The 57,671-nt window shown below is 30.6% G+C and carries 52 protein-coding genes (2 of these 52 cut by a window edge); 38 read left to right on the top strand and 14 right to left on the bottom strand.

The features are described 5' to 3' along the window. The 5 genes from AC2GW8_RS12310 to AC2GW8_RS12290 all read left to right on the top strand — a co-directional run. A protein-coding gene (locus tag AC2GW8_RS12310; protein ID WP_440880170.1) for a GEVED domain-containing protein crosses the window boundary here: on the top strand, positions 1-1,597 show its 3' portion. It extends 1,118 nt beyond the left edge of the window; only the last 1,597 of its 2,715 coding nucleotides appear in the window; the start codon falls outside the window, past its left edge; its stop codon occupies positions 1,595-1,597. 367 nt (positions 1,598-1,964) lie between these two features. Next, on the top strand, positions 1,965-2,789 hold the full coding sequence (locus AC2GW8_RS12305) for a prephenate dehydratase (protein ID WP_440880169.1): 825 nt from the start codon (positions 1,965-1,967) through the stop codon (positions 2,787-2,789). After that, on the top strand, positions 2,786-3,928 hold the full coding sequence (locus AC2GW8_RS12300) for a pyridoxal phosphate-dependent aminotransferase (RefSeq protein ID WP_440880168.1): 1,143 nt from the start codon (positions 2,786-2,788) through the stop codon (positions 3,926-3,928). Before AC2GW8_RS12305 ends, AC2GW8_RS12300 begins: the two co-directional genes overlap by 4 nt. Continuing rightward, on the top strand, positions 3,929-4,786 hold the full coding sequence (locus tag AC2GW8_RS12295) for a prephenate dehydrogenase (RefSeq protein WP_440880167.1): 858 nt from the start codon (positions 3,929-3,931) through the stop codon (positions 4,784-4,786). Between the two features lie 11 nt (positions 4,787-4,797). Then, positions 4,798-5,898, top strand: a complete 1,101-nt coding sequence (locus AC2GW8_RS12290; protein WP_440880166.1) for a chorismate mutase — start codon at positions 4,798-4,800, stop codon at positions 5,896-5,898. A gap of 78 nt (positions 5,899-5,976) precedes the next feature. Here the strand turns inward: AC2GW8_RS12290 and AC2GW8_RS12285 are convergent, their stop codons facing one another. Next, on the bottom strand, positions 5,977-6,429 hold the full coding sequence (locus AC2GW8_RS12285; protein WP_440880165.1) for a hypothetical protein: 453 nt from the start codon (positions 6,427-6,429) through the stop codon (positions 5,977-5,979). A gap of 219 nt (positions 6,430-6,648) precedes the next feature. Here AC2GW8_RS12285 and rsgA point away from each other — a divergent pair, with 219 nt between their 5' ends. From rsgA to AC2GW8_RS12260, 5 genes are all read left to right on the top strand, one after another. After that, a complete protein-coding gene (rsgA, locus tag AC2GW8_RS12280; protein ID WP_440880164.1) occupies positions 6,649-7,590 on the top strand; it encodes a ribosome small subunit-dependent GTPase A in 942 nt (313 codons plus the stop codon). Between the two features lie 30 nt (positions 7,591-7,620). After that, a complete protein-coding gene (gene dtd / locus AC2GW8_RS12275) occupies positions 7,621-8,073 on the top strand; it encodes a D-aminoacyl-tRNA deacylase (RefSeq protein WP_440880163.1) in 453 nt (150 codons plus the stop codon). A 1-nt stretch (position 8,074) separates the two neighbouring features. Beyond that, the gene (locus AC2GW8_RS12270) at positions 8,075-8,719 is read left to right on the top strand and encodes a TatD family hydrolase (RefSeq protein WP_440880162.1); all 645 of its coding nucleotides are present in this window, start codon (positions 8,075-8,077) and stop codon (positions 8,717-8,719) included. Further along, positions 8,716-9,432, top strand: a complete 717-nt coding sequence (locus AC2GW8_RS12265) for a tRNA threonylcarbamoyladenosine dehydratase (protein ID WP_440880161.1) — start codon at positions 8,716-8,718, stop codon at positions 9,430-9,432. Before AC2GW8_RS12270 ends, AC2GW8_RS12265 begins: the two co-directional genes overlap by 4 nt. Positions 9,433-9,506: 74 nt before the next feature. Continuing rightward, complete coding sequence (locus AC2GW8_RS12260) at positions 9,507-10,151, top strand: YceI family protein (protein WP_440880160.1); 645 nt, start codon at positions 9,507-9,509, stop codon at positions 10,149-10,151. Between the two features lie 33 nt (positions 10,152-10,184). Here the strand turns inward: AC2GW8_RS12260 and lipB are convergent, their stop codons facing one another. Continuing rightward, entirely contained in the window at positions 10,185-10,901 is a 717-nt protein-coding gene (gene lipB / locus AC2GW8_RS12255) for a lipoyl(octanoyl) transferase LipB (RefSeq protein ID WP_440880159.1), read from the bottom strand. A gap of 64 nt (positions 10,902-10,965) precedes the next feature. Between lipB and AC2GW8_RS12250 the strand changes: the two genes are divergently transcribed. Next, on the top strand, positions 10,966-13,950 hold the full coding sequence (locus AC2GW8_RS12250) for a zinc-dependent metalloprotease (RefSeq protein WP_440880158.1): 2,985 nt from the start codon (positions 10,966-10,968) through the stop codon (positions 13,948-13,950). A gap of 50 nt (positions 13,951-14,000) precedes the next feature. On the opposite strand, the gene AC2GW8_RS12245 is transcribed toward AC2GW8_RS12250, so the two are convergent. From AC2GW8_RS12245 to AC2GW8_RS12230, 4 genes are all read right to left on the bottom strand, one after another. Next, positions 14,001-16,751, bottom strand: coding sequence for a carboxypeptidase regulatory-like domain-containing protein (locus AC2GW8_RS12245; RefSeq protein WP_440880157.1), 2,751 nt, complete (start codon positions 16,749-16,751; stop codon positions 14,001-14,003). A 41-nt stretch (positions 16,752-16,792) separates the two neighbouring features. Continuing rightward, positions 16,793-17,644: a GLPGLI family protein gene (locus AC2GW8_RS12240; protein ID WP_440880156.1), complete on the bottom strand. Its 852-nt coding sequence runs from the start codon at positions 17,642-17,644 to the stop codon at positions 16,793-16,795. A gap of 63 nt (positions 17,645-17,707) precedes the next feature. Then, positions 17,708-18,544 (bottom strand): GLPGLI family protein, encoded by an 837-nt coding sequence (locus tag AC2GW8_RS12235; protein ID WP_440880155.1) that lies wholly within the window; start codon positions 18,542-18,544, stop codon positions 17,708-17,710. A 5-nt stretch (positions 18,545-18,549) separates the two neighbouring features. Beyond that, a complete protein-coding gene (locus tag AC2GW8_RS12230) occupies positions 18,550-18,921 on the bottom strand; it encodes a hypothetical protein (protein ID WP_440880154.1) in 372 nt (123 codons plus the stop codon). A 122-nt stretch (positions 18,922-19,043) separates the two neighbouring features. On the opposite strand from AC2GW8_RS12230, the gene AC2GW8_RS12225 reads away from it, so the two are divergent. From AC2GW8_RS12225 to AC2GW8_RS12215, 3 genes are read left to right on the top strand one after another with little or no spacing between them, the layout of a single operon-like run. Continuing rightward, complete coding sequence (locus AC2GW8_RS12225; protein ID WP_440880153.1) at positions 19,044-20,660, top strand: sensor histidine kinase; 1,617 nt, start codon at positions 19,044-19,046, stop codon at positions 20,658-20,660. Next, positions 20,653-21,330, top strand: coding sequence for a response regulator transcription factor (locus AC2GW8_RS12220; RefSeq protein ID WP_440880152.1), 678 nt, complete (start codon positions 20,653-20,655; stop codon positions 21,328-21,330). Before AC2GW8_RS12225 ends, AC2GW8_RS12220 begins: the two co-directional genes overlap by 8 nt. A 54-nt stretch (positions 21,331-21,384) precedes the next feature. Further along, on the top strand, positions 21,385-21,999 hold the full coding sequence (locus tag AC2GW8_RS12215; protein WP_440880151.1) for a deoxynucleoside kinase: 615 nt from the start codon (positions 21,385-21,387) through the stop codon (positions 21,997-21,999). A 328-nt stretch (positions 22,000-22,327) separates the two neighbouring features. Here the strand turns inward: AC2GW8_RS12215 and AC2GW8_RS12210 are convergent, their stop codons facing one another. Next, complete coding sequence (locus AC2GW8_RS12210) at positions 22,328-23,056, bottom strand: TrmH family RNA methyltransferase (RefSeq protein ID WP_440880150.1); 729 nt, start codon at positions 23,054-23,056, stop codon at positions 22,328-22,330. 72 nt (positions 23,057-23,128) lie between these two features. On the opposite strand from AC2GW8_RS12210, the gene tamL reads away from it, so the two are divergent. The 6 genes from tamL (at position 23,129) to folK (ending at position 32,063) form a co-directional block, all read left to right on the top strand. Then, on the top strand, positions 23,129-25,612 hold the full coding sequence (gene tamL, locus AC2GW8_RS12205) for a translocation and assembly module lipoprotein TamL (protein ID WP_440880149.1): 2,484 nt from the start codon (positions 23,129-23,131) through the stop codon (positions 25,610-25,612). A 90-nt stretch (positions 25,613-25,702) separates the two neighbouring features. Further along, positions 25,703-26,764: a class II fructose-bisphosphate aldolase gene (fbaA, locus tag AC2GW8_RS12200; RefSeq protein ID WP_440880148.1), complete on the top strand. Its 1,062-nt coding sequence runs from the start codon at positions 25,703-25,705 to the stop codon at positions 26,762-26,764. 112 nt (positions 26,765-26,876) lie between these two features. Continuing rightward, entirely contained in the window at positions 26,877-27,734 is an 858-nt protein-coding gene (gene accD, locus AC2GW8_RS12195; protein ID WP_440880147.1) for an acetyl-CoA carboxylase, carboxyltransferase subunit beta, read from the top strand. A 326-nt stretch (positions 27,735-28,060) separates the two neighbouring features. Further along, positions 28,061-28,330 (top strand): 30S ribosomal protein S15, encoded by a 270-nt coding sequence (rpsO, locus tag AC2GW8_RS12190; RefSeq protein WP_440880146.1) that lies wholly within the window; start codon positions 28,061-28,063, stop codon positions 28,328-28,330. A 166-nt stretch (positions 28,331-28,496) separates the two neighbouring features. Next, positions 28,497-30,677: a polyribonucleotide nucleotidyltransferase gene (locus AC2GW8_RS12185; RefSeq protein ID WP_440880145.1), complete on the top strand. Its 2,181-nt coding sequence runs from the start codon at positions 28,497-28,499 to the stop codon at positions 30,675-30,677. A gap of 258 nt (positions 30,678-30,935) precedes the next feature. After that, positions 30,936-32,063, top strand: coding sequence for a 2-amino-4-hydroxy-6-hydroxymethyldihydropteridine diphosphokinase (folK, locus tag AC2GW8_RS12180; protein ID WP_440880144.1), 1,128 nt, complete (start codon positions 30,936-30,938; stop codon positions 32,061-32,063). A 22-nt stretch (positions 32,064-32,085) separates the two neighbouring features. Here the strand turns inward: folK and gldC are convergent, their stop codons facing one another. Next, entirely contained in the window at positions 32,086-32,427 is a 342-nt protein-coding gene (gene gldC, locus AC2GW8_RS12175) for a gliding motility protein GldC (RefSeq protein ID WP_440880143.1), read from the bottom strand. Continuing rightward, positions 32,427-33,380 (bottom strand): gliding motility lipoprotein GldB, encoded by a 954-nt coding sequence (gene gldB / locus AC2GW8_RS12170; RefSeq protein ID WP_440880142.1) that lies wholly within the window; start codon positions 33,378-33,380, stop codon positions 32,427-32,429. Before gldB ends, gldC begins: the two co-directional genes overlap by 1 nt. Positions 33,381-33,471: 91 nt before the next feature. Between gldB and nadE the strand changes: the two genes are divergently transcribed. Further along, the gene (nadE, locus tag AC2GW8_RS12165; RefSeq protein WP_440880141.1) at positions 33,472-34,260 is read left to right on the top strand and encodes an NAD(+) synthase; all 789 of its coding nucleotides are present in this window, start codon (positions 33,472-33,474) and stop codon (positions 34,258-34,260) included. 225 nt (positions 34,261-34,485) lie between these two features. On the opposite strand, the gene dnaG is transcribed toward nadE, so the two are convergent. Next, positions 34,486-36,501 carry a DNA primase gene (dnaG, locus tag AC2GW8_RS12160; RefSeq protein ID WP_440880140.1) on the bottom strand — a complete coding sequence of 672 codons (2,016 nt, stop codon included), beginning with the start codon at positions 36,499-36,501 and terminating at the stop codon, positions 34,486-34,488. A gap of 118 nt (positions 36,502-36,619) precedes the next feature. On the opposite strand from dnaG, the gene AC2GW8_RS12155 reads away from it, so the two are divergent. Further along, positions 36,620-37,969 carry a leucine-rich repeat domain-containing protein gene (locus AC2GW8_RS12155; RefSeq protein WP_440880139.1) on the top strand — a complete coding sequence of 450 codons (1,350 nt, stop codon included), beginning with the start codon at positions 36,620-36,622 and terminating at the stop codon, positions 37,967-37,969. A 48-nt stretch (positions 37,970-38,017) separates the two neighbouring features. Here AC2GW8_RS12155 and clpX read toward each other — a convergent pair whose 3' ends face one another. The 3 genes from clpX to tig form a co-directional block, all read right to left on the bottom strand. Then, the gene (gene clpX, locus AC2GW8_RS12150) at positions 38,018-39,256 is read right to left on the bottom strand and encodes an ATP-dependent Clp protease ATP-binding subunit ClpX (RefSeq protein ID WP_440880138.1); all 1,239 of its coding nucleotides are present in this window, start codon (positions 39,254-39,256) and stop codon (positions 38,018-38,020) included. 43 nt (positions 39,257-39,299) lie between these two features. After that, positions 39,300-39,959 (bottom strand): ATP-dependent Clp endopeptidase proteolytic subunit ClpP, encoded by a 660-nt coding sequence (gene clpP / locus AC2GW8_RS12145; RefSeq protein ID WP_440880137.1) that lies wholly within the window; start codon positions 39,957-39,959, stop codon positions 39,300-39,302. Positions 39,960-40,082: 123 nt separating this feature from the next. Further along, the gene (gene tig, locus AC2GW8_RS12140) at positions 40,083-41,417 is read right to left on the bottom strand and encodes a trigger factor (RefSeq protein ID WP_440880136.1); all 1,335 of its coding nucleotides are present in this window, start codon (positions 41,415-41,417) and stop codon (positions 40,083-40,085) included. Between the two features lie 603 nt (positions 41,418-42,020). Here tig and AC2GW8_RS12135 point away from each other — a divergent pair. From AC2GW8_RS12135 to AC2GW8_RS12060, 16 genes are all read left to right on the top strand, one after another. Continuing rightward, positions 42,021-42,872, top strand: a complete 852-nt coding sequence (locus AC2GW8_RS12135; RefSeq protein ID WP_440880135.1) for an endo alpha-1,4 polygalactosaminidase — start codon at positions 42,021-42,023, stop codon at positions 42,870-42,872. A gap of 74 nt (positions 42,873-42,946) precedes the next feature. Then, the gene (locus tag AC2GW8_RS12130) at positions 42,947-43,909 is read left to right on the top strand and encodes an endo alpha-1,4 polygalactosaminidase (RefSeq protein WP_440880134.1); all 963 of its coding nucleotides are present in this window, start codon (positions 42,947-42,949) and stop codon (positions 43,907-43,909) included. Between the two features lie 1,038 nt (positions 43,910-44,947). Next, positions 44,948-45,448 (top strand): helix-turn-helix domain-containing protein, encoded by a 501-nt coding sequence (locus tag AC2GW8_RS12125; protein ID WP_440880133.1) that lies wholly within the window; start codon positions 44,948-44,950, stop codon positions 45,446-45,448. 288 nt (positions 45,449-45,736) lie between these two features. Beyond that, complete coding sequence (locus tag AC2GW8_RS12120) at positions 45,737-46,396, top strand: methyltransferase domain-containing protein (protein ID WP_440880132.1); 660 nt, start codon at positions 45,737-45,739, stop codon at positions 46,394-46,396. 594 nt (positions 46,397-46,990) lie between these two features. Beyond that, on the top strand, positions 46,991-47,692 hold the full coding sequence (locus tag AC2GW8_RS12115) for a type 1 glutamine amidotransferase domain-containing protein (protein ID WP_440880131.1): 702 nt from the start codon (positions 46,991-46,993) through the stop codon (positions 47,690-47,692). A 162-nt stretch (positions 47,693-47,854) separates the two neighbouring features. Further along, entirely contained in the window at positions 47,855-48,049 is a 195-nt protein-coding gene (locus AC2GW8_RS12110) for a helix-turn-helix domain-containing protein (RefSeq protein WP_440880130.1), read from the top strand. A gap of 414 nt (positions 48,050-48,463) precedes the next feature. After that, positions 48,464-49,243: a type 1 glutamine amidotransferase domain-containing protein gene (locus tag AC2GW8_RS12105; protein ID WP_440880129.1), complete on the top strand. Its 780-nt coding sequence runs from the start codon at positions 48,464-48,466 to the stop codon at positions 49,241-49,243. Between the two features lie 13 nt (positions 49,244-49,256). Then, on the top strand, positions 49,257-49,796 hold the full coding sequence (locus AC2GW8_RS12100; RefSeq protein ID WP_440880128.1) for an OsmC family protein: 540 nt from the start codon (positions 49,257-49,259) through the stop codon (positions 49,794-49,796). A gap of 258 nt (positions 49,797-50,054) precedes the next feature. Beyond that, on the top strand, positions 50,055-50,834 hold the full coding sequence (locus AC2GW8_RS12095) for a type 1 glutamine amidotransferase domain-containing protein (RefSeq protein ID WP_440880127.1): 780 nt from the start codon (positions 50,055-50,057) through the stop codon (positions 50,832-50,834). Positions 50,835-51,167: 333 nt separating this feature from the next. Beyond that, a complete protein-coding gene (locus AC2GW8_RS12090; RefSeq protein ID WP_440880126.1) occupies positions 51,168-51,947 on the top strand; it encodes a type 1 glutamine amidotransferase domain-containing protein in 780 nt (259 codons plus the stop codon). Positions 51,948-52,032: 85 nt separating this feature from the next. After that, a complete protein-coding gene (locus AC2GW8_RS12085; protein WP_440880125.1) occupies positions 52,033-53,037 on the top strand; it encodes an MBL fold metallo-hydrolase in 1,005 nt (334 codons plus the stop codon). Positions 53,038-53,122: 85 nt separating this feature from the next. Beyond that, positions 53,123-54,088, top strand: coding sequence for an MBL fold metallo-hydrolase (locus AC2GW8_RS12080; protein ID WP_440880124.1), 966 nt, complete (start codon positions 53,123-53,125; stop codon positions 54,086-54,088). A 121-nt stretch (positions 54,089-54,209) separates the two neighbouring features. Further along, positions 54,210-55,010, top strand: coding sequence for an MBL fold metallo-hydrolase (locus tag AC2GW8_RS12075; RefSeq protein WP_440880123.1), 801 nt, complete (start codon positions 54,210-54,212; stop codon positions 55,008-55,010). A 22-nt stretch (positions 55,011-55,032) separates the two neighbouring features. Continuing rightward, the gene (locus tag AC2GW8_RS12070) at positions 55,033-56,106 is read left to right on the top strand and encodes a flavin monoamine oxidase family protein (protein WP_440880122.1); all 1,074 of its coding nucleotides are present in this window, start codon (positions 55,033-55,035) and stop codon (positions 56,104-56,106) included. Positions 56,107-56,109: 3 nt separating this feature from the next. Further along, positions 56,110-56,865: an SDR family NAD(P)-dependent oxidoreductase gene (locus AC2GW8_RS12065; RefSeq protein WP_440880121.1), complete on the top strand. Its 756-nt coding sequence runs from the start codon at positions 56,110-56,112 to the stop codon at positions 56,863-56,865. A 322-nt stretch (positions 56,866-57,187) separates the two neighbouring features. Further along, complete coding sequence (locus AC2GW8_RS12060) at positions 57,188-57,619, top strand: Lrp/AsnC family transcriptional regulator (protein ID WP_440880120.1); 432 nt, start codon at positions 57,188-57,190, stop codon at positions 57,617-57,619. A 2-nt stretch (positions 57,620-57,621) separates the two neighbouring features. Here AC2GW8_RS12060 and AC2GW8_RS12055 read toward each other — a convergent pair whose 3' ends face one another. Next, positions 57,622-57,671, bottom strand: partial view of a 2-hydroxyacid dehydrogenase gene (locus AC2GW8_RS12055; RefSeq protein WP_440880119.1) — the 3' portion only. 898 nt of this gene lie beyond the right edge of the window; the window shows 50 of its 948 coding nt (coding positions 899-948); its start codon lies off the right edge, out of view; it ends in the stop codon at positions 57,622-57,624.

Here is a 57,671-nt window from a genome sequence, read left to right as displayed (position 1 = left end):
GGCTGCTCCTAACGTAACTGGATCATTACTACTCCTTCAACAACATTATAAAAACTTAAATAATGGTGATTTTATGAGAGCGTCGACCTTAAAAGGCTTGGCTTTACATACTGCCGACGATGCTGGTTTTTCTGGACCTGATGCTGTTTTCGGATGGGGGTTATTAAATGCTAAAAAAGCAGCAGAGACAATAACTCAAAAAGGAAATCAATCTAAAATTGAAGAATTAACATTAACTTCTGGTCAAACATATACTATTACGGTAAACTCTGACGGTTCAAGTCCTTTATTAGCTTCTATTTCTTGGACTGACAGACCTGGTATTGCTAATACCACTGTTAACTCCACTACTCCTGTATTAGTAAATGATTTGGACATTAGAGTTTCTAAAGGAGAAACCACTTATTTACCCTATGAACTAACAAGTCCAACTTCATCAGCAAGAAGAGACAATAATGTTGATCCATACGAAAGAATTGATATCAATAATGCTTCAGGAGAATATACTATTACCGTATCTCATAAAGGTTCTTTGACAGGTGGAAGCCAAAACTACTCCTTAATAGTAACAGGTATTACTGGAACCAATGTTACTTGTAATGCTACTAGACCAAAAGAGATTTCAACTTCATCAGTTACCAGCACACAAGCTACAATTTCTTGGACTACTTTACCTGGTGCAACTTACGATTTGCGTTATCGTAATGTTGGATCATCTTTATGGACTAATAAAGCAGTGTCTTCTGCATCAAGTACTTTAAGTGACTTATCTGCTTCAACCCAGTACGAAATTCAAATACGTTCTAAATGTACTTCAGGAAAATCTAACTACAGTTCTTCTATAAAATTTAGTACCAAACCATCACAAGTAAACTACTGTCAATCTAATGGTAATAGAGCCTCTCATGAGTGGATTGACTATGTTTCTTTTGGTGGAATGACTAATGCCTCTGGCACGAATAGAGGGTATGGAGACTTTACATCAAAAGTTGCAAATGTTACAAGAGGTAGCTCTAACCAACTAGTAGTGAGCGCAGGATTTAGAAGCACTGCTTACAACGAGTATTTTACAATATGGATAGACTACAATAGAGATGGTGATTTTAACGATAAAGGAGAGAAAATTGCCAGTGGAAACTCTAACTCTTCTGGAAATAGAATTTCGACAATAACAATACCTTCTGATGCCAAATTAGGACAAACAAGAATGCGTGTTTCTATGAAATATGGTGGAAATCCAACATCTTGTGAAAATTTTGCAGATGGAGAAGTTGAAGATTATATGATAAACATTAAAGAAGCCTCTAGTAACATATCAACAATATCACAAAATTTTGTTTTATCAGGTGAACCAATAATCAATCAAGAAGTATTAGATTTAAATGTATTCCCAAATCCAGCAATTGATTTTATAGAAATAACTGTAGCTTCTAAAACTGGAGGCAAAACATACAATATTACAACTCCTGATGGAAGTACTGTTCAATTTGGAAACTTGGAATCTAATAAAATAAACATATCTAAATTAAATCCTGGAATGTTTATTTTGGAAGTGTATGATGGTCAAAAAACATTGATTTCCAAGTTTATTAAATAATTATATTTAAAATATAACTTTAAACCAAGAAAGCACTGAATTTATCTTCAGTGCTTTCTTAATTTAGACCTTTTTTAAGAATTTATAACCAAAATTATAAAAACTGAGATAAAAGTTATTCGATTTCTTAATTATACCTACGCAATAAACAAAAAACATCAATAAAATTTGGATATATGAAATTAAATTATAAGATTTGTTTCTCATACAAAAAGACGACAAACATGTTACAAAACATATGGCAAGGTTTCTATTTTTACTTTTACTTTTTTAGTAAAAGGAGAGACTTTATATCATATTGTTAAAACAGAAATAATAATTTTAAATATAAAGTCTCGATGTAATCGAGACTTTTTTTTGCTTTATAATGAAAAAAATAGCCATTCAAGGAATACAAGGAAGCAACCACCATATAGTGGCAAAGAAACATTACAATAATGAAATCTTCATTAATGAATGTTTATCCTTTGATGCTCTCACTGACAGTCTTTTACAAAAGGAATCAGATGAAGCTGTTATGGCAATTGAAAACACCATAGCCGGATCTATTATTCCTAATTACGCCTTAATTGACAAATATAACCTAAACATAACAGGAGAATACTATTTACCTATCCATCATCATCTTATGGCATTACCTGGTCAAAAGCTGACCGATATCAAAGAAGTTTGCTCTCATCCAATGGCTCTACTGCAATGTAAAGAGTTCTTTAAAAAACACCCTTTCATTAAGTTAGTAGAAGATGTTGATACTTCTGCTGTTGCGAAAACGATTAAACATCAAAAACTAAATGGAGTTGCAGCTATTGCACCTAAAATAGCTGCCGAAATTTTTAATTTAAAAATACTAGAAGATGAAATACAAACGATAAAAAATAATGAGACAAGATTTGTTATTCTGCAAATCGAAAAACCAATTAACAATATCAAACAAATAAATAAAGCCTCATTACGTTTTGAATTAGAACATCAAAGAGGAAGTCTTGCTACTGTTTTAAATGTAATGAGCGATTGTCAATTGAACTTAACTAAAATACAATCACTTCCCATAGTAGAAACACCTTGGAAATATGCTTTTTTTGTTGATGTAACTTTCAAACGATATGAAAATTATATTAAAGCCAAATCAATTATTGAGATAATGGCTAATAACTTCAAAATATTAGGTGAATATAAAAACGGAAGAATATGATAATAGCCGCCAATCGTTTAAAAACCGTTCAAGAATACTACTTTTCAAAAAAATTAAGAGAAGTAAACCAACTGACATCAGAAGGGAAACCAATAATTAATATGGGAATCGGAAGCCCAGATATGCACCCACCTAAAGCTGTTATAAATGCTATTCAAAATAGTCTAACAGAAGAAAATGCACACAAATATCAAAGTTATCAAGGACTTCCTGAATTTCGTGATGCAATTGCAAGCTTTTATAAAAAAAAGTATAACGTAACAATAGACCCTCAAAAGGAAATACTACCTTTAATGGGAAGTAAAGAAGGAATTATGCATATTTCTTTAGCTTTTTTAAATGAAGGGGATCATGTGTTAATACCAAATCCAGGCTACCCAACTTATAGTTCCGTTACCAAATTAGTTGGTGCGGAGCCTATTTTCTACAATTTAAAATCAGATGATGGATGGCAACCAAATTTTATCGAACTAGAGAAATTAGACTTAAAAAGAGTTAAACTAATGTGGGTTAATTACCCACATATGCCCACTGGAGCGAAAGCAAAAGAAGAAACTCTAAAGCAGCTAGTTCTTTTTGGTAAAAAACATAAAATTATCATTGTAAATGATAATCCTTATAGTTTTATTCTTAACAAAAAACCTCAAAGTATTTTTCAGATTGAAGGTGCAAAGAATGTTGCTTTAGAATTAAACTCTTTAAGTAAGTCATTTAATATGGCAGGATGGAGAGTAGGTAAATTGATAGGTAACCCATCTTTTGTAAACGAAATACTAAAAGTAAAAACTCAAATGGATTCAGGCATGTTCTATGGAATTCAAAAAGGAGCTATTAAGGCGCTTGAATTAAAAGAAAATTGGTTTTCTGAGCAAAATGAAATATATAAAAGGCGACAAAAATTAATTTTTGAACTGTCCGATATTTTAAACTGTAAGTATGATAAAAATGCAATTGGCATGTTTGTATGGGCTAAATTACAAAATGGAAAGTCGTCAGAAAGTATGGTTGACCACTTACTTTATGATAAAAATATTTTTGTGGCTCCAGGAAGTATTTTTGGAAGTCAAGGAGAAGGGTACATACGTTTTTCATTATGTCTATCAGAAACTAAAATAAAAGAAGCTATAACAAGATTTTAGATGAAAGTATATATTATAGGTTTAGGACTAATCGGTGGTAGTTTAGCTATTGATATTCAGAAAGAATTTAAAGACGCTACTATTTTTGGAATTGACACCAACGAGAATCATTTAAATGAAGCTCTTGAGCTTGGTATTATTCAAAAAAAAACATCTCTAGAGTCTTTAAATAATGCTGATGTAATAATTATCTCTGTTCCTGTTGACACATCCTTAAATCTGATCAAAGATGTACTTGATCTAATTTCTGAAGATGCTGTTGTTATCGATGTAGGTTCTACGAAAGTTGATATCTGTAAAAGCGTAGAAAATCATCCAAAAAGAAGAAATTTTTTGGCTTCTCACCCTATTGCTGGAACAGAGTTTTCAGGACCAAAAGCTGCAATTAAAGACCTGTATCGAGGGAAGACTAACATTATTTGTGAAGTAGAAAAAACAGCTTTTAAACTTCAAGAAAAAGCGCTCTCTATTTTTACAAAAATTGGTATGCGTATTCGCTATATGGACCCTAGATCACATGACAAACATATTGCTTATGTTTCGCACTTATCACATATAAGCTCATTTATGTTAGGAAAAACAGTTATCGAAAAAGAAAAAAACGAACGCGATATTTTTGATATGGCTGGCAGTGGTTTTGCCTCAACAGTTCGTTTAGCTAAAAGCTCACCTGAAATGTGGACTCCAATATTCAAACAAAACAAGGTAAATGTTATTGAAATCCTTGAAGAATATATATTAAACTTACAAAACTTTAAAGAACTTATGGAGAAAAATAATTTCGATCAAATTCATGCAGAAATGCAAAATACAAATCACATAAAACAAATTTTAAACGGTATTCTTTCAAATGCCTAAAAGAACAATACATGAAAAATTCTAAACAACTCAGAACATGGTTAGATAACATGAAGTTGTCTCACCCTTTGGTAATAGCTGGACCTTGTAGCGCCGAGACTGAAGATCAAGTATTACAAATAGCACACGAGCTAAAGAACTCTGATGTAAACTATTTTAGAGCTGGAATATGGAAACCAAGAACCCGCCCTGGAAATTTTGAAGGTGTAGGTGCTTTAGGGTTGAAGTGGATGCATCGTGTTAAAGAAGAAACAGGAATGAAAACCTGTACAGAAGTAGCAAATGCTAACCACGTAAAACTAGCAATTGAAAATGATATTGATTTACTTTGGATAGGAGCTAGATCAACCGTAAGTCCTTTTATAATGCAAGAAATAGCAGAAGCACTTGAGGGAACTGACAAAATTGTTTTAGTAAAAAATCCTGTTAATCCAGATTTAGCATTATGGCTTGGAGGTATTGAAAGACTTTATTCAAAAGGAATTAAAAAATTAGGGGCAATTCATAGAGGGTTCTCTACTTATGAAAAATCAAAGTATCGTAATATTCCTGAATGGCAAATTGCTGTTGAATTTCAAAATAAATTTCCTGACCTACCTTTAATTTGCGATCCATCTCATATTACAGGAAATAGAGAAATGATTTTTGATGTTTCCCAAACAGCATTAGATTTGAATTTTGACGGACTTATGATTGAAACACATGTTGATCCTGATAACGCATGGAGTGATGCAGCTCAGCAAGTGACACCTAATTCACTAAAACAAATTATGGTAAATTTAAGGGTACGAAAAGAAACAACGACTGATGAAAGTTATAAGGAAAATCTTGAAAATCTTAGAGCACAAATTAATGTAATGGACAATCAGCTAATTGATATTCTTGGAAAACGAATGAAAGTTTCAGGTAAAATTGGTCAACTTAAAAAAGAAAGAAATGTTGCTGTATTGCAATCGAAACGATGGAATGAAATTCTAGGTAATATGATACTTGAAGGAAAAGACAGAGATTTAAGTGAAGAATTTGTTTTAAAAATGTTTAAAGCAATACACCAAGAAAGTATTAATCATCAGGAAAAAATCATAAAAAACTTAAAAAAAGAAAGTGTTTAACAACAGCTACCTGAAATAAACAATACTGTTATTTAAAGGCTGTCTAAATTTAAAACAAGACAGCCTTTATTAGTTTTATTACTTAAGTCTCTTAAAAATAAACCTTGTGATAAAAATTCCATTTTTATCACCTTTACCTCCATAACTTTCCGTACCACTATTAACAAAAGCTAAATCCCAACCCTCATCGATCATAGTGTTGATTTTAGAAGAAATTACTGCATCATTAGCCACAATATTTTGAAATCTAATACCTCCAAGATTGAAGAAGTTAAGTAATTTTGTTTCTTCAAAATTCTTTACCCTAATTTTAGATCTTTCAGACTTATTTCTTGAATCTCCCTCCTCAGATCTTTCAGTGGTAAAGTCTTTGTAATTTCTATCTTCATTTGAAGATATTATTCTAGACCTTCCTAATCCACTTGGAATAATAGACTCAACAGTAGTAATAATCTTATATTCATACTTTTGAGCGTAGGTAGATAATGAAACAAAAACAAATAAAATTTGCGCAAATAATAGTTTTTTCATTTTGTAAAATAATTTAATAAACAAATCTAGTGCTTTTAAGATTAGAACTATAATACTGCCCAATCAAAATATTAACAAATTAAACTGACTATAAAAATATTACATTAACTAAAAAACTTAACATTTACCACTCACCTATCCTGTTAAAATAGTTAATTGCTAAAAATTCAAAATAAAAATAAACACCTTACATTCATTTTTTATTCTCATCTTTGTTTTATGACTGGAATCGTATATAAATCAACAGGAAGTTGGTATTTGGTAAAATCTGAGAAAAATCTTTACAGGTGTAGGATTAAAGGAAAATTTAGAATCAAAGGCATAAAAAGTACGAATCCGATTGCAGTAGGAGATAAAGTAGAATTTAAACTTGAAATTAAAACGGATGAAGAGACAGGTGTTATAACTAAAATTATAGATCGTAAAAACTACATTATTCGTAAGTCAGTTAACCTTTCTAAACAAACTCATATAATTGCTGCAAATATTGATCAAGTATTTCTGATTATAACAATTAATAACCCTCCTACCTTAACAACATTTATTGACCGATTCTTAATTACAGCTGAAGCTTACTCTATTAACGTTATTTTAATTTTCAATAAAATTGACACATTTGAAATTGATGAAAAAGCCGAAGTTTTATATTTAAAAGATATCTATGAAACCATTGGTTATCAATGCATTGAAGTGTCTGCAATAAAACAAACGAATATCGACCTCATCAAAGAACTTATGAAAAATAAAGTAAGCATGTTTGCAGGTCATTCTGGTGTTGGAAAAACAACATTAGTGAATGCTATAGAACCCTTATTACAACTAAAAACCAAAGAAATTTCCGAACAACACAAGCAGGGACAACACACAACCACTTTTGCCGAAATGTTCGAGCTTGGTTTTGGAGCTAAAATTATAGATACACCTGGAATAAAAGGATTTGGTGTTGTAGATATGGAAAAAGATGAATTAGGTGATTATTTCCCAGAATTTTTCAAACTAAAAGAAAACTGTAAATTCAATAATTGTATACATCTAAATGAACCAAAATGTGCTGTTAAAAAAGCTCTTGAAGATGAAAAGATTTCTTGGTCAAGGTATAAAAGCTACTTGCAAATTATAGAGGGAGAGGAAGAGAATTACAGAACAGATATTTGGAAATAAACACAGCATATAACATAGCTTTATAAAATAATGAAAGCAGTAATACAAAGAGTCACGAAAGCAAGCGTGACTATCGATGGAGAACGAGTCGCTAAAATTAATGATGGATTATTGGTTTTACTAGGAATAGCAAATGATGATATTTTAGAAGACATAGAATGGTTGTCTAAAAAAATTTCTAACCTTCGAATTTTTGATGATGCTAATGGTGTTATGAACCTATCCCTAATTGATAAAAAAAGTAATATTATCATTGTAAGTCAATTCACCTTGCATGCCTCTACAAAAAAAGGGAATCGTCCTAGTTATATTAGAGCAGCGAAACCAGATATAGCTATTCCCCTCTACAAAAAATTCATTCAACAGATGGAAAATGAAATAGGTAGAAAGGTTCAAACAGGAAAATTTGGGGCAGATATGAAAGTAGCTCTTATAAACGATGGTCCAGTAACTATAATAATTGACTCAAAAAACAAGAATTAATATGTCTTTTTTTGATGTCCACACCCACTTCCCAAAACGTCAAAAAAATATAATTTCAATTGTAAATGAATACCCTAAAGACGTATCTTCTAATCAGTACTTTTCTGTAGGTATTCATCCTAGATTTATTTCTCAAGAGGAACTAGAAAAAGAATTTCAATTTTTACAAAAAAAAATAAACCTAAAAAACTGTTTAGCAATAGGAGAATGCGGTTTAGACAAATTAGCTACAACAGAATATAAAACACAACTTAGTGTTTTTAAGAAGCATATTAAAATATCTGAAAAACATAATAAACCATTAATTATTCATTGTGTCAGAGCTTATAATGACATAATTAATTTAAAGAAAATGCTTAACCCAAAACAGCCGTGGATAATCCATGGATTTAATAAAAATCATCAAATAGCGAATGATTTAATTAAAAATAACATCTTTTTATCTTTCGGTAATGCTCTTAGTGTAAATAAAAATCTTCAACTGATTGTTAAAGAAATTGACTCTTCAAAAATTTTACTAGAAAGTGATAGTTCAAAAAAATCTATTATTGATATTTACAATACTTTTGCTACTATAAAAAAACAAAACATTAACTCTGTTATAGAACAGATAAATAAAAACTTTAATAAAATTTTCACATTATGAGTTGGTTAGAACGCACTGAGTTATTGGTTGGTACAGAAGGCTTGAAAAAAATTAAAAATGCCAATATATTAATCGTTGGTTTAGGTGGTGTTGGCTCGTTTGCAGCAGAATTCATAGTTAGAGCTGGAGTTAATAAATTAACAATTGTCGATGGTGATATTTTTGATGAGACAAACAAGAATCGCCAACTACCAGCATTAAATAGCACTATAGGAAAATCAAAAGCTTTTATAATGGCAGAAAGAATAAAAGATATTAACTCTAACATCAAATTAAAAGTAATAGAAGAATTCATATCGCCTGAAAAAGCTTTTGAAATTGTATCGCCAAATTTTGATTATGTTATCGATTGTATTGATAGTATAACTCCAAAAGTAAACCTTATTGTTGCTGCAAGAAGAAAAAAGGTAAAGCTTATAAGCTCTATGGGAGCCGGAGGAAAGCTAGATGCATCAAAAATAAAAGTTAAAGACATCAGTAAAACTAAAAACTGCAAAATGGCGAAAAACTTAAAAAAAAGGCTAAAAGAAAGAAAAGTAGACAAAGGTATTAAAGCTGTTTACTCAGATGAAATTCAAATTCCGGAAAGCTTAAAACTAACAGATGGAACAAACTTCAAAAAATCTTATTACGGTACAATAAGTTATATGCCAGCTGCGTTTGGTCTGCAGGCTGCTTCATATGTTATTAATCAGCTGATAAATAAAAAATAACAAGTATTAAAACTGTTTTTATTTATATTTGTTCTAAATTAAAAATAAAAACTTAATTATTAAAAACCTATATCATGAAAAAATTAATTCTATCAATGGCTTTAGCAGCTTTTACTGTTGTAGCATGTAAAAATGAAAAAAATAAAGTTGAAGTAAAGGAGGAAGTTAAAGAAGTTGAAAAAGCTGAAGAGGTTAATAGCTCTTATAAAGTTGATGTTTCAAAATCAGTAGTAAACTGGAAAGGTTCAAAACCAACAGGAACTCACAATGGCGCAGTTTTGATAAAAAATGGTTTTTTTAATATAGAAAATAACACTCTTAAAACTGGAGAGTTTACAATAGACATGAATACTATTTCATGTGCTGACTTACAAGCTGAAAATGGCAAAGAAAAACTAGAAAGTCATTTAAAAAGTGTTGACTTTTTCGACGTTGATAAATTTTCTACTGCTAGTTTTAAAATAGTAAGCTCTGAAGAAAATGAAGGTAAAATTAATGTTACTGGAAATTTAACCTTAAAAGATATTACTAAAAGTATTACAATTCCAATGACAGTAACAGAAAATGATGGAGTTGCCACTTTGAAAAGCGATACTTTTAGCATCGATAGAACAGATTTTGGTATTACTTACAGTTCAAAAAAATTTGATGCAGCCCTTAAGGATAAATTCATTAATGATTTAATGGAAATGTCTATCGAGATCGAAGCTTTAAAATAAGTAAGTTAATCTATAATTAAAAAAAGGAGGTTGTTATTCAACCTCTTTTTTTATAAATTCTTCCACCTTAAATAAATCTTTAAAATATTTTAATATTTTTTTCTTAACCTCCTCCTCTTCAATTTTTTTTCCGAGTTCTACATGCATTGAGGTAACCGCCTTCCCCCTTATTCCACAAGGTATGATATGATCAAAGTAGCCAAGATCCGTATTTACATTTAACGCAAAACCATGCATTGTAACCCATCTGCTGGCCCTTATTCCCATCGCACAAATTTTTCTTGCAAAAGGAGTTCCTACATCTAGCCAGACACCTGTTTCACCTTCACTCCTTTCAGACTTAATATTGTAATCTGCAAGTGTTAAAATAATTGCCTCTTCTAAGAGTCTTAAATATTTATGAATATCTGTAAAAAAATTTTCTAAATCTAAAATTGGATACCCTACAATTTGACCAGGACCGTGATATGTAATGTCCCCTCCTCTATTTATTTTATAAAAAGTTACCGACTTATTTTTTAATTGATCTTCATTTAATAATAAATTACTGAGGTCACCAGATTTCCCAAGAGTGTATACGTGAGGATGTTCAACAAATAAGAAATAATTCGGGGTTACAATTTCTTTGTTACTAGAATTTCTTTTTTCTTTTTTCTTTTGTACAATACTGTCTAACAAGGAAGTCTGTAAATCCCATACTTCTTTAAAATCTTTTTTTAATAAATCTTTCAAATAAATATATTTATTCATAGTTTTAACTTTAGACCCATTTCCTGATTGAAACACTCTTTTAAATTAGATTGAAACAAAAAACATGAAGAAAAAATTCGCAACATTGTTACTTTTATTAGCTTCAATTGGCATCATTAATGCACAAAATTACTGGAAAAAAATAGAAAAAAGTAAACAATTGAGAAAATCCGAAATTTATCCAAGAAAAGAAACTTTAAAAGACTATCAATTATTCTCTCTTAACATTAACAAGTTTAAAGAAAAAATAGAATCTAGTAGCTTTTCAAAAAATACCGTGATACTTCCTGATAGCCAAGGAAAAAAAATAAGATTTAGTATAAAAGAAACCCCTATACTTCAGGAGAGATTGGCTAAAAAATATCCGAATATTAAAACATACACTGGGAAAGGTATAGATAATCCTAATATTAAAACAAAAATAACTATTGGGTCTGACGGTCTACATTTTCTTATCTCATATTCAAACAAAGAATCCTTGTATATAGATCCTTATACAAAAGACAACAAAACATTCATTGGTTATCGAAAAAGCGATATTGAAAACCATAAAAATCAACCTCAATGCAAAATAACAAATAAAAATAGACTAAAATTTGACAGAACCACTTCAAGTCACTCTAAAAAAAGGAGTAACAGTGATGGAATATTAAGAACTTTTAAAATTGCCATCGCTAGCACCGGAGAATATTCTCAATTTCATTTAACAAATCAAAACATACCTTCCAATGCCTCAGATAATGATAAAAAAGCAGCTGTACTCTCTGCCATGAATACAACAATAGCGAGAGTTAATCAAATTTATGAAAGAGACTTGTCAGTAAGAATGATTATTGTAAATGATAACGATAAACTAATTTTCTTAGATCCTCAAACTGATAATTTAGACAATGATGATGCTGATACTCTCATCGATCAAAGTCAAGTAGTTTGTGATTCAAATATTGGTTCAGCAAATTACGATATTGGTCATACTTTCAGTACTGGAGCAGGCGGACTAGCTGGTGTTGGTGTTATTTGCAGTTCAAGTAGAAAAGCTGAAGGTGTAACAGGACAATCAGAACCCATAAATGACCCATATGACATTGATTTTGTCGCTCATGAAATTGGACATCAGTTTGGTGCCTCTCATACATTTAATAATTCCTGCACTGGAAATAGATCTAGTGAAAATGCTGTTGAACCTGGAAGTGGCTCTACAATTATGGCTTATGCAGGCATATGCTCTCCAAATATACAAAACAATAGTGATGCTTACTTTCATTCTATAAGTATTGAACAAATGTGGAATACTATTTTATCTAATGGTTCTTGTGCAATAGAAACAAATACGAATAATACTCCTCCGACTGCAAACGCTGGCAATAATGTGTCAATTCCTAAATCAACACCTTTCATTTTAAAGGGTATTGGAACAGATACTGATGGTAACTCAGGTTTAACATATAACTGGGAACAAATCGATACAGAAATAGCTACAATGCCTCCTTTGGCTACAAATTCGGGCGGTCCATTGTTTAGATCTTTGCCTTCAAAAAACGTTCCTTACAGGTATTTCCCTAGTTTTGAAACAATTCTAAATAGTAGTAACTCCAATACATGGGAAGTATTACCCTCGGTACCAAGAGAAATGAATTTCTCATTTACGGTAAGAGATAATAATTCTGGAGCTGGAGCCTTTGCAAGGGATGATATTAAAGTATCTGTAGTAGATGCACCTCCTTTTACAATAGAGGATCAGAACTACTGGGCCCAAAATAGTGTAAGAACTATCAATTGGGTTGTTGGTCAAACTAACACTTCTCCCATTAATTGTCAAAAAGTGAATATTAAATTATCTACTAATGGAGGTACGTCTTTTGATATTGATTTAGCTACGAATATTGATAATGATGGGGCAGAGACAATAATGATTCCTGCCTCTGTTCCTGATACGGATGAAGCTGTTTTAATGATCGAAGCTGCCGACAATATTTTTTATAATATAACTTCAAAATTTTTAATTAATTCAACTCCAACTTACGTACTAAAAAATAATACTGGGGATGCCGCTATTTGCAATACAGCTACCTCTAGCTTTACATTTGATATTAATTATATTGCAATTAATGGATTTAACGAAACTGTTAATCTATCCGTTTCTAACGCTCCAAATGGAGCACAAGTGAATATAACCCCATCTTCAATACGGTCAAATGGTACCATTAAAGTAACTCTGGCAGGTCTTAATAATGTGACACCTGATCAATATATAATGACACTTAACGCGAATTCCAATTCGGTACAGAGAAATTTAGAACTTAAAATTAATATTGCTAATACTTTATGCTTATCTAATGGAAGCTTAACATATGACTCTGCAACAACATTTGTTAAATTTAATACTATTCAAAACGAAACTTCTAGTAAAGATGTTGATGGCTACAGTGATTTCAAGTCTATTTCTACAAATGTAAACAAAGAATCTTCATATCTACTAACTGTAAATGCGAATACAGACGGTAGTTTTACTACTGCAACATATGTATGGTTTGATTGGAATCAAAATTGCGTATTAGAAGAAAACGAAAAATATGATTTAGGACAAACATTTAATAGTGCCAACGGAGCGACAAGTAATAGTCCTCTTGAAATAACAATACCAAGCAATGCTATTCTTGGAAGTACTACAATGAGGGTTTCAACAAAATATCAAGGAGATGAAATTCCCTTGCCTTGTGAAACAAATTTTGATGGTGAGGTAGAAGATTATACAATAATAATTGATGAGCCCACTGCTTCCACAAAAGATTTCGTTTTTAATAAGTTTAGACTGTTCCCGAACCCTTCAGACGGTAATTTCAAACTGTCCTTTGAAAAAAAAGATCCTTCTCAAATTTATTTGAATTTATATGACTTAAGAGGCAGACTAATAGATAAAAGTAGCTTTAATGAAAAATCAAAGCAATTTTCAGAATATATCTATTTTAATTCCGTGAGTAAAGGAGTTTATCTTTTAGAAATCCAAAATGGGAAATATAGAACAATGCAAAAGCTAATGATTAATTAACAACCTCAAGAAATCTAATTTCTTAAGGTTATTAATTAATTTTATATGGATTACAAATTATATTTTATGCTCAAAACTCCAATTCTAGGTTGTATTAGGTAGGTGCTATTGCTAACAAATATATCATTACTGCTATTTTGATTTAAACCAGAAGAATCCAATATATTGGTAACTCCTATTTTATATTCCCAACTACTATCTTTCTTCTGATACGTTATATCCGCTCGTAAAAAGCCATATTCGTCAATTACCTGACCTTGATTTACGACTTGATTAAATGTATATTTAGAAGTAAAATTAAACTCCTTTAAAAAACGTACTTCTAAATTAAGATATGGACTATGGGTAGTAAATATATTTTTGGTTCCTCCGATATCAGAGTTATTAATTTGCACATTATATCCAATATCAAAATTTGGAGCATTTCTAATATTTGTACTAAATTTTGTTTGATAACTTTGACGGAACGTTTTAAACAACCTATTCGTAACCTCTCCAGTTACACCATTTTTTATCAAGCTATTAGATTTAGAATACGTAATATCTCCTCCTATGGTTAGTTTAAACTTTCGAAAACTTTTGTCATAATTAAATCTCCCAAAAATTGTTTCATTTGGAAATAATGAATTTACGGAAGTTCTTATTTGGTTGACGTCTAAAAACGCTGTATTCGACGCAATATCGTCGATTCGTTTATTATAACTTATCACAGCAAAAATATTAGTATAACTAAACATATTAAAGCTGAAATAACTCAAGTCTATATTATGCGATAGTGCATTTTCTAAGTCTCTATTCCCCGCATATAAACTATTATAATTATTGAATACATATCCTTTTGCCAAGCTATTTACATCGGTAAAGGTCGTTTGCATTCTGTAGCTTAGTTGTAACGTTTCCGACTTTTTAAGATTCACTTTTATCGAGGCATCGGGTAAAATTTGAGTGAATTCATTCTTCACCTCAGTTCCTAACTGTGTGTTCTTGCTTAGATAATTATGTAACGTGAATCCTTGGTTAAAAGTAAAAATACCCGAAACAAACTTATAGTGTAATCCCAAAAATACATCTTCAAAAGAAAAGTCAACGTCATTCACAGCATCTGTATTAGTTATGGGTGTACGGTTACCATTTAACGTTTCAAAAATAGTAGAATTGAATTTTTGGGTACTTAAAGTAGTTCCTAGTGTGAAATTTAGATTGCTCTTTGCATTTAAGATATGGTAATAATCCAACTTCCCATCTAGCTTGTTAGTTTTTACAAATTTTTCTTGTTCCACATTAAAAGGATTTGCAGAAATATCCAAACCTATTAAATTGGCAAAAGATAGCTCTTCAAGAATGGCATTATAAAATGGATCTTCATTTTGCCATAGATGCTGCATTTCTAGCGCAAAAATATTTTTATTGTCTAACGTATAGTAATAATTCAAATTTTGTTTCACAGAAAAAGGAGATTGTTCTGTACGTTGGTGTATCGGTACAATTTCTTCATCTGCGTTTAAATAGGTTCGGGTAGAGAGTGTAGAAATATTCTGTTTTTGATCAGAGACCTTAGTTAAGATATCATAATCGAACTGATTATCCGAATTAGGCTTGTAACTAGAGCTTAATTTAAAAAGTCCTATATTACTTCTTTGCGTAGTTACATCACTAGTGCGTTCTGTATCAATGATTTTATCCGAGATTGGAGGTAAATTATTCCGATCGATATTGGTATTTGAATACAATCTTTCTGTGTTTTCTTCCATGTCTGTACGATTACCAGAATAAATAGCGAAACCACTTATATCCCATGTTTTTTTTGGTGCATAGCTAAAATTAACTGCACCAAATTGTGTTTCGATTTCTTTCGCCCTATTATTTCTAAGCATTAGAAAAGAAATGTCGTTAGAACCGACGTTGAATTCTGTTCCATTAGTACTTCCCATAGATCTAAATCCTCCAGTAAAATTGAAATAATCGCGAATAGTAAAAGGTACTTCGCCAATATTATTAACATCGGTTATGATATTAACACTATATTTAGGACTGTAATAAAATAATTTAGGATGTGCTATATAGCGTTCGTCTTCAGTAGCTATCCCTAAGCCTGCAGAAACCTCCCCGAACCAAAAATTCTTTTTTCCTTCTTTTAGTTTCAAATTGATAGCAATATTATCTTGATTATCCGTTACACCACTTAACTGTCTAACTTCACTATGATTTTTTAACACCTCTACCTTATCGATAGCATCTGCAGGGATATTTTTCGTAGCAAGTTTACTATCGCCATCAAAAAAATCCTTCCCCTCTACCATAACTTTACTAACTTTTTTTCCTTCTACTTGTATTTCCCCTTCATCATTCACCTCAACACCTGGTAGCTTTTTAAGCACATCTCCCAACTTTTTCTCTGTACCCGATGTAAAACTATCGGCATTATAAACAATGGTATCTCCTTTTACGGTTACCGGCATTTTATAGGTAACATTCACTTCGTCTAATGAATCGTCCGGTTCCAATGTAAAATCCATTTGAAGATTTTCCTCTTTGGTTGCAACATCTCTACTAACTGTTTTATTTCCTACATAACTCACTTTAACAGTATAGTTTGCATTCTTTTTTAGATTTAGTTTATAGTTCCCTTTACTGTCGGTAAACCCATAAGAATCTAACTTTTTTGTTTGCTTGTTGATAGCTATTACATTTGCCATTTCTAGGCCAACTCCTATACTATCTTTTACGATACCCCGCATAGTAATTTGGGCAATACTTGTCCAGGTCGCCATACAAATGACCACTATTAATATTTTTTTCATTCTAAAATTTATGTGTTTTTTATCCTTTAGGCGTAGCCCGATTATCTCCCTCCTCCTCTATTATTTCGACGCCTTCTTTGGAACATTTCTTGCATTTCCTTCATTTTTTTCTTTACAATTCTATTGTATTCTTCTCTCGACACCTCATCCCCTCTGGTAGGAGCTTTGATCTCTGCTCTTTTTTCAGGATTCATAACAATTTCAGAACATAAGATCGTAGTGTTCCCTTCATTAATTTCTAATATAAGTCCAGGTAAACCCCAATATTCTCCTGGACCATTACTTACCGGTATTCGGGGTGTATACCATGCGGTAACTACTACTTCGTCTTTTTGCTCCTTATTATTTTTTGCAGGTATGGATGAAGAAGAAGGCTCCTCTTTACCTTTTCTTTGGTTTCTACCACGAATTCTACTCCAATCCATACGGTCATCTTGTTTTACTAAAGTAGCTTTAAAACAAGTATATTTACCTATCTGTTTCGTTTCGTTTTCCAATTGCCATTTTGGTTTGTCTGCACTATTTTCCACCAAAAAATTTTTCCCATAAAACTCAATAGATTCTAAGAACACTCCACTTGTAAAATTTTTATACTTTCTTCCGCCACCTATAAATGCACCAAATCGAAATCCTCTACCACTTCCTGGTATTTCCAACTTTTGATCTTCGGCATACACCGATTCCTTTTCTGTAAAATGTAAGGTATACGACTTTTCTAAAAACGACGCCATACGTTCTTTAACTCTTTTTTTTCGTTCCTCTGACATCTTTTTACCCCACTCTCCCAAATCCATAGATGTTTTAGATTGATACGACGCTCTTCCTTGGAAGGAATGCTGCGACCAAATTATGGTACTTACAAAAAGAAAGGTATACCATAGTGTTGTTTTCATGTTCTTCGTAGTATTATTTTGCTGTTCTATCTAAGACTACGAAGAACATAAAAGGTTTAATCACTATCGACTTTCGAATATCATGGTACCTTCACCTCCTCTTTGGTTCTTAAATCGTTCCATCATATCCTCCGAGTGTTTTTTCATAATTTTTTCATATTCTTCTTGACTCACCTTTTTTCCTTTCTTAGGTTCTTTTATTTCTATTTTTTCTTCAGGGTTTAACACGATTTCTGAGCAAACGATCGTATGGTCACCATCTTGAATTTCTAAAATTAAACCTGGTAGACCCCAAAAATATTCTGGACCGTTACTTACTGGTATTTCAGGAGTATACCATGCTACAGTTTCTACCGTGACTTTTTCCTCCTTTTCCTCTCTCTCCCCATCTGTTATCGAAAATGAAGTTCTAGTTTCTTCTCTTTTTTGAGTGGCTTTATAACAAGTATAATTTCCAATATTTTTTGTTTCTCCTGACATTTCCCATTTAGGCTGCTCCAGTTTGTCTTTGATCAAAAAACGTTTACCACTAATTTCCGTTTTATTGACATACCTCTTTTCTGCTGTATTTTTGTAATACACATCCGTTCCTCCCCCCAATCCAGAGACTTGAATTTGCATCCCGCTCGTTTGAACTTGTGGCGCATCTAATTCTTCATTCTGCTTGTAGGTAGATTCTGTTTTTGTAAAATTTAAGGTATATGTTCTTTGAAATTGCTTCATCAGCTGTGCGCGTATTCGCGCTTGCATTTCTGCATTCATTCCTTGTCCATTTTGTCCATCTCCTCCTAAATTCATTTCAAATTTCCTATGTGTTTTATAGGTAGCCTTGCCCTGAAAATCTTGTGCATTTACCCCTAAAACTAACATTACTAATAATGTGAAAAATTGTATTCTCATGATTTCTATCTCTTATATTTATGTATTGTTTGTATTATTCCTTGCATTCCTTTTTTAGATCGATTTAACAATCTATCTAAGTTAATCGTATAATCGGATGCCTTAAAACTGTAGACATCTCTTGGAAAGCCTGAAGCATTAGGAATACTAACTTCAAATTTCAAAGACACTAATTTATTCGATTCATTATTCTCAAATAATTGCTGGACATGTTCCCAATTGATTGATACAAGTTCCTCTATAGAATCTACTTTATATTTTAAATGGTCTACAGAAAACTTCTTTTCATTTTCTTTAAAAAGATTTGCATTTTCAGACTGACAAATACCGATTTGACTCAGGATTAAAAGAAAAAGCATTAGTATTAATCGTATCATATTTGATTTTTATTTATTTTCATGCTACAAATATGAATTTTGTTCCTCTTCTTTTGGGTTAACTAGTGTTAACTAGTGTTAAGCCTTAGAAAAAGTAAGAGATAAGTACCTATCTTTGAACCATGAAAAGTACAAGAAACAACTGGATTCTTTATTTAATAACGGCTACTATCATTACAACGATAGCGGTACAGTTGTACTGGAATTATAAAAATTACGAACAGAACAAACAGTATGTAGTTAATGAAATCCAAGAAAGTATAGATAGCGCCATCGAAGAATACTTTGCTAAAATTTCGAAAGAAAATTCATATACCATTGTTACATCTAGTAATAAAGATAATAAGGAGAAAAGAGAAATTCCTTGGGATTCCATTATCGGAAAAATTATGCCCAAAAGAAAACAGAAATCAGATTTTATATCTATACAATCTTCTTTTACCTCTACCGATCCTAAAGATTTGGATAAACTAAAACACATAGACACCTTATTTTATAAGACTGCAAAAAAAAAATTTCATTTCGATTTTGACTGTCATGATAATTTTGACTCTATAATAAAAGATTTAGGCAAACTACAGCACTTCTCTAACTTTGCTAACCCTACAAAAAAGAATATTTCTACCAATATTAAAAATGAAAACTCAGATGTTTTTATTTTTTCAGAAAAAAAAGCTAAAGACAGTAAAGATTTAATAAAGGGGTTACAAACTATTTTAATCTCTATTAAAAATGATTCCATTAATCATAAAATTCTGGATTCTATATTACAAAAAACCTTAAACAAGAAAGGAATTAAAACTCCCTATTATGTAACACATATAAAAAACGGGAAACAAATTCAGCCTCCCAAAGAGGTAAAAGTACCCAACTATACCCTAAAAGCAGCAGCTAAATCTACTTTCTTAGGTCTAAATGAAAAACTCATCTTATTTTATGGGAGTCCTACCTATGAAACCTTAAAAAGAAGCTCTACCGGAATTTTATTATCATTGGTTTTATCTTTAGCTGTAATTGCCAGTTTATTTTATTTGTTACAAATAATTAACAGGCAAAAAGAACTTGCAGAAATAAAAAACGATCTGATCAGTAATATAACGCACGAGTTCAAAACACCAATAACTACGGTATCTACTGCAATTGAGGCCATTGATAATTTCAATATAATCGAAGACAAAGAGAAAACAAAAAGATACCTTTCCATATCATCTTTGCAATTGAAAAAATTACATCAAATGGTAGAAAAGTTACTGGAAACTGCCACTTTAGATAGCGAAAAATTACTTCTAAAAAAAGAAGCAATTAATCTGATCGATTTGGTGGAGAAAACTGCTAAAAAATACCAACCATTAGCCAAGAGTAAAGAGATTTCTTTTTCTTCGAGCAGTAACGATTTTACTTTAGAAATAGATACTTTTCATTTCGAAAATGCGATATCGAACCTTATCGATAATGCGATAAAATATGGCGGGGGACGAATTGAAATAAATGTAAATATTGTTTTAAATACTATTGAAATTTCGGTAGCGGATAATGGAAAAGGAATTGAAAAAAGTCAACAAGAACGAATCTTTGATAAATTTTATAGAGTTCCTAAAGGAAATACACACGATGTAAAAGGGTTTGGTATCGGCTTATATTACACCCAAAAAATAATTGAAAAACATGGAGGTAATATCCACCTGATATCTAACGCTAAACACACCATTTTTAAAATTAATATCCCCAATGATGAATAAGATAAAACTTCTTTTGGCAGAAGATGAACCTAGTTTAGGACAAATTATAAAAGAAAGTTTAGAGACTAGAGACTTTGAAGTTTATCTTGCGGAAAATGGTATAAAAGCCAAGGAGCTATACCAACAAAAAAATCCTGATATTTTAGTACTAGATGTCATGATGCCTAAGAAAGATGGCTTTACACTAGCACGAGAAATTCGAGAAGAAAACAATCAGATTCCTATTATATTTCTTACGGCAAAATCACAAACTAAAGATGTTTTAGAAGGCTTTAGTCATGGTGGCAATGATTATTTAAAAAAACCCTTTTCCATGAAGGAACTCATTGTTAGGGTACATGCTCTTCTGCGCAGAAATACGTTAAAAATAGACCATGAAAAAATCTCCATAGGTGCCTATACATTTAATTTCACCAAACAAACTTTACAGCTCGAAGATACTACAGTCATCCTTACACACCGAGAGGCAGAACTACTATTCCACCTCTCTCAAAAAAGAAATGAAATACTCGATCGATCTTTTATTTTAAACAAATTATGGGGAAATGATGATTTTTTTAATGCTAGAAGTATGGATGTTTTCATTTCTAAGTTAAGAAAAAAATTACAAGGAGATATTAATATCCAAATCGTTAATATTAGAGGTTTTGGGTATAAATTGATTTGTTAAACGTTTTCTTTAGCCATTTTTTTGTGTAATTTTACATTAAGAAATTTGTAAGTTATGCATATAGCCATTGCGGGTAATATTGGTGCCGGAAAGACAACATTAACAAAATTATTAGCTAAACATTACAACTGGAAACCTCATTTCGAATCCGTTGATAAAAACCCTTATTTAGATGATTTTTATGCTGAAATGGAGCGCTGGTCTTTTAATTTACAAGTTTATTTTTTAAATAGTAGATTCCGCCAGATTCTAGAATTTAGAAAAACTGGCAAAAATATTATCCAAGATAGAACCATTTATGAAGATGCTCATATTTTCGCTCCAAACCTTCATGCAATGGGCCTTATGACTAATCGAGATTATGGAAACTATACTTCATTATTTGAGTTAATGGAAAACTTAGTTACTCCCCCTGATCTTTTAATATACCTAAGAGCAAATATTTCTACTTTAGTAGAACAAATTCATAAACGAGGAAGAGAATACGAAAATTCTATAAGTATTGATTATTTGAGTAGATTAAATGAACGATATGAAGCTTGGATTTCTACTTACAATAAAGGAAAACTCCTTATTGTAGATGTTGATGATTTAGACTTTGTTGAAAATCAAGAAGATTTAGGAAAGGTAGTTGACAAAATAGACGCACAAATTAACGGTTTATTTTAAACATTAAGCTACATTAAAGTAATTGTAAATACTTTAGTTTGATGTTTTTTAAAAAAATAAATAAAAGTAACTGAAAAATTTAACCTCAATAATAGTTTTTTATCATATATTATTTATTTAAAGTAATAACAAATCCAGTTAATTAATTTGAATTTGAGTAGTTATTTAACAGCTATTCTAAAGTAAAACTACGGCTCTTATTCTTTATTTAAGGATAAATTGACAAACAGCAGTATCTTGAAAAAACCACAATGGTTTTACAATTTTATTAAGTAAAATGAATTAGCTCTATTGTCTCAATATTTAGCCTTGAAATAAAAAAATAGGTTTACCTTCTTCGAAACTCACTTAAAAAAACGGCAGTTGCTGTAGCTACATTTAAGCTTTCTATTTCCCTTAAATCACCAAATTTTGGAATTGTTAGCTGCTTTTCAACAATAGCCCTTACCCCTTTTGAAATTCCATTTGCTTCATTCCCCATAATAAGAATAGCCTCAGGGGGTAAATCAGAAGTATAAATATTTTCTCCATTCATATCTGCTATATATTTAGGAAGTTTTGTGTTTTTTAGAAACATTATAAGATCTGTGTAGTATATATGTGTCCTAATTATAGATCCCATTGTTGCTTGCACAACTTTAGCATTATAGCAATCTACTGTATCGGTAGAACAAATTAAATTATCAACGCCAAACCAATCGCACAACCTAATTATTGTTCCCAAATTACCAGGATCATTAATTCCATCTAAAGCAACAGTAAAACCAGAAATCATTGGTAAATCGTATTTCGGAATTTCAAACAAGGCAAGAACTTTATTTGGTGTTTTTAAGTTACTTATTTTTCTCAGTTCGCCTTCAGATATAATTGTAACCAATTCTCCTTGAACAAAATTAAAAGTATTATCAGTACAATATATTCTATTTACCTTCAAATTAGAAGCCAACAGTTCTCTCACTACTTTTATTCCCTCTCCTATAAATAACTTATGCTTTTGTCTATATTTTTTCTGTTGTAAACTAGTTATCAACCTTATATTACTTTTTGTTAAGCCCATTAATTAAAATTTAACACTTTAACCCTCAAAAAAAATAGTATTTTTGATTATCAATTTCAGGAAACAAAGTTAATGAAAAAACTCTCTTTTTATTTTTTACTATTTGCAATATTAGTAGGATGTAATACCGTAAAACACTTAAAAGAGAATGAATTACTTTTAATAAAAAATACTATTTATTTAGATAGTGTAAAAACATCTAAAAATGAACTAAATGAATTACTAATTCAACGTCCTAATCAAAAAACCTTTGGACTTCCATTAGCATTGAACTTCTATAACTTAGGCAACCCTGAAGGACCGACATCGCCAAGCGATTGGGGTAAAAAATATCCAAAAACATATAACTTTTTTAAACGTTTTTTTTCTGAAAAACAAAGTATTGCTGTTGCAAAATCAGCTATCGGACTAAATAACTGGTTTTTAAAAAGCGGTCAAAAACCTATTATTATCGATGATAAAAAAACAAATATTAGCTTAAGAAATTTAAAAACTTATTATCAAAATCACGGTTATTTCAAGGCAAAAATACAAGTTAAGAAAGATTCAATATCTAGAAAAAAGGGAAGTTTAACTTATCAGATAGAAAAAGGACAACCATTGTTTTTAGATACAATTTTTAAAACTATAAAATCACCTGTTTTAGATTCTATTTATAATCTGAACAAAGATTATAGTTTTCTAAAATCAAATCAAAAATATGATGATGCTAATTTCGTTAATGAAACAATAAGACTAACAAAGCTTTTTAGAAACAACGGTCTTTATCATTTTGACAAAAACGGAAGTGTAAATTATTGGGTTGAAGATACAAGTGCCTACAAAACAAATATTGAATTAGTTTTGACTGATAGGCTTATCGAATCAAATGGAGAATATATTTCTAAGCCATACAAGGTACAAAGAATAAAAAACATTAATGTTTTTACAGACTATACTTACAATAAAAAAGACAACATTATAAATGATACACTTTCATACGAAGGAATCAACTTTTATGCTTTCGACAAATTAAAGTACAACCCAAAATACCTAGCACAATCACTATTCATAAAACCTAGTGCCGTTTACAGTGACACGCTTAAAAACCTAACAAGAACTCATTTGAGAGGACTCAAAAACTTTAAATCAACCTCAATAAGATTTAAAGAAATAAATGATCATGAATTAGAAGCCAATATATTTTTAACTCCTGCTGAAAAATACACTTTAGGAATTGATTCTGAATTATCAAGATCTAACGTTCGTAATTTTGACATCTCTGGTAGATTTTCACTCACTAACAGAAATACTTTTAAAGGTGCTGAAATTTTTAAAATTTCAGCTCATGGAGCCTATTTTAATTCTAATAATGGCCCTGGATGGGAGGTCGGTGGAGATATATCTCTTGAAATTCCTAGGTTTGTTGCCCCTTTTAATCTCCACAAACTTGTTCCAAAAAGAATGTTTCCCAAAACCAATTTTCATGGAGGAATTAGTCTTCAAAAAAATATTGGACTAGATCGACAAAATCTAAATATTGGTATTGATTATAAGTGGAAATTTAATGCTACTAAGACAATACAGCTAGAGTTCTTGAATACTCAATACATTAGAAATTTAAATACCAATAATTACTTCTCTATTTATCAATCAGAATATTCTAAACTAAGAGATATTTATACTACGTTTTCCAACGGTAACGTATTTTTTGACAATACTTTCTCTAATTATGAAGGCATAAGAAATTCTTTAACAGAAATATTAAATAATAGCCAATTTGCTATTACCAACCCTTCAGAACGTTTAACTGCCCTGAATATTAGAGAACGTCTTAATATCATAACATCTGACTTTTTGATTCCTGAAATAGCATATAGTTTTACGTACAACAATCAAAAAAATTTAAAAGATCAAAACTTTTCTTTTTTTAAAATTCGTGTAGCTAATGCAGGTAATATTTTAGGATTACTATCTAAAGCAAAGAATACCAACAATCAAAACACCCTATTCAAAATTCCAATCGCTCAATACTTCAAAACAGATGTTGAATATAAAAAATATTGGAGCTTAGGGGAAAACTCTGTTTTAGCACATAGAACTTCTTTAGGCGCTATTTTCACTTATAACAATTCCGACATACCTTTCACCAAAAGCTATTTTGCTGGAGGACAAAACGACATAAGAGGCTGGAGGGCTTATTCCCTTGGGCCTGGAACTACCCCCCCTGGCTTAGAATATAATATTGGAAGTTTAAAATTTATTAGTAGTTTAGAATATCGTTTTGGTTTAATTGGATCTTTAAATGGAGCTCTTTTTATAGACTCAGGTAATATCTGGGATATCACAGGATCAGAATTCATTGATACTAATGCAAAATTTGATAGTTTTAAATCCATAACAGATTTGGCTTTTAGTGGAGGTTTTGGTTTGCGATTTGACTTAAAGCTTCTTGTTCTTAGATTAGATCATGGTTTTAAAATACGCGAGCCTTATAAGCAAAAATCAGATCGTTGGTTCAGTAATTTTAGCTTCAATATTTCCCAAGTAAGTTTTGGGATAAACTATCCATTCTAGTAAAAAAACCAATAATCAAAAAAATACATTATTTCCTAAAAAAGTGTAGATTTGTTTCTCAGAATCTACATAAATTAAAAAAACGACACAATGATAAAAACTGGAGTTGCAACTGGTAAAGAAGTTCAAGAGATATTTAAACTAGCAAAAGAAAAAAACTTCGCGTTACCCGCGGTAAATGTTGTGGGCTCGAATACAATAAATGCGGTCTTAGAAACAGCAAAAGAATTAAACTCTCCAGTAATTATTCAATTTTCAAATGGTGGAGCTCAATTTAATGCTGGAAAAAGTTTAACAAACGATGAGCAAAAATCAGCGATCGTCGGTGCTGTTGCAGGTGCACAGCATATACATTTATTAGCAGAAGCATACAACATTCCAGTAATACTACATACAGATCATGCGGCTAAAAAGTTACTTCCATGGATAGATGGACTATTAGACGCTAGTGAAAAACACTTTGCAAAAACAGGCAAACCACTATTTAGTTCTCATATGATTGATTTAAGCGAAGAACCAATAGAAGAAAATATTGCTATTTGTAAAAAATATCTGACTAGAATGAGTAAAATGGGTATGACATTAGAAATTGAATTAGGGATTACTGGGGGAGAAGAAGACGGCGTTGATAATACAGATGTAGACAGTTCTAAACTTTATACGCAACCCGAAGAAGTTGCTTATGCTTATGAAGAGTTAATGAAAATTAGCGATCAATTCACAATTGCCGCCGCTTTTGGTAACGTGCATGGAGTTTATAAACCTGGAAATGTTAAATTAACTCCAAAAATCTTAAAAAACTCACAAGAATATATTTCTAAAAAATATAATGTTCCTAATAATACAATAGATTTTGTATTTCATGGTGGCTCTGGATCAACAGTAGACGAAATTCGTGAGGCTATTGGTTATGGTGTTATAAAAATGAATATTGACACAGATTTACAGTATGCATTTACAAAAGGTGTACGAGATTATATGAAACAAAAAAGCCCATATTTACAGTCTCAAATAGGGAATCCGGAAGGAGATGATCTTCCTAATAAGAAGTATTATGATCCAAGAAAATGGATTCGTGAAGGCGAAATTACATTTAGAAATAGACTAAAAAAAGCTTTTGAGGATTTAAATAATGTAAATACCCTATCGTAATATTTTTTTTAGATATTTGCATAAATAAAACGCATTACAAACTTCACTTTTATTATAAGTAAGTTTTGTCTTGATACCAATAAAAAATAACTAAAGACTAATTATATAATTTATGGCTTGGTTTAAACGTAAAGACAAAGGAATACAAACTCCAACAGAAGAAAAAAAAGACACTCCAAAAGGACTATGGTACAAAACTCCTAGTGGAAAAATTATAGATACTGAAGAACTTAAGAAAAATCTATATGTAAGTCCTGAAGACGGATACCATGTTCGCATAGGTAGTAAAGAATATTTTGAATTATTTTTCGATAACAACAACTTTACAGAACTAAATCCCAAGTTATCATCCAAAGACCCTTTAAAATTTGAAGATACATTGAAATATCCAGATAGACTAAAAGGTGCTCAAAAGAAAACAGGTTTAAAAGATGCTGTTAGAACAGCTGTAGGAAAATCTTTAGGAAAAGAGCTGGTGATTGCGGCTATGGACTTTTCTTTTATTGGTGGGTCAATGGGAAGTGTTGTGGGTGAAAAAATAGCAAGGGCTATTGATTATTCCATTGAACACAACATTCCTTTTTTAATGATTTCAAAGTCTGGAGGAGCCCGAATGATGGAAGCTTCTTTATCTTTAATGCAATTAGTAAAAACCTCTGCAAAATTAGCTCAATTAGCTAATGCAAAAGTTCCTTATATTTCTTTATGTACTGATCCAACAACGGGTGGAACAACTGCATCATTTGCTATGTTAGGTGATATTAATATTGCTGAGCCGAATGCTTTGATAGGATTTGCTGGTCCTCGTGTAGTTAAAGACACAACAGGAAAGGATTTACCTGAAGGCTTCCAACGTTCTGAATTTTTATTAGAGCATGGGTTCTTAGATGCTATATACGAAAGAAAAAATTTAAAAAAACAAGTTAACTTGTATATAGACTTAATTCAAAATCAACCAGTAAGAGCATAAAACAAAAGCCAGCAAAAGCTGGCTTTCTTTTTCCCCTAAAAAATTAAAATTTTATGTTTATAAAACATAAGGGTGCAAGTTAAGAATTTTATCCCAATTTAACTGTAATTCTTTTTCTTAAAAAAAGAATAAACAACTATATAACAACACTTTAAAATCAAAAAGGAAATAAAATCACTTAATAAAATAAAATTCTAAGTATATAAAACACTTAGCTCTACGTTTTAATTTCCTACTAGTGATTTATCTTTTAAAAAATAGTTGTACATTTGCATCTTCAATGATTTTATCATTGTGTACATAATAATCATTTAAATAATATTGGCATGTATTTAACAAAAGAAGTAAAACAAAACATTTTTGCTAAACACGGTAAAGGAGATAATGACACCGGAACAGCAGAAGGTCAAATCGCCTTATTCACATTTAGAATAAACCATTTAACAGAGCACTTAAAAAAGAATCGTAAAGACTTCAATACAGAGCGTTCATTAGTAAAAATGGTAGGTAAACGAAGAAGTTTACTAGACTATCTAAAAAAGAAAGATATAAACAGATATCGTGCGATAATTAAAGAGTTAGGTATTAGAAAATAATCCTTTTAAAGAGGCAGGAACTTCCTGCCTCTTTTTAATTGCAATCAATTCAAATATTTTACCTACCTTTAAAACAAATTCAAAACAAAAAAAGATTTCAAACTTCCATTGAAACAGCAACATATACAACAACACAAACAACAAATTAAAATTTTAGAAAACATTTATGATTCCAAAAGTATTTAGCCAAGTCATAGAACTTGGAGATGGAAGAACCATTACCTTAGAAACTGGAAAATTAGCAAAGCAAGCAGATGGTTCTGTTGTTGTTAGAATGGGTGATACTATGCTACTTGCTACAGTAGTATCTGCTAAAACATCAGATCCAAATATGGATTTCTTACCGTTAACAGTAGATTATAGAGAAAAATTTGCTGCTTCAGGAAGATATCCTGGAGGTTTTATGAAACGTGAAGCTAGACCTAGTAATGAAGAAATTTTAACAATGCGATTAGTTGATCGCGTACTACGTCCTCTTTTCCCTAAAGATTATCATGCTGAAACGCAAGTTATGATTCAACTTATGTCTCATGATGAAAATGTAATGCCTGATGCTTTAGCTGGACTGGCTGCTTCTACAGCAATTCAATTGTCTGATATCCCTTTTGAAGCTCCTATTTCAGAAGTTCGTGTAGCAAGAATAGATGGGGAATTTGTTATAAATCCAAGTTTTGATCAATTAAAATTAGCAGACATTGACCTAATGGTTGGAGCATCAATTGATTTCGTTGCAATGGTTGAGGGTGAAATGGATGAAGTTTCTGAAGAGGAAATGGCGGATGCTATTCGATTTGCACACGAAGCTATTAAAGTACAATGCCAAGCACAAATAGCATTATCTGAAGCCGTAGGTAAAAAAGAAACCAGAGAATATGAACCTGAAGAATCAGATGAAGAACTTGAAGCTATTATAAGAGAAGCTGCTTATCAACAGTGTTATGATATTGCAAAAAAAGGTACCTCTAAGCAGGAAAGAGGATTAGCTTTCTCAGAAGTAAAAGAAAATATCATAGCTAACTATAGTGAAGAAGAATTAGAAGAAAAAGAAAATTTAATTTCAAAATATTTTAATAAAGCTCAAAAAGAGGCTGTTAGAGATTTAACGTTAAACGAAGGACTACGTTTAGACGGTAGAACTACAACCGACATAAGACCTATTTGGTGTGAAGTTGATTATTTGCCAAAAACTCATGGATCTTCAATATTTACGCGTGGAGAGACCCAGGCATTAGCAACTGTTACGCTTGGAACTTCTAGAGATGCTAATATGGTAGACTCTCCTACCATTCAAGATGAGGAACGATTCTATTTACATTATAATTTCCCTCCATTTTCAACTGGTGAAGCTCGCCCATTAAGAGGTACTTCTCGTCGTGAAATTGGGCATGGAAACCTAGCTCAACGTGCATTAAAAGGTATGGTTCCTGAAGATTGTCCTTACACAGTACGTGTTGTTTCGGAAGTTCTAGAATCAAACGGATCATCCTCTATGGCAACGGTATGTTCTGGTACAATGGCATTGATGGATGCTGGAGTTCAATTAAAAAAACCAGTTTCTGGAATTGCTATGGGGTTAATTTCTGATGGTGACCGTTATGCAGTTTTATCAGATATATTAGGAGACGAAGATCATTTAGGTGATATGGATTTTAAAGTTACAGGAACTTCCGATGGTATTACAGCATGTCAAATGGATATTAAAATCAAAGGACTTTCCTATGAAATATTAGTTAAAGCATTACAACAAGCACGTGATGGTCGTTTACATATTTTAGAAAAATTGACTAGTACTATTGCTGAGCCTAATACAGATGTTAAACCTCATGCCCCTAAAATGGTAACCGTAAGAGTTTCAGGAGAATACATAGGTGCAATTATAGGTCCTGGAGGAAAACATATTCAAGAATTACAGAAAGAAACAGAAACTACTATTGTTATAAATGAAGACGAAGTTACTGAAGAAGGTATTGTTGAAATTTTAGGAACTAATCAAGAAGGAATAGATAAGGTACTATCAAGAATAAAAGCCATAACTTTCAAACCAGATAAAGGGAGTGTTTATGAAGTAAAAGTGGTTAAAACTCTTGATTTTGGAGCTGTTGTTGAATATTTAGAAGCACCTGGTAATGAAGTATTACTTCATATTTCTGAATTGGCTTGGGAAAGAACAAATAATGTTACTGATGTTGTTAAAATTGGTGACGTTATTGACGTAAAATATTTTGGTACTGATCCAAAAACTAGAAAAGAAAAAGTTTCAAGGAAAGCTTTACTTCAAAGACCTCCAAGGCCAGAGAGAAAACCTAAGCATGAACAAAATAAAGAAAAGGAAGTTAAGAAAGATTAATTTCTTTAAGATATAAAAATTAAAAAGGCTACTATAAAAGTAGCCTTTTTTAAATTAAGAGATTTTTGTTAAAATTTAAGATCTCGATTCCCCAACCAAGATCTCTCAAAAACCTTACTCTATTAAGAAATTCACTATTAAAACAATCAAAAACGTAAATACCCTACTCAAAAAAAGTAAATTTTCATATGTAATTTAATCTCCTTTTATTTTTCTTTGTAAGCTAAAATCAATTCTTTTTAATTAAACCTTGATCTATTGAAAATACAACGAATCACATATCTTTCGTTAGGCACAAACAAAGGACAAAAACTTGATAATCTTCAGAGTGCTATAAATATGATTGCGGATAGAATAGGCTCTATCCTTAAAATAGCCTCTGTTTATGAAACACCTTCATGGGGATTTGAAAGCAGTAACTTTTATAACACATGTATTGAAGTATCTACCTATTTTCCACCAGAGACTTTAATCAATGAAGTTCTAGAAATCGAAATTGACTTGGGTAGAAAACGTAGTAAATCAAGCGGATATTCTGACAGGAATATTGATATCGATATACTTTTATTTGAAGATGAAATAATCTTTACAAAAGACTTGATTGTTCCTCATCCGAGAATGCTACAACGCAAATTTGTCCTTGCTCCTCTTGTAGAAATTGCAGGAAAAATATTACACCCTATACAAAAAACAACTATATCCAATTGTTTGGATAACTGTAATGATGACTCTAAAATAACCCCCATAACAAATAAACTTAGTCGACCAATTCCAATTACAGAAAAGTATAATTATATAGCCATTGAGGGGAATATAGGTGCAGGTAAAACATCATTAACAAACATGATGGCTGATGAATTTAATGCAAAGATAGTTCTCGAAAGATTTGCAGACAACCCGTTTTTACCTAAATTTTACAATGATAATGAACGTTATGCTTTTCCTCTTGAGATGAGTTTTCTTGCTGACCGATATCAGCAATTATCAGATGACTTAGCTCAATTTGACCTCTTTAAAAACTTTATAGTATCTGATTATTATATTTTTAAATCTTTAATATTTGCTCAAATCACATTGCAAAATGATGAATATAAACTGTATCGTAAAATGTTTAATATGATTTATAAAGAAATTACCAAACCAGATCTCTATATATACCTATATCAAAATACGGATAGACTACTTCAAAACATCAAAAAAAGAGGAAGAGATTATGAGCAAAATATTGAATCGAGCTACTTACAAAAAATCCACGACGGCTATATCAATTTTATAAATACACAACAACAAGATCTTAATATTTTAATTGTAGATGTTTCTTGCCTTGATTTCGTAAACAATGAGAATGACTACAAATCCGTTATTAAGCAAATAAAGCAATATTAAAAAGCTATTTATAATAGCTTTTTTATTTCTTCTCTATAATTTCTAATTTTTCTGCAAAATAATCGCAAAAATCCCTCATTGTAGCACTCATTTTATCATCATCTGTGGCTCTTTCAAAAGTGTTTGCCATAGAAACCAATGTTTGATGGAAAAATTGTTTCATTTCATCGACGGGCATATCTTTAGTCCATAAATCCATCCGTAACGTATCCTTTTTTTTATGATCCCAAACCGACAACATAACAGCTTTTGAAGATTCATTATTTATACCTCCATCCTCCGCATTCCATGAAATTTGTTCAGGTACTCTATTCTCATCCAACCCCACGGTAAAAGTTATTTTTGATTTATGTACAACACTCATTATCTTCTTGGTTTATATTTAGATTTTTTGAAGATTTCTTCTTCTTCTATACGTATTAACTCTTGCAAAGATACATCATTATTTCTCATAAATGATCTAACTATCTGCCAACCTATAAATTCTCCTATTCTTCCTGGAGATAGGTTATCGTGTTCCAGATAGAACTTAGAAAAAGGAGCTATATCAAGAAACCTTCTATCTAGATTCTTATCCGTACTAAACAAAAGATCTTTTTCTATAAAGTATTGCCAAATTTGCTCTTCATTTTCAAGCGCCCAATCAAATTTTTCTTCGGTATAACCAATTTTTAAATAACTAGGTATCATCGTTAGATAAACATCCTTTAAATACATTTTTTTTCCTTGATAAATCATTTTATGGACAAATGCTCTATTCCTTTTCAAAACTAATTGTTGATCTATAATCTTTGAGGCTATGTCAACAATCATATATTCGTTTGTATTATTCTGCTTTATGTAGGATGGATAATCACTATAAAATTTGTGTTGGCTACCAAGATATACGTCTAAAGAAATAAGTAATAGATTATCCCTATAAACGACTCTGCTTTGATAGTCTATATTTGAAAGTATGCTAATCACTCTAGGAACATGGAATCTTCTATTGTAATACTTAACATGCTTAAATAACTTTTTTATTTTTTTATGAACCTCTCCTATATCTTCGTACACATTTTGTACCTCATCAAATAGTTCTAATTCATCAGTATTTTTTCTTTTATTAACCCAAACAGAGTCTTCTATAGATTCTGGAAATAAAAAAGGATAAGAGGTTTTAAGCTCAGTTAAACTTTTGTTGCTTTTATAAAAATCTTTGTCAAACCGCTCTATTTTAAAATCAACTTTAATTTCTGACGTATCAACTTCTAATTTTTTTTCATTATTACAGGACATTCCAATAAAAATTAAAAAAAGAGCTATAATTTTTCGCATTAATTATAATTATTTTACATTTAACTTTTAAACGTCGAATTTAATAAATTAGTTCACTAATAAGAACTCACACGAAATAAAAAGATTTTTTATGGATACTCCTAAAGTTATAGACTACATTGTTAATTGGTTAAAAAATTATGCTAATAATGCAAAAGTAAACGGTTTTGTTGTTGGAGTATCAGGAGGAATTGACAGTGCTGTTACTTCCTCATTATGCGCTAGAACTGGTCTATCAACACTATGTGTTGAACTACCTATTCATCAAGCAGAGAGTCAAGTTAATCGTGCCAGCGAGCATATAAAACATTTAAAACAACACTACAAAAATGTTAGTAATGTTGCCGTAAATTTAACAAGTACTTTTGAAGAATTTAAAACGGCCCTTCCTGAAACAGTTTCTTCTCCCAAGTTAGATTTAACCTTAGCAAATACAAGAGCAAGACTTAGAATGACTACCTTATACTATTTTGCAGGACTACACGGTTTATTAGTAGCTGGGACAGGTAACAAAGTTGAAGATTTTGGAGTTGGTTTTTTTACAAAATATGGGGACGGTGGTGTTGATTTAAGCCCCATCGCAGATCTTTTAAAATCAGAAGTTTATAAACTAGCAACAAAATTAAATGTTCCTGATTCAATTCAGAAAGCGCAACCTACTGATGGATTATTTGGTGATAGTAGAACAGATGAAGATCAAATTGGTGCTACTTACGATGAACTTGAATGGGCCATGGCTATGCAGGCTAGAAATAAAAATGCAAAAGACTTTACGGGGCGTCAATTAGAAGTTTACAAAATTTACACACGGCTAAATAATATAAATCAACATAAAATTAACCCTATTCCCGTTTGTAAAATTCCTGATTTTCTAAAGTAAGTTAACAGATATCATTTGCTGTTTTATTTTTTTATAGGCTTGCTTTTTTCTCCCTTTAGATATTTTAAAGGGAAGAATAAAAATTAATCTAAATAATTCAACGACTTGTAGTACCTTTTTCATGATATTTGATTTTATATTGCTCTTTCTTTTGTTAATTTTCGGCAAAAATATAAAGAAATCTAGTTTTAAAAAAATTCTATCTTTAAGTTAAACAAAAATAAGTTAGATAACCCTATTTAATTTTTCAAATAATAACTTTTTCAATTCTGTGTAATTTCTAACCTCTTCTAAATCAGGTATTTTTTTCTGATTTTGTATATCTTCTAAAATTCCTTTTATTTTTTTCTCTATCAAAACTCTTCTAAGATTCAATATTGCATCTGTTACCAACTTCGGTAAAATCTTATCTATTTCCGTAACAAAAACCTCTTTCTTTTCCCAATTACTTAAAACATAGCGTTCTTCATCCATCAGTATATTTGTTACCAATCCCGAAATGTCAACATTTTCGTGCATAATTAGTTCATCTATTACTATTTTTTCTCTTTGATTAAGTTGATTAACTAATGCATGGTACGTTAGTTTAAATAACTCATTAGAGAATTCAATTTCATCTTCCTGTAAATTCAAATACAATTCGTTAAAAACGGTACTTTGATATTCCTCCTTCTCCAAAATAGGTCTTCCATATTTATCGAAAGCATCAACCCAATTTACAAAATCAACAATTTCATTACCGTAAAGTAATAAAATTCTTATGATCTCTTTTTCTAATATTGATACTTGGTCTACCTTTTGAAATTGTTTACCTATACCTTTTGCTCTCAGAATTTCTAATCTACTTCCTTTTTGAGTATCACTTCTTTCAGCTATTGATGTTTTTACTGAATTTGAAAAATTTGACTTTGAATTTCTACTCCCTACAACCTTATGCAATAATTGTGCCAATTCATCAAATAAAACCTGTTCAGAAATATCCATTATTCTTGCACATTCTTGAACATATACCTCTCTTTGAATTCCATCAGGTATTTTAGATATACTGGTAACAATATCTCTTATTAAAGTTGCCTTTTTTATAGGATCATTTTGAGCATCTTTCATCAATAATGAAACCTTAAATTCAATAAAGTCACGAGCTTCTTCATCAAGATATCTCTTAAGGTCAGCACTAGATTGTCCTTTTGCAAAACTATCAGGGTCTTCTCCATCTGGAAAAGAAACTACCTTCACATTTAAACCTTGTTCCAAGATTAGGTCTATTCCTCTTATAGATGCCCTTATACCTGCAGCATCACCATCAAATAAAACAGTTATATTCTTGGTCAGTCTATTGATTAATCTAATTTGATCAGGAGTTAATGCAGTTCCTGAAGAGGCTACTACATTTTCAACTCCAGATTGATGAAATGAAATGACATCCGTATATCCTTCAACTAAAAAACAATTATCTTGTTTTGCTATCTCCTTTTTAGCATGATAAAGTCCATAAAGAATTTTACTCTTATGATAAATTTCACTCTCAGGTGAATTCAAGTACTTAGCTGCCTTTTTGTCATTTGTTAAAATTCGTCCTCCAAAGCCAAGGATTCTTCCAGACATACTATGTATTGGAAACATAACTCTTCCTTTAAACCGGTCAAATTTTTTTGCTACATCTCCACCCTCTTTTACAATAGTTAATCCTGTAGCCTTTAGATATTTTATATCAAACCCTTTGGCTATTGCCGCTTTAGTAAAGTTATCCCATTCATCCTTACAGTATCCTAAATCAAATTTTTGAATAATTTCCTCTCTGAACCCTCTTTCTTTAAAATAAGAAAGACCTATAGCTCTTCCTGTTTGAGAGTTCATCAATAAGTCGTTAAAGTAGTCTTTTGCAAACTTTGAAACCAAAAACATACTTTCTCTTTCGTTAAGCTGCTTCTTTTGCTCATCTGATTGTTCAGTTTCTTCTATTTCAATATTGTATTTTTTTGCTAACCACTTAATTGCTTCTGGATATGAATAGTGTTCATGTTCCATTAAAAAAGAAACTGAGTTCCCTCCTTTTCCAGTACTAAAGTCTTTCCAAATTTGCTTCACTGGTGAAACCACAAAAGAAGGTGTTTTTTCATCTGTAAACGGGCTTAAACCTTTAAAGTTACTTCCCGTTTTTTTTAGTTGTACAAACTCTCCTATTACCTCCTCCACTCTGGCTGCATCAAAAACTTTGTCAATAGTTTGTTGAGTTATCATAAGGTTTTGAAATAATTTGCAAAGATAGTCGTTTTGTTCCCTACATATAAACCTTAACCTTTTTTAATTGTCTAAGACCTGATAAATATATAAATTTAACCCCAAAAAACTAGATATTATGAAGTTAACCAATAAATACTATGTGTATATATTTCTTATATTTACTATGAGTTCATTTGCACAGGAAACAATAAAAATTCCAGACTTAGGACTAGAGGAAGCTTTAATTGACTTGAATTACGATTCAAATGGATTGAACGGAAATATTTTAGTCAGTGATGCTCAATATATTGTCAATTTAAACATTAATTCTCCCTTAAAAAATAAGTACTTACCCAATGTTAAAAATAAAATCAAGGATCTTACGGGAATTGAGCATTTTATAAACTTAAAAAGACTAGATTGTTCAGATAATGAGATTCAAAAGATTGATCTATCGAATAACCCGAACCTTTCATTCTTAAACTGTAGCAATAATAAATTAACCGAATTAAATATTAGCAATACGCCATTATTACGCTCTTTAAACTGTGACTATAATAAACTAAACAAACTCGTACTAGGAAATAAACCAGAACTAAAAGATTTATATTGTAGTAGTAATGAACTTAATACCATAGATATAAGTGGATGTTCTTCTTTAATCAATATGGATATAAGTAATAATAAAGAGGGTAAAATTTTAGTTTCAAAAAATACATTCAATAAATTCTCTGATAATTGGTATAAAGATGAGAAACTATCCTACGAAGAAAAAAGCGGGTCTTCAATAAAAAAAACGACTAAAAAAGTCAACAAAACGTCTGAAGTTGAAATGGAGGATAGTAGCTTAAATATAGTTGGTATAACAAAAAGTAATGATACTACTACCCTCCCTAATAAAACTGCAAATGGAAACGGGGAAGCATCAAACTATTTTGAAAAATTTAAATATTCTGTAGTCAATGAATTTGACAAACTAGTTCTAGACCCTGTTTACTTGAAGAATCAAATTGATGATTTAAGTAAAAAATATAACATCACCCCTCAGAAACTTACTAGTTGGATCAACCAACTAGGAAAAATACATATTGATCAATTAAATCAATCAAAATATGCAATTGATAACCCAAATAATCTTCATAAAAAGTTTCAAAGAGCAACTGTTGAAGAATTTGAAGCACTGGTATTAGACACTAACTATTTAGAAAGTAAAAAAGAAAAAATTATTAAGAAATATGATTTAAATCTTGATCAATTTGATAATTGGATATCTAAATACGGAAAATTTGCATTAATAAAGAACGAAAATAACACAGAAGAGTATTTTAAGAAGTTTAAACAGGCTGTAGTTTCAGAATATGAAATGAAAGTGTTAAATCAAACGTACTTATTACATAAAAAAGAAGAAATACAACGCAAGTACAAGCTTAATTTAAGAGAGCTAAGTACCTGGATAAAAGAATTAAGTATAATCTATAAAAAATAAAAAGAGTCTCCTTTTAAGACTCTTTTTATTTTTTATATTAAACTAACTTTATGAAGCCGCCTTTAATTTTGCTAATGCATTTTTAGTAATTTTTGCTTCAGCATATTCTTTATCAACAGTAAACTTTTTTTCATCCGTACTTGGTAGCTCAAACATCGCTTCCGTTAAAATTGCTTCGCAAAGAGAACGTAAACCACGGGCTCCTAACTTATATTCAATTGCTTTTTCAACTATAAAATTCAAAGCTCCTTCTGTTATGGTAAATTCTATACCATCCATCGAAAAAAGTTTTCGATACTGCTTAATAATTGAATTTTTGGGCTCTGTTAAAATTGCTCTTAGCGTTTTAACATCCAAAGGATTCATATAGCTCAACACAGGTAATCTTCCAATTATTTCTGGAATTAAACCAAAACTCTTCAAATCTGAAGGAATTATGTATTGCAATAAATTACTCTCATCTATTTTATCTTCATCAATAGAGGCACTATACCCTACCGCTTGCATATTTAAACGCTTGCTAATAATTCTATCAATTCCTGAAAACGCACCTCCTGCAATAAATAAAATATCTTTTGTATTAACTTCTATAAACTTTTGCTCTGGATGTTTTCTTCCTCCCTTAGGGGCAACATTAACAACCGCACCTTCTAATAATTTAAGTAAAGCTTGTTGTACCCCTTCTCCTGAAACATCTCTAGTTATCGAAGGATTATCTCCTTTCCGAGCTATTTTATCAATTTCATCAATAAAAACAATTCCTTTCTCAGCTTTATCTACATCGTAATCTGCTGCCTGCAAAAGACGACTTAGAATACTTTCAACATCTTCACCAACATATCCTGCTTGAGTTAAAACTGTTGCATCGACTATAGAAAAAGGAACATTTAACATTTTTGCTATCGTTCTTGCAACTAATGTTTTTCCTGTTCCAGTTTCACCTACTAATACAATATTTGATTTTTCAATTTCAACTCCATTATTATCATCCACTTTTTGCAATAGCCGTTTATAATGGTTGTATACTGCTACCGACATTGCCTTTTTAGTTTCGTCTTGACCAATTATGTATTCATCTAAGAATGCTTTTATCTCTTTTGGCTTCTTTAGCGTTAAATCGGAAGATAAATTATTAGTTTTTGCTTCGGCAATTTCCTCTTGAACAATTCCATAAGCTTGCTCAATACATTTATCACAAATATGAGCATCAAGACCTGCGATCAACAGATCGGTTTCAGGCTTTTTTCTTCCACAAAAGGAACATTGTAAGTTTTCTTCTTTCGACATTTTATCAATTTTAGTCAGCCTCTATCTGACTGGTTTCAATAGTTTATTTTCTTGTTAAAATCTCATCTACCATTCCATATTCTTTTGCCTCTTCAGCTTTCATCCAATAATCTCTATCAGAATCTTCAAACACTTTATCATATGTCTGACCAGAATGGTGTGAAATAATATTATATAATTCTTTTTTCAGTTTACCAATCTCTTTAACAGTAATTTCCATATCAGAAGCTTGTCCTTGAGCTCCGCCCAAAGGTTGGTGAATCATGATACGAGAATGAGGTAAAGCAGATCGTTTTCCTTTTTCTCCTGCACACATAAGTACTGCACCCATTGAGGCAGCCATTCCTGTACAAATTGTGGCAACATCTGGTTTTATAAATTGCATTGTATCATAAATACCTAAACCAGCATAAACACCTCCTCCTGGAGAATTTATATAAATCGAAATATCTTTTGTAGCGTCAACACTTTCTAAAAATAATAATTGAGCTTGAATAATATTTGCGACTTGATCGTTGATCCCAGTACCTAAAAAAATAATTCTATCCATCATTAAACGAGAAAAAACATCCATTTGAGTGATGTTTAATTGGCGTTCTTCCATAATATATGGCGTAAGGCTACTCGTTATTTCTCCGAAATAAGTGCTACTAATTCCGTGATGTTTTGTTGCATATTTTTCAAACTCTTTTCCGTAATCCATTGTTAAAAGTTTTTTGGTTATAAAATGTAAATATAAGAAGTATTCCACAAACATAATGTGGAAGGTGTTTGACTAAAAAAACCTGAACAAATGTTCAGGTTTTTTTAATAAATCTAGCTTCTTCTATTTATTTGCATCGACGTTATAAACTTCCTTGATAAATTCTTCGTATGAAACTTCTTTAGCATCAAACTCCATATTTTCCTTAAAAAAGCCTACTAATTTTTGAGAAACCAATTGCTCCTGTAAACGACGAGCCTCTTCTTGATTAGATAAAATTCTTCCTGCAATATCGTCTAGTTCTTTTTCTTCTGGATTTGCATTTCCAAACTGAGCCATTTGCATTTTAACAAACCCTTTTGCATACTCAACTAATTCAGGATAGTCTACTTTTATGCCGTGATCTTTCATGATTTTCCCCTCAATCAACTGATAACGAAGTCCTTTTTCAGATTTTTCATATTCTGTTGTTGCTTCTTCAGCAGTCAACTGCTTCTCTCCGGCAGTTTGGAGCCATTTTTGTAAAAACTCTTTTGGCAAATCAAATTTTGTATTTTCAACCAATGTTTCTGTTACTGAATTGAGTAATTGTTGATCTGCCTGTTGTTGGAATTGCTTTTCAGCGTCTTCTTTAATTTTTTCCTTTAGCTCAGTTACTGTTTTTACACTACCATCAGCAAATAATTTTTCGAATAATTCTTGATCAAATTCTGCTTTTTCTGTTATATTAATTTCTTCAATAGTAAAATTCACTTTAACATCCAAATCCTCAGAATCTTGTTTAGAAACTCCCAACAAATTTTGCAATTTATGATCATCTTCAAATAGTTTCTTTGTATCAAAAACTACAACTTCACCTACTTTTGATTCAACTAACTTTTCTTTGTTTTTCTTTCCTTTTAAATCACTTACAGAAAATGTTGATTTTTTATTAATTTCTTTTTCTTCGTTAACAAATAATCCTGTAACATTAGAAGTTTCTTCTACTTTTTCTTGAGAGATTAATTTTCCATAACGAGTTTGTATGTTTTCTAACTCTTTTTCTATAAGTTCTTCTGTTGCCACAATATTATATGACTTCACCTTATTTGATTTTAAATCTAGTTCAAATTCTGGTGCCAAACCTAACTCAAATTCGAAAGAAAACTGCTCTGCATCCCAAGAAAAACCTTCATCTACCTTAGGTAAAGGATTTCCTAAGATGTCTAACTTTTCTTCAACTAAGAATTTATTCAATGATTCTTGCAAAAGTTTATTCACCTCATCAATCATAACCGCTTTACCGTACTGTTTTCTGACCATCCCCATAGGTACATGCCCTTTTCTGAAGCCTGGTATGTTTGCAGTTTTACGGTAATCTTTCAAAACTTTTGTTACTTTATCTTTATAATCGTCTGCAACAATATCAACTTTTACAATTGCATTTAGTGCATCTACATTTTCTTTTGTTATGTTCATCTTAAACTCTGTTTCTTTAAAATCGGGGGCAAAATTACCACTTTTCTTATTGAGAACCAAGACTTTTAGACATTTAAGAAACATTGTTTTTTTAATTTCAAATCTTTTAAGTCTTAAATCCTGAATCTAAGGTTCTTGTTAATCTTTAATTTTATGGAATTATACTATTATTGATGAAAACAATCTTAAAATTAACATTAAAATATTAAAATTAGAATGTTAAACCAAGAACAAATTATCCCCAAATATCTGCCGCCTTCAAATAAAAATTAGGCTGATGACAATCCATTTTTCAATTTTACAGTTTACTATTAAATGATTTTGTTCATAAGAAAAAAACATACTCATCTCAAAATATAGTTATCGCAAGCCTCTTTACTTTAAATTATTTTTTATTTTTTTTGTGAAGGCTAAATCTTTTAATTAATATTGGATATTAAATTAATGATCATTATAACTTATACCTCTTTTTCTTTGAAAAAAATCGTTTTGACATATTTTTTTGCTTTCCCTTTATTTTATTTCTTCAGTTATACTAATTATAATTTGGAAAATAAAAACGACTACACTACGTCAAAAAAAATAGATCGAACCGCCGAAAAAATGAGATCTTTTGTAATAGATATTTCAAAATTTGCAAAAAAATTAAATCCGAAATTTAGTATAATCCCTCAAAATGGGCTTGAATTGTGTTTTAATGAACTCGAAGTATCCAATGGGATGCATAAAGAATATTTATCCTCAATTGACGGCATTGGTATTGAGAGCTTATTTTACTCCAATGAAGATTCAAATACAGAAGAAAAGTTAACAGCTCTAAATTTATTAAAAGAAACCAAAAAAATTCTTGTCAGCGACTACACTAAAAGCAAAAAAACTGCAGAGCTCTCTATTCGAAAAAACCAAAAAAAGGGATTTACAAGTTTCCCAAGAGAAAAAGAAAACTATGATTACTCAATAGTGCCAGATAATATTAATAATGAAAATGACACTAATATTAATTTTTTATCTCAGACTTGTAATTTTCTTTACTTAATCAATTATTCAAATTTTGAATCAAAAGAAGCTGTTTTAAATAAATTAAAAAATACAAATTACGATCTTCTTTTAATTGATTTATTTTTCGATAAAACATCTTTTACCAAACAAGAAATCGAAAGTTTAAAAATAAAGAAAAACGGAGGTAAACGACTTGTTATATCATATATTAACATAGGAGCTGCAGAAAAATTCAGGTATTACTGGAAACCTAAATGGCGTATTGGTTTTCCTTCATGGCTCAAAAAAAACTATGAAGGTTATGAAGATGAGTTTTGGGTTAAATTTTGGAAAAAATCTTGGCAGAAAATTATTTTTGAAGACAAAGATTCCTACGTACAGAAAATTGTCGAAGCAGGCTTTGATGGAGCTTATCTAGATAATGTAGAATGCTATTATTTTCTAGAATTTGATTAGAATATGCAAAAATCGCAAATATTGTAATCTTAATATTGAGTAAATTTACGCCGTAACCTCTTTAATCCCCCGACATGGCTACTCTAAAAAAATTATTAATTACACCTGTATTTGTTTTATTTTTATTCTCTTCTTGTTCGAAAACCGAAACAGAATTCCCTGAAAACCCCAAGCAAAGCATGCAAGAATTTGTTATTCAAATATCTCAATATGCAAAAAAAAATAAATCAAACTTTATTGTTATTCCTCAAAATGGTATTGAACTTGCTTTTACGAAGTACAACTCTTCTAGTGAATTAAACCTAGAGTTTACAAATGCAATAAATGGTTTTGGCATAGAAGCGCTTTTCTACGATGGACACGAACTCCCTATATATGATAGACTTACCATGCTGCAAAAATTTTCAGAACGTAAAAGAGTTCTTGTTTCTGACTATCTATCTGATAACTCTTTGATTGGGGATGCTATTAATAAAAATAGAAATGAAGGTTTTTTATGTTTTCCTCGTTTAAATTTTAATTATGACTATACGCACATACCAGGTAGAATTAGTAAGGAAAATAAAAATGATATTTTAACTTTAAAAGATGCTCAAAATTATTTGTATCTAATAAACTCAAGTAGATACAATACAAAACAAGAATTACTAGACAACATAGCAACCACCAATTTTGATGTGATTCTCATTGATCTTTTTTTTCATGAACAACCATTAACAAAAGAAGACCTTCGTAAAATTAAAAAGAAACAGAACGGAGGAAAACGCCTTGTTATTTCCTACATGAATATTGGATCAGCAGAAAAATATCGATATTACTTTAATAATAATTGGAGCATTAATAACCCGCATTGGTTAGTTAAACCATATAAAGGATATGAGAATGAAATATTCGTAAAATATTGGTCTAAAGAGTGGCAGTCAATAATATATGGTAATGATAATTCATACATTAAAAAAATTATAGATGCCGGCTTTGATGGTGCATACTTAGATAATGTAAAGGCTTATAATTACTTATTTTCAGACGAATTTTAGTTTTTTAAAATATGTAGACCTTACTTCAAAAAAATAAATTCTACTCCTTTTCGTGCTAAAAAAGATGCTATTTTTTATTGAACTCAGAAAAATTACCACCTATTAGCATAGCATGAGAGGGAATTTTATAGTTAAAAAACTTATAAGACTATCAATAGGGAATATTTTTTATAGTAGTAGGAAAGATTAAGAATCAATGATATTCTATGTTTTTATATAATTCCCAAGTTCTAACAATCTTAAAATAACTTTTACCGAACCCTTCTCTTCTGAGTAATTTTTTACTTAATAAAAAACCCGCTCAAAAATGAGCGGGAAAATTGCTATGAAAAAGAAACTCAAAACGTCTTTTGAGTCGAGGCAAAATTAACTAAAAAGAATTAGTGTAAAACTTAAACTTTAGTTAAAATAAAAACCTATATTTTTTCAAATAAATGCTAAATATTGCTAAAATTTACAATGTAAAAGCTTTACTCTAAAATGTAAGAAATAAACAATATCAATAGCAAAAAAGGTTTACTTGAACCTCCTTTCAAAAATTTAAAAGATTAAAAAAATCACCCCTAAGAAAAGTAGACAAAAGCTTTAAAGAAATATAATATCTCATTTAAAATACTCGTTTCTATATTAAAAATTTATATCAATTTTTAGTATTTTCACCCCTCAATATTAAAACTTTAAGTTATCAAACAATACCATCTACATCGAGAAGGATTTACTAAACTTCATTTCGAAATAAATGACGGAGGAAGCTACTTCAACAAAAACAAAACACATGCATCAATTCCTCATAAGCATTCTTTTTACCAGCTTATTCTCTTTGAAACTCCAGGAAGACACTATGTTGATTATGAGGTTATTGAACATAAAGAAGATTCCCTTTTCTTTATTTCTAAAAATCAAATTCATAATTTTTGTCCTGACTCGTTAAACGAGGGAACGCTTATCCATTTTAATAGTTTTTTTATTGACCAATTTGATCATAAGCTACTGGAAAGAATATCTTTAACTATTTTCAACGAAATTGATGTTCCTCATATGACTATAAACTCCCTTGAAAAAAAGCGATTTTTAACTGTTTGCTCGTTAATAAGAGAGGAAATACAAATGAATGACAAGTATTTAAAAGAGCAAATATTTTCTCTTTTTAGAAGTATATTGTTTTCTATTGAAAGAACTAAGGTTTCTTTGACAAAAAACGATTCCTTAACTAATGAAGATTTTCAACTTGCCTATCAATTTAAAAATGAAGTATATAAAAACGTGAATGAATTTTTATCATTAGAAACCTACTATGAACTATTAAATAGTAATAAAAAGAGGCTGGCTAAAGTTACCAAAGAGCACTTAAATGCGACTCCTGCGAAGGTTATACAAGATATTAAAATACTTGAAGCTAAACGTAATTTAGCTAATAGAAGACTTTCAATACAGGAGATTGCTTATGATTTAGGTTTTGATCAGGCCACTTATTTTACTAAATATTTTAAAAAATCAGTTGGAATATCTCCAAAAGAATTTAGAGCAAGTATTCTATAAAAATTACAATAAAACGGGGTTCCCAAAACAATTATAAAAACTGTTTTGCAAATAAAACGAACTACCTTCTATAAAAAATTAAAAACTTTCATATAAGAACTTATTCAACTGATAATCTTTATTTTTCAAGATCCAAAACATACCGTACTTTAATTAAATGGTTGTTTTCTAACTTACCATGAAAAACTCCTTTATTACCATTTTTACTTAAATAGCAATAATACTTTTGTTTTTGAGGTAAAGCATTGTGGATAGTCCCATTTGCAGAATTAAAACGTAATAAAGATTATGAAATTAAAACAAATGAAATCAGTTGCAGGTAACTTGGCTCCAATGCGGGCTCAAGACTACTCAGAGATTGAGGATTGGTCAGGATACTATAAATCTGTGGTTGGAAAAGGGGCGCGTGAAACACTCTTACAAGGCTTAGACCTATTTAAAAAAGAAGGAATTACTGATGGTTTTGCAATTGATTTAGCAGCCGGCGAAGGCAGAGATTCTATTGAACTACTAAAAAGAGGCTGGAAAGTTTTAGCGACAGATAATCACCCAGAAGCATCAAAATATTTATGGTCGAGAGTACCTAAAGGTTTAAAAGCTAATTTACAGACAAAGGAAGTGAGTTTTGAAGAAATGGTCTTACCTCCGTGTGATCTTATAAATGCAAGTTTTGCATTACCGTTTTGTGAACCTAAACACTTCAACTTATTTTGGAATAAAATTAAAAAATCAATTCGAAAAGGAGGAAGATTCACAGGACAATTCTTCGGCGATAGAGATACTTGGGCCTTAAAACCAAAACGTTCTCATCACTCATATAACGAAGTACTAAAAATACTTAATGATTTCTCTATTGAAATCATAAGAGAGGAAGAACATGACGATCCTTTAAATACAAGAAACCCAAAACACTGGCATATTTTTCATATCGTAGCCCAAAAAAAGTAAGTTTAATAATAAAGGTATGTATTGAATGGGGTTAAATAAAACTTATGATAATGGGATCAATAGTTGTACAAATAAAAATTGGCAAAAGGAATAAAATGGCTTAATCAAGAAATAAAAAAGATAATTATTGAATAGGTATGCACTATAATAAATCTAAGATACCTCCTAAAAAAAGTACCATTTAAAAGACTTTATTTACCATTTTAAACAATAAATCCAACATAACTTTACCTAAGTAAAAAATTAAGAGGAGATAGCTCAAAAGGTTCTTAAAAATTAGCATTATTCAACCAAAAATAATAACAAACTAATTTATATCTCACAAAAAAAGTTCTATTACATATAAAGAAATCACAACTTAAAACATTAAAAAAAAGACTTGTAGCAAATAGTTATTTTATTAAAGATAGTTTTAGATTAAATAGCATAGCCTAAACATAATTTTAATCTAAAAAGGATTCACTTTCAGCTAAAATCATTTTTAAACTTTGATAAAACTTACCATTTAAAAGCCTTTTTTTACCATTTTAAGAAACAATATCAAAGTAATTTTGAAACATAATTTAAACAATAAAATAATTTAAAACAAATATTATGAATACTGGAAACAAACAAAAAAGAGTACTATTAGTAATGTCATCTTATGACGAAATGGGGTTAAGCGGTAAATTAACAGGGACATGGTTTCATGAATTAGCTGCTCCTTATTATATTTTAACTGAAGCAGGTCATGAAGTAGTTTTTGCTTCTCCTGATGGTGGTGAGGCTCCTATTGATTTATTAAGTATGAAAGCTCCATTTACATCTGAGTACACCGAAAGATTTGTAAAAGATGATGCTGCTGTATTTGCTGCAAAAAACACAATGAAATTAAGAAATATAGACTATAATACATTTGATTCTGTATTTTTCCCAGGAGGATACGGTTTAATTTGGGATTTAGCTTCTGATCAACACGTAATTAAGCTTATCAAAGATTTCTATGAGTCAGATCGTCCAGTAGCTATGGTATGTCATGCTGCAGCTATATTAAGAGATGTGAAATTATCTAACGGAAAATATCTTGTAGAAGGTGTAAACCTTACTGGATTTAAAAATAGTGAAGATGAAGAAATAGAATTATTACACCATTTATTGTTTTCATTAGAAGATGAATTAAAAAGAAGAGGTGCTAATTATAAAAGTAAAGCTAACTGGGAACCTAATGTAGTGATTGATGGAGCACTTATGACTGGTCAAAGTCCTGCTTCAGCAGCACCATTAGCAGAAGCTCTTTCGGATGTTTTAAAGGCTTAATTAAAACTACATTATTTGCCGGATAAATATTAGATGAATATTATTTTTCATCTAAACTTAAAAGACTACCTCAACAAAACTAACATGATTGTAAGTTTTAAATTTACTGTTGAAGGTAGTCTTTCATTTACAAAAATATTATTCTTCAAAAACTAAAAGAAAATGGAAAATAAAAATCACATTAACACTAATAAAAACAATTTTCTAAAAGAACAACGAAGATTAAAAAAGCTTACTATTTACGATATTGCTCTACGCTTAAGTATAAGTAAACAACAGGTTATAAGTTATGAAAAAGGGATAGATCCTATTCCTAATGATATATATACTAAGCTCAAAAAAATTCTTGATTTATAAAATTATTAAATAAATAGGAAAAATTAAATAAACACCTCTATTACCAATATATAAGTAAGTCTGTTATGGAAAGAGAACGATATTTTATAAGATCGTTCTCTTCTTATTTTAATTAACATCGAATAATCCTATGCCCTATAATTAAAGAATAACACCATTTCAAATCACCATAAAAGGAAAAGAGGATATTATCTTTATTTGTATAAAATTAAAACATAACAATAGCTCGTTTTTTTTGAAGTAGAAAGAGAAAAAAGAATGTTTTAGCCCGGCATTTTCAAGTTATAAATGGTATTAATATGCTCATTGAAAACCATATTCACCTAGAAAACAAATCTTACCATTTATTGTTCAAAAACTACCATTTTAACAAGATAATCAAAGGTAACTTTACACCAGTAATAATCAGAAAAAATGAAAAATATAAAATCAATCTTCGTATTTGTATTCACACTTTTAGTGACAAATACATTCGCACAAACAACTTTAAAAGTAAACACAGGTAACAAACAAAAAAGAGTACTCCTTGTTATGTCTTCTTTTGACGATATGGGGTTAAGTGGAAAACAAACTGGAACATGGTTCACTGAATTGGCTGCTCCTTATTATATTCTTACAGAAGCTGGATATGAAGTTGTATTTGCTTCTCCTGATGGAGGTGAAGCTCCTATTGACTTACTGAGTATGAAAGTCCCTTTTACTACAGAGTATACTAAAAAATTCTTGAATGATCCTGTAGCAATGTTTGCCGCTAAAAGAACTAGAAAACTAAGAAATATTGATTACAATACTTTTGATGCTGCTTTCTTCCCTGGAGGATACGGGCTTCTTTGGGATTTAGCTTCTGATCAATTTGTGATCAAATTAATAAAAGACTTTTATGAAACAGGAAGACCCATAGCAATGGTGTGTCATGCTCCAGCTATTTTAAGAGATGTGAAATTATCAAATGGTAAGTACTTAGTAGAGGGGCTAAACTTAACAGGTTTTAAAGATGCTGAAGATGCTGAAATTGAATTAGACAGACATCTGTTATTCTCTCTTGAGCAAGAATTAAAAAGAAGAGGAGCTAACTATAAAAGTAAAGCTAACTGGGAACCTAATGTAGTAATTGATGGAGCACTTATGACCGGACAGAGCCCAGCTTCTGCATCTCCTTTGGCTAAAGCTCTTGCTAAAAGATTAAAAAAATAAAATAAAAAATATCATGATTAATAACATTAACACAGAGGCTTTACAAAATTTTAAAAATACAGTAGAAAAGGACTATAATAATGGAATTTTAAAAAGTAGTATCCAAGCAATATGGCAATCTGGTACAGAAATAAAAATTCAAACAAAGGATTTTAAATTGGGTTCTTCTACTGTTAAACATGATTTCTCCTTTTTTGTTGACGAACCAGAGGAACTTCTAGGAAAACACTCTGCACCAGCTCCTTTAGACTATTTTCTTGCTGGGTTATCATCTTGTATGACGATAACATTTATCGCAATAGCATCATCTAAAGGTATAAAAATAGATAATCTTACTCTTGATATTAAAACAGAACTTGATTTACGTGGTTTTCTTGGTATTGATGAAAAAATACCTGCTGGATTTGACTCAGCTGAATACCTATTTACTGTAAAAGGTGATGGAAGTTCTGAAGAATTAAAAGAGATCGCTGATCAAGTCATTAAACTTTCTCCTAATTATTATTCAATAACAAACAAAGTTAAAATGACAGCTAAACTGGATATAATTTAAAAAATAGATTAATTGATTTCAATATGAAGTAGTTATACTTCAACATCAAGGGAAAACTTTTTAGTTTTCCCTTCATTTCTTTATAATATTTTCCTTTTTCAAGAAAAAAACATTGATTCTTTTTAAAATTAAACCTGAATAACTTTTATAATTTATAAGCACATTACTTTAAGTTGCCCTTTTACCATTCATAGCACTTAAATTACCATTTTAACAAGGTGTTCACCTGTAAATTTGTACCAGTAATAATTAGAAAAAATGAAAAATATAAAATCAATCCTCGTATTTGTTTTCACGCTTTTAGTGACAAATACATTCGCACAAACAACTTTAAAAGTAAACACAGGTAACAAGCAAAAAAGAGTACTCCTTGTTATGTCTTCTTTTGACGATATGGGGTTAAGTGGAAAACAAACTGGAACATGGTTCACTGAATTGGCTGCTCCTTATTATATTCTTACAGAAGCTGGATATGAAGTTGTATTTGCTTCTCCTGATGGAGGAGAAGCTCCTATTGACTTACTGAGTATGAAAGTCCCTTTTACTACAGAATATACTAAAAAATTCTTGAATGATCCTGTAGCAATGTTTGCCGCTAAAAGAACTAGAAAGCTAAGAAATATTGATTACAATACTTTTGATGCTGCTTTCTTCCCTGGAGGATACGGGCTTCTTTGGGATTTAGCTTCTGATCAATTTGTGATCAAATTAATAAAAGACTTTTATGAAACAGGAAGACCCATAGCAATGGTATGTCATGCTCCAGCTATTTTAAGAGATGTGAAATTATCAAATGGCAAGTACTTAGTAGAGGGGCTAAACTTAACAGGTTTTAAAGATGCTGAAGATGCTGAAATTGAATTAGACAGACATCTGTTATTCTCTCTTGAACAAGAATTAAAAAGAAGAGGAGCTAACTATAAAAGTAAAGCTAACTGGGAGCCTAATGTAGTAGTTGATGGAGCGCTTATGACCGGACAAAGCCCAGCTTCTGCACCTCCCTTGGCTAAAGCTCTTGCTAAAAGATTGAAAAAATAAAATGAAAAACAAATATTAAAATTGTAAAAAGAGAAAAGCTTTATTAAAAGCTTTTCTCTTTTTAAGAAATATAAAGAAAGCTATTTAAGCTCATATGATTTTAAATCTAACACTAAATGATCACCAAGCTTTCCTTTTCTATTTACTTAATTATATTACTGACATTGAACAAACAAACGATAAAAAGATTAAAAAACTATTTACAAAACAAGAACAGTTCTATAACACAAACTCATTAAATAATACAAAAATAATCTTACCATTCATAGCACTTAAATTACCATTTTAACAAGGTATTCACCTGTAAATTTGTACCAGTAATAATTAGAAAAAATGAAAAATATAAAATCAATCCTCGTATTTGTATTCACGCTTTTAGTGACAAATACATTCGCACAAACAACTTTAAAAGTAAACACAGGTAACAAGCAAAAAAGAGTACTCCTTGTTATGTCTTCTTTTGACGATATGGGGTTAAGTGGAAAACAAACTGGAACATGGTTCACTGAATTGGCTGCTCCTTATTATATTCTTACAGAAGCTGGATATGAAGTTGTATTTGCTTCTCCTGATGGAGGTGAAGCTCCTATTGACTTACTGAGTATGAAAGTCCCTTTCACTACAGAGTATACTAAAAAATTCTTGAATGATCCTGTAGCAATGTTTGCCGCTAAAAGAACTAGAAAACTAAGAAATATTGATTACAATACTTTTGATGCTGCTTTCTTCCCTGGAGGATACGGGCTTCTTTGGGATTTAGCTTCTGATCAATTTGTGATCAAATTAATAAAAGACTTTTATGAAACAGGAAGACCCATAGCAATGGTATGTCATGCTCCAGCTATTTTAAGAGATGTGAAATTATCAAATGGTAAGTACTTAGTAGAGGGACTAAACTTAACAGGTTTTAAAGATGCTGAAGATGCTGAAATTGAATTAGACAGACATCTGTTATTCTCTCTTGAGCAAGAATTAAAAAGAAGAGGAGCTAACTATAAAAGTAAAGCTAACTGGGAACCTAATGTAGTAATTGATGGAGCACTTATGACCGGGCAGAGCCCAGCTTCTGCATCTCCTTTGGCTAAAGCTCTTGCTAAAAGATTAAAAAAATAAAATAAATATCAAGATTGTGAAAATAGAAAGACTTTTAATAAAGCTCTTCTATTTAAAAATCGATTAAATTCTTATACTTCAAATTATGAAAAAACAGAATATCCAAAGAAGATCATTTTTAAAAAGAACCTCTATAATAGCAAGCGCAGCAATAGCAGCTCCAACAGCATTAATTTCATGTAGTGATGATGATAATGAAGATTTGATTACTCCTACTTTACAATACGGACAGGGAGATGGATTCTACAGAAAAAAAATTGGAAATAAGGAAATAACAGTAATCAGCGATGGTTCCTTATATTTTCCTAATTCTTTTTTTGCTCAAGAAGCAGATGAAACATCCTTAAATCAGCTGACAACATCAAATGGTTTTTCTTCTGATACAACAGCTGTTCAAGTAAATGCAATGGTTATCAAAGAAAATGATGATATTACTCTAATTGATGTAGGAACGAGTGAAGGTATTTACGATACTGTTGGAAATTTTTTAAGAAATTTCCACAAAGCAGGGTTTAAAGAAAAAGATGTCAATAGAGTAATATTAACACATTTACATTTTGACCACTTTGGGTATTTATTTGATAAAGAAGGAAAAGCTATTTTTCCAAATGCAGAAATTATCTTGTCTGAAAAAGAATATAATTTTTGGAATGATAACACAATCGACCTATCTAACATCAATGTAGATCAAGGAACGAAAGATTTCTTCATCAACTCTGCTAAAACTGTAATAAACAACATGAAAAATCAATTCACAGTAAAAAAAGGGGGGCAAGAACTAGCTCCCGGACTTGCTATGCTGGAAGCTCCTGGTCATACTCCAGGTCATTTTGCAATAGAGGGTGATGGATTTGTATATTTAGCCGATACATTTGTTCATCCATGGGTACATTTACCACATCCTGAATGGACTTCTAAGGTTGATGTAAATCCAGATGCAGTAAGAAGTTCTCGTAAAATGATTTTGGATAAAGTAGCCACTGATAATTTATTAGTAGCGGGTTCACATACCAATTTTCCTGGATTTGGGAGAATATTAAAAAACGGAAACGGATACGACTGGAAGTCTACTCCTTTCGAATGGAAATAAAAAATATCTGATAATAAAAGAGTGTATTCTCTGTTATTATCAGATAATTTAATACTAAAAAACAACAAACATCAATTCTCAACCAATGAAATCAATTAAAAACCTAACTGTAAGTGTTTTAATAGACAATACAACTGATATGTTTTCTTCGCGGCCAGATCATGTAGACAGCGAACTAAAGGTATTAATGGATAGCGGATTAGAAATAGGAAGTGGACCTTTATTATGCTCTGCGCATCACGGATTATCGTTGTTCTTAGAAGCCGAAACTGAAAATGGAACTAAATCTGTGTTATTTGACGCAGGTCCAGATCCATCTGGTCTAGCACGTAATTCAAACCATATGGGAGTATCATTAGAAAATACAGATGCTATTGTTTTATCTCATGGCCATTTTGATCATGCTGAAGCTTTACCAAAAGCTCTAGAATTGATTAAAGCCGATAAGAAAGATAATCCTGTTCCTTTATATGTGCACCCAGGCGCCTTTGTTAAAAGAGCAGCTAAATTACCAGATGGTAATATGCTACCTTATACAGATGTTCCTTCTGTTGATTTTTTAACTAAAAAAGGAGCCGATGTAAAAACATCTTCAAAAGAAGAAACTATCGTAGATGATTATTTCTATGTCAGCGGAGAAATACCGAGAAACAGTTTTGAAAATGGCTTATCTAATCATTACAAAAAAGATGATGAGGGAAATTGGACACCTGACCCAGATATTGAAGATGAACGTTTCCTAGCTGTTAATATCAAAGATAAAGGAATAGCTATATTCACAGGGTGTTCTCATGCTGGAATTGTAAACGTATGTAAACATGCCGCAGAAGTTTTCAAAGACCAACCTCTTTACGCTCTTGTAGGTGGATTACATTTAGTATACCCCAACGAAAACTTGATTGATGAAACCATTGAAGAATTAAAACAATTCAATTTTAAAGTTATAATTCCTGGACATTGTACTGGATGGAGAGCTATTAATCGTTTCATAAACGAATTTGGTGAAAAAATCGTAGACCCTTTAGCAGTAGGAACAAAACAACATCTCTAAAATAAAAAGTATAACTATGAAACATATTTTAACAAACACGATATTATTGATTTTTTTGACTTTCAACATTAGTTGTAAATCACAAACAAACAAACAAACAGAGACTTTAAAAATCACAAATTTGAATGATTCTTTTACCAAGCATGATCATTTGGTTATGGATTGGGGATATTCAAGTATCATAGAATATAAAGGAAAAAAAATCTTATTTGATCTTGGCAACAATGCTGAAGTACTTGAAACAAATATTAGAAAATTAAACATAAATATAAAAGATATTGATTTTGCTGTACTGTCTCATAGGCATAGCGATCACATGGGAGGCATGGATTTTTTATTAAAAGAGAACCCTGCTATTAAAATTTATGCTCCAACAGAAAATTTTGGTATTTATGGAGCTAGTTTACCTAGTAGTTTTTATAAAAAAGATCCCAATGCTCCAAAACACAGACAATACTATAATGGACATCCTGAAGAAATAATGCATTTTGGTAAAGCTTGGTCTAAAGCTAACATCAAATTAATTACAAAAAATACTGAGATAATCCCTGGTTTTCATCTTATTTTCCTAGTATCAGATTTTAAGGGAACTCTCGAGTTATCAGAAATATCTCTTGCAATAGATTCTCCTTCTGGACAAAATATAATTATAGGTTGTGGGCATACAGGTCTCGAAAATATTATAAAAGAATCTCAAAAAATTAATCCTAAAACAAACCTTATTACGGGAGGATTTCATTTACTTCAAAAAGAAGATAGTGAACTAAATCAATTAATTACTAAACTAGATAAAACGTATCATGTTAAATATGCTGCTCCTAGTCATTGTAGTGGAGAGAGAGCTATGACGTTTTTTGAGAAAACTTTTAACAATAGGTACATTTATGCAGGCTTGGGAGAGACAATAACTCTTAAATTATAGAAAACAATTTTAGTTTAAAATTATGAAAGATGTAATAGTTATAGGAGGTGGACTTGCTGGTTTGACAACTGCGCATCTTCTAAAAGATCAAAATCTAAAAGTACAAATTTTAGAAGCAAACACCCAACTTGGGGGACGCATAAAAACCGTAAAAAGTGCATCTGGATTTGGTTTAGAAATGGGTGCTACTTGGGTTTTCAATGATCCTTTTTTAAAACAATTAATACAGAGCTTAAATATTGAACTTTATCCTCAATATATAACTGGTAAGGGATTTTATGAAATGAACTTTATGGATAAAACTCAAGTATTTGATGTGCATCAAATGATGGGAGGACAAGAATATCATAAAGTAGCTGGTGGAACATATGAAATTATCAAGTCTCTTGAAAAATTGATAGGGACTCAAAATATTGAATTAAACAGTAAGGTAACTACTATTCAAGATAATGATGATCATATTGAAATAATTACCAGCGATAAAAGGATATTTAAAGCCAAAAATGTTGTGATAACGATACCTCCTAGACTATTAGCATCAACAATAAATTTTTCACCAAATTTATCAGAAAATTCAAAACAAATCAGGTTAAAAACACATACATGGATGGCTGATTCAGTAAAGTTCTCCATAGAATATAAAGAACCTTTCTGGAGAGCAAAAGGTCTGGCTGGTTATGGTATTAGTAATATTGGGATTGTAAGAGAGTTCCAAGACCATGTAAACAATAAAGGTAATCTTTACGGATTAGTTGGTTTTTTGAATTTATCTCCTTCCCAATTAAACTCGAGTGAAGAAGAGAGAAAAAACCAAGTTATTAAAGATTTAAGTAGGATAATTGGAAACGAAGCGAAAAATTATGTCTCTTATAAAGATACCATTTGGGCTATTGAGAGTATGAATAAAGAATTAACTAATATAAATGAAGGCTTATATGCACATCAACATAATGGGGATAGAGAAATAATAAGTCCAGAAATGGGACAAAAATTATTCTTCGCAGGAGCAGAAACTTCAACAGTAAACCCAGGTTACATGGAAGGTGCTGTAAAATCAGCTTATCGTGCTACCAAAGAAATAATTAGTAAATCATAACTCATGGATTTTAACAACAAAACAGTTTTAATTATCGGGGGGTCCAGTGGTATTGGACTTGAAACGGCTAAGCAATTTATAAAACTTAATGCAACAGTTATTATTACTGGAAGTAATAAAAATAAATTAATATCTGCGCAAAAAAATATAGCTATTCAAAATGAACACAACATTAGCTACGTTAAAGTTGATATCACTAAAAAAGAGAGTATATATGAATTGAAAAAAAAACTCGAAAACAATCATACAGCAATAGATATCTTAATTATTACAGCAGGTATTGGAAAGTTTGGGGAAATTGATGAGATTAGTGAAAAAGACTATGACCTAGTAATGAACACTAATGTTAAAGGAACCTTTTTCAGTTTATCAGCACTTAAAAGTCTCATTAAAAAAGGAGGAAATATTGTACTAACAAGTTCTTTTTTAACAAAGCAAAGTTTACCATTAACTTCTGTTTTGACTGCCTCTAAAGCAGCCATTGAGAGTTTTACTAAAATTTTTGCAAAAGAATTTAGTGAATTTAATATACGCGTGAATGCGATAAGTCCTGGAAGTGTTAAAACTGGTTTTATGTCAGTTGCCAATCCTGAAGAAAAAGTTATAAACATCTTAAAAAGTCAAACTCCCAACATTCCTTTACAAAAACGAGCTGATGTGGATGAAATATCTAGTGCCATCCTTTTTTTGGCGAGTACGGATGCTAGATATATTACAGGTACTATTTTAGATGTTGATGGAGGACTTTCAATTGCTTAAATAAAAACATTCACCTAGAGTAGAGATAACTTCTGCTTAAATTTTCAAACCTAATGGAATATTTCTTATTCAAATAAGTAAAAAATACTCAATTTCAGTTTGAGTAATAAATTTTTGTAACATAGTAAATGTTCTATTAGGCTTTTATTCACCACGTAATTAAAAGCAAATTAGTACTACAATTAATAATTTACATATTGACTATTACTTCTTACCATACAAAAAAATATTAAGCATAATATAATATTAGACACCTATATTACTTGTAATTGATTTGTTATTTTAGCTTACATTTAAGTACTAATTTTTAGTAATAGAAATAATGGATCAAATAGATAAAAAAATTTTAAATATACTCCAAGAAAATGCCAGAATGAGTTATTCAGAGGTGGCTAAAAAGGTTTATCTATCCCCGCCTGCACTAAAGGAACGAATTATAAAGATGGAAGACCATGGTATTATAAAATCTTATGATATCAAACTAGATTATAAACTATTGGGCTATGATATTGAAACTTTCATGACAGTTAATTTATTTCACGGAAAATTAAAAAGTTTCTTGAGTATTATTAAAACTTTTCCTGAAGTAAAAAAAGCATATCGAATTACTGGTGAGCAAAACGTCATGCTTTTTTTAGTTCTTAAGGACAGGCTTCATTTACAAGAAATAATTGATAAATTAATGAAATACGGGGATACTAAGTCTCATATTATTTTATCAGAAATTTCAATAGAAGACAACTACTTAAAATAATATTAATACCCTTTTCTAAAGTCAACAATATTATTCAACTTCTCACCTTTCT

It is taken from the genome of Tenacibaculum profundi (genome assembly GCF_057162725.1).
Note: the sequence above shows the minus strand (reverse complement) of the source record. Positions and strands in the feature narration are given on the sequence as shown.

What these genes read in the sequence shown, in the direction of transcription:
- dtd (WP_440880163.1), top strand. Translation starts at nt 7,621, where the DNA reads ATGAAAGCAGTAATACAAAGAGTCACGAAAGCAAGCGTGACTATCGAT.
- AC2GW8_RS12105 (WP_440880129.1), top strand. Translation starts at nt 48,464, where the DNA reads ATGAAAAATATAAAATCAATCTTCGTATTTGTATTCACACTTTTAGTG.
- AC2GW8_RS12210 (WP_440880150.1), bottom strand. Translation starts at nt 23,056, where the DNA reads ATGGGCTTAACAAAAAGTAATATAAGGTTGATAACTAGTTTACAACAG.
- AC2GW8_RS12220 (WP_440880152.1), top strand. Translation starts at nt 20,653, where the DNA reads ATGAATAAGATAAAACTTCTTTTGGCAGAAGATGAACCTAGTTTAGGA.
- AC2GW8_RS12080 (WP_440880124.1), top strand. Translation starts at nt 53,123, where the DNA reads ATGAAATCAATTAAAAACCTAACTGTAAGTGTTTTAATAGACAATACA.
- nadE (WP_440880141.1), top strand. Translation starts at nt 33,472, where the DNA reads ATGGATACTCCTAAAGTTATAGACTACATTGTTAATTGGTTAAAAAAT.
- AC2GW8_RS12125 (WP_440880133.1), top strand. Translation starts at nt 44,948, where the DNA reads ATGACTATAAACTCCCTTGAAAAAAAGCGATTTTTAACTGTTTGCTCG.
- AC2GW8_RS12090 (WP_440880126.1), top strand. Translation starts at nt 51,168, where the DNA reads ATGAAAAATATAAAATCAATCCTCGTATTTGTATTCACGCTTTTAGTG.
- AC2GW8_RS12065 (WP_440880121.1), top strand. Translation starts at nt 56,110, where the DNA reads ATGGATTTTAACAACAAAACAGTTTTAATTATCGGGGGGTCCAGTGGT.
- AC2GW8_RS12110 (WP_440880130.1), top strand. Translation starts at nt 47,855, where the DNA reads ATGGAAAATAAAAATCACATTAACACTAATAAAAACAATTTTCTAAAA.
- clpX (WP_440880138.1), bottom strand. Translation starts at nt 39,256, where the DNA reads ATGTCGAAAGAAGAAAACTTACAATGTTCCTTTTGTGGAAGAAAAAAG.
- AC2GW8_RS12230 (WP_440880154.1), bottom strand. Translation starts at nt 18,921, where the DNA reads ATGATACGATTAATACTAATGCTTTTTCTTTTAATCCTGAGTCAAATC.
- tig (WP_440880136.1), bottom strand. Translation starts at nt 41,417, where the DNA reads ATGAACATAACAAAAGAAAATGTAGATGCACTAAATGCAATTGTAAAA.
- AC2GW8_RS12245 (WP_440880157.1), bottom strand. Translation starts at nt 16,751, where the DNA reads ATGAAAAAAATATTAATAGTGGTCATTTGTATGGCGACCTGGACAAGT.
- AC2GW8_RS12235 (WP_440880155.1), bottom strand. Translation starts at nt 18,544, where the DNA reads ATGAGAATACAATTTTTCACATTATTAGTAATGTTAGTTTTAGGGGTA.
- tamL (WP_440880149.1), top strand. Translation starts at nt 23,129, where the DNA reads ATGAAAAAACTCTCTTTTTATTTTTTACTATTTGCAATATTAGTAGGA.
- fbaA (WP_440880148.1), top strand. Translation starts at nt 25,703, where the DNA reads ATGATAAAAACTGGAGTTGCAACTGGTAAAGAAGTTCAAGAGATATTT.
- AC2GW8_RS12095 (WP_440880127.1), top strand. Translation starts at nt 50,055, where the DNA reads ATGAAAAATATAAAATCAATCCTCGTATTTGTTTTCACGCTTTTAGTG.
- AC2GW8_RS12240 (WP_440880156.1), bottom strand. Translation starts at nt 17,644, where the DNA reads ATGAAAACAACACTATGGTATACCTTTCTTTTTGTAAGTACCATAATT.
- AC2GW8_RS12225 (WP_440880153.1), top strand. Translation starts at nt 19,044, where the DNA reads ATGAAAAGTACAAGAAACAACTGGATTCTTTATTTAATAACGGCTACT.
- AC2GW8_RS12265 (WP_440880161.1), top strand. Translation starts at nt 8,716, where the DNA reads ATGAGTTGGTTAGAACGCACTGAGTTATTGGTTGGTACAGAAGGCTTG.
- AC2GW8_RS12085 (WP_440880125.1), top strand. Translation starts at nt 52,033, where the DNA reads ATGAAAAAACAGAATATCCAAAGAAGATCATTTTTAAAAAGAACCTCT.
- AC2GW8_RS12305 (WP_440880169.1), top strand. Translation starts at nt 1,965, where the DNA reads ATGAAAAAAATAGCCATTCAAGGAATACAAGGAAGCAACCACCATATA.
- AC2GW8_RS12250 (WP_440880158.1), top strand. Translation starts at nt 10,966, where the DNA reads ATGAAGAAAAAATTCGCAACATTGTTACTTTTATTAGCTTCAATTGGC.
- dnaG (WP_440880140.1), bottom strand. Translation starts at nt 36,501, where the DNA reads ATGATAACTCAACAAACTATTGACAAAGTTTTTGATGCAGCCAGAGTG.
- AC2GW8_RS12295 (WP_440880167.1), top strand. Translation starts at nt 3,929, where the DNA reads ATGAAAGTATATATTATAGGTTTAGGACTAATCGGTGGTAGTTTAGCT.
- AC2GW8_RS12260 (WP_440880160.1), top strand. Translation starts at nt 9,507, where the DNA reads ATGAAAAAATTAATTCTATCAATGGCTTTAGCAGCTTTTACTGTTGTA.
- lipB (WP_440880159.1), bottom strand. Translation starts at nt 10,901, where the DNA reads ATGAATAAATATATTTATTTGAAAGATTTATTAAAAAAAGATTTTAAA.
- gldC (WP_440880143.1), bottom strand. Translation starts at nt 32,427, where the DNA reads ATGAGTGTTGTACATAAATCAAAAATAACTTTTACCGTGGGGTTGGAT.
- AC2GW8_RS12290 (WP_440880166.1), top strand. Translation starts at nt 4,798, where the DNA reads ATGAAAAATTCTAAACAACTCAGAACATGGTTAGATAACATGAAGTTG.
- gldB (WP_440880142.1), bottom strand. Translation starts at nt 33,380, where the DNA reads ATGCGAAAAATTATAGCTCTTTTTTTAATTTTTATTGGAATGTCCTGT.
- AC2GW8_RS12120 (WP_440880132.1), top strand. Translation starts at nt 45,737, where the DNA reads ATGAAATTAAAACAAATGAAATCAGTTGCAGGTAACTTGGCTCCAATG.
- clpP (WP_440880137.1), bottom strand. Translation starts at nt 39,959, where the DNA reads ATGGATTACGGAAAAGAGTTTGAAAAATATGCAACAAAACATCACGGA.
- AC2GW8_RS12135 (WP_440880135.1), top strand. Translation starts at nt 42,021, where the DNA reads ATGAGATCTTTTGTAATAGATATTTCAAAATTTGCAAAAAAATTAAAT.
- AC2GW8_RS12060 (WP_440880120.1), top strand. Translation starts at nt 57,188, where the DNA reads ATGGATCAAATAGATAAAAAAATTTTAAATATACTCCAAGAAAATGCC.
- AC2GW8_RS12130 (WP_440880134.1), top strand. Translation starts at nt 42,947, where the DNA reads ATGGCTACTCTAAAAAAATTATTAATTACACCTGTATTTGTTTTATTT.
- AC2GW8_RS12155 (WP_440880139.1), top strand. Translation starts at nt 36,620, where the DNA reads ATGAAGTTAACCAATAAATACTATGTGTATATATTTCTTATATTTACT.
- AC2GW8_RS12300 (WP_440880168.1), top strand. Translation starts at nt 2,786, where the DNA reads ATGATAATAGCCGCCAATCGTTTAAAAACCGTTCAAGAATACTACTTT.
- AC2GW8_RS12215 (WP_440880151.1), top strand. Translation starts at nt 21,385, where the DNA reads ATGCATATAGCCATTGCGGGTAATATTGGTGCCGGAAAGACAACATTA.
- AC2GW8_RS12115 (WP_440880131.1), top strand. Translation starts at nt 46,991, where the DNA reads ATGAATACTGGAAACAAACAAAAAAGAGTACTATTAGTAATGTCATCT.
- rpsO (WP_440880146.1), top strand. Translation starts at nt 28,061, where the DNA reads ATGTATTTAACAAAAGAAGTAAAACAAAACATTTTTGCTAAACACGGT.
- AC2GW8_RS12070 (WP_440880122.1), top strand. Translation starts at nt 55,033, where the DNA reads ATGAAAGATGTAATAGTTATAGGAGGTGGACTTGCTGGTTTGACAACT.
- rsgA (WP_440880164.1), top strand. Translation starts at nt 6,649, where the DNA reads ATGACTGGAATCGTATATAAATCAACAGGAAGTTGGTATTTGGTAAAA.
- AC2GW8_RS12285 (WP_440880165.1), bottom strand. Translation starts at nt 6,429, where the DNA reads ATGAAAAAACTATTATTTGCGCAAATTTTATTTGTTTTTGTTTCATTA.
- AC2GW8_RS12270 (WP_440880162.1), top strand. Translation starts at nt 8,075, where the DNA reads ATGTCTTTTTTTGATGTCCACACCCACTTCCCAAAACGTCAAAAAAAT.
- AC2GW8_RS12100 (WP_440880128.1), top strand. Translation starts at nt 49,257, where the DNA reads ATGATTAATAACATTAACACAGAGGCTTTACAAAATTTTAAAAATACA.
- accD (WP_440880147.1), top strand. Translation starts at nt 26,877, where the DNA reads ATGGCTTGGTTTAAACGTAAAGACAAAGGAATACAAACTCCAACAGAA.
- AC2GW8_RS12185 (WP_440880145.1), top strand. Translation starts at nt 28,497, where the DNA reads ATGATTCCAAAAGTATTTAGCCAAGTCATAGAACTTGGAGATGGAAGA.